A 57,671-nucleotide genomic window follows, 5' to 3' on the forward strand; every position below is an offset into this window, starting at 1 on the left:
TGAAGTGAAATCCGTTAAAAGCGTGAAATAATCATTCATTTTTTGTGTAAGATTAGGTGGTAGAAGATTGAGCTTATTATGTAAGTAATCTAATGACTGTGTGAATTCCCATTGAATAACTCTAGTGTAGTAGGGAAGCTTATCTTGTAATTGTGAGATCTGAGAGATGATAATAATTCCTACACCAAAGATAATTCCTAGAATGACGAGAACAAATAGCAAAACGGAGATGGCAGAAGACACAGCCTTGTTTAATCCTCGTTTGTTAAGAAATTTAGCTAAGGGCTCGATCATTAAAAAAATGATGAAGGACAAGAAGACAGGAGTAGCTAACTGATATAATTTGCTGAAGATAAACATGACTAAGAAAACAGTTAATGCAATTAATGCGATATCAAAGATGGTACGCCAATACTTTTTATAAAGCGGAAGCATAGTCTAGATACATCTCCTTCTACAATAGGATAAGAAAGCCTGTATTTCATTGTACACGATTTTAAAAAAAACGCCTATTCTTACCTATGTTATGATAAAATAAGAGATAGTGAATTTTTCGATTATTTATTATTGAGCATACAAAGTCAATCAGAGAAAAGTGGGGAATGATATGCAGACTTTGCTGCTTTGGTTGTTTTATATTTCTTCCTTCTATGCTTTTATCCCTGGCATGATCACCCGTGTTTTCGGGTTTAGAGTGTTCCGTAAGGGAAAGAGTGAGCGAGAGTTCGCACTTACTTTTGATGATGGACCGGATCCACACTATACTCCCCAACTACTTGATTTACTCAAAAGATACAACGCTAAGGGAACCTTTTTTGTTATAGGGAAAAATGCTGAACAACATCCAGAGTTAATTAAACGTATGTACGATGAAGGGCATCTTATTGGAATTCATAACTATATCCACAAATCTAATTGGTTTATGCGTCCTACTACTGTACGGAATCAATTCAAGAAAACGGATGAAATCATTTATGCCATAACGGGGCAGAGAGCATCTTACTATCGACCACCGTGGGGAATTGTAAACTTATTTGATTTCTCGAAACGTAATCAATTCAAAATTATTTTATGGTCATCGATGTTTGGTGATTGGCGTGAGAAGGTTGGTTCTGATAAATTAGCAAAACGGATCTTAAGTAAGCTCCAACCTGGAGAAGTCATGCTTCTTCATGATTGTGGATCAACTATGGGGGCCGACCTTAATGCACCTAAACAAATGCTAATTGCGCTTGAACAAGTTCTGATTGAAGCAGAGCATCGCCAACTACGAAGCATTCGTATTGATGAGATGATTCAGATGAAGGAGAATGCACCTGAAATGAAACTGTCTCGTAGGAAGCTAGCTGTAGTGAAACTATGGTTAATGTGGGAAGTCGTGTTTCATTTCATATTCCACCTTAAGACGGTCACACCTGCGAATCCTTTTCTACATTATCGAATGCGTTCCTATAAAGGCATGCCTCTTATTTTAGACAATGGATCAACGTTAAAGACAGGTGATTCGATTATTGAATTACATTTTGATAATGAGAAGTTATTTAACTATGGTCTGAAGTCACGTTCGACGGTTCATCTAGCTATCCAAATGATCCGTTCAATGGAGAAGGAATTACCGGATTTAGCTCATCAGTTAATGGACGATAATCAATTAAAGCAAGCTAAAGCACTGTATGGTGTAAGTATGATTAATCGAGGACCGGAGAAATTCGGTTTCAGTGTTCGGGATTTACCGGCGGGATGGTTTGCGAAGTCAACGCAGAGTTATTTGAAAATTCTAATGAGTATTATACATCCAGCAGGACAGGATCGACTTAAGGAGTCCCCTGATAAATTGGTACCCAAAATGATCATTATGCCTATAGATTATCTGAACGAACATTATGCATCTAGCGGCTCTCATCGTAATTCAAATGTAAAAGATATTCATAATAAAATAGCTGTTGAGAATAGAAATATTGGAGTTTAACACAATACGAGTCATAAAGATATTTTGTATAACTAAAGGGGTGTTCCCCAGGTCATTTCTGACTTGGAGAACACCCCTTTTCAAAATATAAGAAAGGTTAAATTTCATTTTCTCACGATACATTAAATTTTGAGTACAGCACCGGAACTTGCGTTGGTTACTAATTTAGAGTAACGAGCAAGAAGTCCTGTTTTCACTTTAGGTTCGAAGCCTTTCCAATTTGCACGACGGCGTTCAAACTCTTCGTCATCAATTTCAAGTTGAATAGTTCGATTGTTAAGATCTAGTTCAATGATATCCCCATCTTCAACGAAAGCTATAGGTCCGCCTTCAGCAGCTTCTGGTGAAATATGTCCAATACTGATTCCGCGAGATGCTCCTGAGAAACGACCATCTGTGATCAGTCCAACTTTGGCACCAAGTCCCATACCTACAATTTGGGAAGTAGGAGCAAGCATTTCTGGCATTCCTGGACCACCTTTAGGTCCTTCATAACGAATAACAACAACATTTCCTTCTTTTACTTTACCGTTAGCTATTCCGTATAGTGCTTCATCCTGGGAATCATAACAGATAGCAGGTCCTCTATGGTATCCACCTACAGATGCATCAACAGCACCTACTTTGATGATGGAACCTCCAGGAGCTAGATTTCCGAAAAGGACAGCAAGACCTCCGCGTTCGGAATGTGGATTGTCGAGAGGATGGATGACATTCTGATCTATAATCTCACAGCCCTCAACATTTTCACGTAGCGTTTTAGCAGATACCGTAATACAGTCTCCGTTGATCGCACCTGGTTTCTTTAGAAGTTCATTTATGATTGCACTTACCCCACCTGCATTATGAAGATCTTCGATATGCCAGTCAGAAGCAGGAGCTAATTTAGCTAGATGAGGGACACGATTAGCTACTTCGTTAATACGTTCAATAGGGTACTCAAGGCCAGCTTCATGTGCTAGAGCTAGTGTGTGCAATACCGTATTGGTAGAACCACCCATAGCCATATCTAGTGCGAAGGCATTGTCGAGAGCATCCATCGTTACGATATCTCTAGGCTTAATATCAAGCTTAATTAATTCCATCAATTGTGTAGCTGACTTTCTAACGAAATCCTTCCGTTCTTCAGCAACGGCAAGAATGGTTCCATTACCTGGTAGAGCAAGCCCCATTCCTTCAGCAAGACAGTTCATGGAGTTGGCTGTGAACATACCGGAACATGATCCACAAGTAGGACAACCAAATTGTTCTAGTTCTAGCAAACCTTCATCTGATAGGGTACCTGCTTGATGAGCACCAACCCCTTCAAAAACAGAGGTAAGGGAGATCGAGCGACCCGTACTGTCTTTACCAGCTTTCATAGGACCACCACTAACGAAAATGGTTGGGATATTCACGCGAAGCGCACCCATCATCATACCTGGTGTGATTTTGTCACAGTTAGGGATACAGACCATACCATCGAACCAGTGAGCGGCAACAACGGTTTCTACGGAGTCGGCGATAATATCACGGCTTGGTAGAGAGTAACGCATACCGATATGTCCCATTGCAATCCCGTCATCAACACCAATGGTATTGAATTCAAAAGGAACACCTCCGGCTTCACGGATCGCTTCTTTAACAATCTTCCCGAATTCTTGAAGGTGGATATGGCCTGGAACAATGTCAAGATATGAGTTACATACTGCTATAAATGGTTTACCGAAATCTTCTTCCTTTACGCCTGCTGCTCTCAATAAGCTGCGGTGAGGAGCACGATCAAAACCTTTCTTAATCGTATCTGAACGCATTTTCTTTGGTTGCATAATATCTAGTTCCCCCCATATAAAAAATATAATATTCACCGCTTTAACACGGTTGCTTAACAGAGTAAATGCATAAATGGTTTTTAATGAGTCTATCACAAATGACTAGGATTTTCTACAGAATGTCGAGTAAACAATAGGACACCCCCTTCAATTTCAAAAAGAAGGAGGTGTCCTAGGATTTAAAACATATGGACAAGAGGGGTACTGAAATATTATATAGATCGACGAAATGCTCGATTCTCTAAAGAGATAGCCCAGTGGATAGAAGGTTCTACCAAAGGATGTGCTGTACGGCGAACAAAGGGTTGTGACAGAAGGATGGTAAGGGCTATGGCGCTGAGAATAAGAAGGATGGCACCTCCGGTACCATGAATATGTTGGTATAATTCTGTAGTGTTAACTATTCTAATGATGAATCCATGTAATAGAAATACATATAGTGTACGACGTCCAAGGTCAGTCATACGACTCTCAAACGTGGGAATCCAAGCAAGAAAGGCTGCCGCAGAAATGAATTGAAGAATATACAGAGCTACTCGAAATATTCCAGCGTACCATTCATGATGACCAAGCTGCATAAAAGTCATATTCCCAAAAAGCCAACCTTCCGGTAAATTCAGTCCCCACAAACCGAGAATAACGAAGATACTCAACGACACAAGGGCTGCGCCGGTTCTTTTCCAACGGGTGATTAGGTTTACGAATGCTGCGAAATTAAAATGATAGCCTATAATGAAAAAGGGTAGATATACAAAAGTCCAACTGATACTGAGCCATACCCCATCAAGTTGTAAATATCCTACGAGTACACCAAGAATAAGTGAAATACCAATTTGTTGATAAGGCAACAGTCTATGCATTGCGATCGTCAATAGACGCCAAAAGATGTGACTGGCTAGAAACCAAAGCAATAAGTAGGGTGCAAAGAATGAGTGATGACTCTGTTGTACGTGAAATACGGTATAATCCAAAATGGAATAAAGACTTTGGAAAACGACATATTGTAAGCCGATTTGTGTTAATGTTCTCTGACCTGCTTCACCCATTAATCCTGATTTAGCAAAATAACCTGTAACAAGAACGAATAATGGCATATGAAAAGTCAGAATCCATAAAAATAATTGATGGAGGCCACTTATTTGATGAATTAGCGGTTCAATGGCGTTACCAACAAATACGGTAACAATTAATAGGAATCGCAAATTAAGAAAGTAAGTCTCTCCTTGTTTAAGTGACTGTGTTTCCATGTGATGCCTCCATCTCCCTATCCAAGGGTTATGTTTCTCTTATTTATCTATAATTTAAAATTACTATTTCTGAATAGGTTATATTGTGATAATAATCACAATTGTAAACGCTATCATCTCCTACAATTGTGTCTAAATATTGAAATGAATCGTTGTTATAGGCATTGACAACTCTTGATCAAAGGTCAACAATAAGAAGAGGTTATAATACCATCATTATATGTTATTGGTTTCTCGGAGTTACTTGAGTTTTCAGTTGTTACTCATCATTTTTTTTGGAAGCGCTATCAAACTAAAGACTTAAGGGGCTGTTGGTGTAGTGAAGAAAATTCAACTTATTCAAAAAATAATAGATTGTGGGGTTGTTGCAGTACTTCGTGGAGATTCACCCGATCAGGTTGTGGCAATGGCAGAAGAAGCTATTGCTGGAGGAATCAAAGTGATTGAGATTACGATGACCGTACCTCGAGCATTACAGGCAATCGAGAAGCTTAGTCGGGTATATCGCTGGAATACGTCAGATCCCTCGAAATTTGCTATTATCGGTGCGGGTACTGTACTTGAGCCTCATACAGCACGATCTGCGATGCTCTCAGGTGCTGAATTTGTTGTTTCACCATCCTTGAATCCGGATACGATTAAGATGTGCAATTTGTATCGTATACCTGTCATACCTGGACTAATGACACTAGTTGATGTGCAACAAGCCTTAGAACTAGGTGTGGATATTGTGAAATTGTTCCCTGGTAATCTATTTGATCCTTCTATCATCAAAACGATGAAAGCGCCGATGCCTCAAGCTAACTTTATGCCGTCTGGGGGGGTGACCATCTCGAATCTGGGGGAATGGGTTAAGGGAGGCGCAGTAGCAGTGAGTATTGGGTCTGACCTAACAGCAGAAGCAGTTAAGACCGGTGATATGACCAATGTACGTAGAAGAGCGGAGCAATATATGGAAGCATATCATCTTGCGACAGGAAATTAAATAAACTACATATTTGTCTAAGATGTATATATAATAAAGACACACAACAGTCTGCCGCCCTTAAGGATGCAGGCTATTGTTGTATCAATTGTGATATATAGGTTACATACTAGTTACTAGGGAGGCGTTACGTTGGCTATACTGCAAGCAGGTCAATATAATGTACCTTGCCAAGCTATTTTATTTGATAAAGATGGTACGTTGTTCCAATTTATGATGTTATGGGGGGATTGGGCAGACTCTGTATTGAATAGATTAGAGGAGAAACTAACGCTTATCGGAGATGGATTTACGGGCTCTAAAGCTGCAGTCTTCGGTACTCAGCATGATTCACAAGGGCGAATAATTGGTTATGACCTTGAAGGGCCACTAGCCATGGCTACAGTAGAAGAAACCAATGGTATTCTGGCTTGGCAGTTATATGCAGCGGGTGTTCCTTGGAATGAGGCACTTGTTGAAGCTATTGAGATTAGTAAGAATGCTATGTTGGATGTAAGAGAGAATAAACCCGTGATTCCTATGCCAGGGTTATTAGATTTCTTACAGAAATGCCAAGCAACATCTATTCGATTGGGTGTCGTAACATCAGATGAGACATCATCAACGATTGAACAATTAGGTTGGGCAGAGATCAGTCATTATTTTCAGGTGATTATTGGACGTGATCAGGTTCGTCTAGGAAAGCCGCATCCAGAAATGGTAGAAAGAGCATCTCATATTCTAGGTATTGAACCACAGCATATTGTAGTTATTGGTGATACGAATGCCGATATGCAAATGGCCAAACAAGCAGGAGTGAAGCTCGCCATAGGAATATCTTCTTCAGGTGAAGAGATGGAATGTTCGCTAGGTGCAGATGTAATGATCTCACATTATGAAGAACTTAAGATAAAACAAGAATGATGAAATAGCGGTATAACATAGTTGAATCATATGGAGGTGTTAGAGCATGCAAAAGATCGAAACGTTAGCCTCTTGGATTCAAGAGAGCAATCAAATTGTGTTCTTTGGGGGTGCAGGAACCTCAACAGAAAGTGGAATTCCTGATTTTCGTTCAGCAGCAGGACTGTACCAGAATGAACAACATTCACCTTATCCACCCGAAGTGATGCTTAGTCATCATTTTTTTGTCGAGCATCCCGAAGTGTTCTTTGATTTCTATCGGAGCAAGATGATTCATGAACGTGCACAACCTAATGCTTGTCACACGGTACTGGCTAATCTCGAGAAACAGGGGAAATTGAAGGCCATAGTTACGCAGAATATTGATGGTCTACATCAATTGGCAGGAAGTACTAACGTCTTAGAGTTACATGGATCTATTCATCGTAATTATTGTATGGGTTGTTCCCATTATTATGGGTTGGATACTATTATTAAAAGTAAAGATATCGTACCACGCTGTCCTTCCTGTGGCGCCGTCATTAAGCCGGATGTTGTCCTGTATGAAGAAGCGTTGGATCAGCAAATCCTATATCGTTCGATGGATGCCATTGCTTCAGCAGATTTACTTATTATTGGTGGAACTTCGTTGACGGTACAGCCTGCTGCGCACCTAGTCTCCTACTTTCAAGGCAGTCGAACTGTACTTCTTAACGCGGATCCGACATTTTATGATGAACAAGCAGACTTACTTATTTCGGACCGTATTGCGGAAGTCATGACAAAAGTGAAACATTTTCTTTAACCTATGAACGAACATTATTGGGAATCGCATGCGATTTGCAAACGGTTTCTTGCTAAGAATGCTGTAAAAGAATTATGATGTTTACTATAACTTTTATACTTGCTTATTTTTATAATAGAGAGGCGGATGGAATGGATGGTATATATCGCAAATGAAGAACGTTATGGGACGATGAAATATAACCGTTGTGGTCGTTCTGGACTCAAGCTTCCTGCGGTTTCTCTAGGCTTATGGCACAATTTCGGTGGTATTAATACGTTGGAGAATTCTCGCAATATGATCAGAAGATCTTTCGATCTAGGAATTACGCATTTCGACTTGGCTAATAATTATGGTCCGCCTGCAGGTTCTGCGGAAGAAACGTTTGGACAGATATTAGCGCAAGACCTTAAACCTTACCGTGATGAGTTGATTATATCTTCTAAAGCAGGGTATTACATGTGGCCTGGACCTTATGGAGAGTGGGGATCACGCAAGAATCTAGTATCTAGTCTAGATCAGTCATTGAAACGGATGAATTTGGATTACGTGGATATTTTCTATTCTCATCGCTTTGATCCTGAGACTCCTTTGGAAGAAACAATGATGGCGTTGGATCATATCGTTCGTTCTGGTAAGGCCCTTTATGTAGGTATATCTAATTATTCGGCTGAGCAGACCACAGAAGCGATTACCATTCTAAAACAATTGGGTACCCCACTACTCATTCACCAACCAAGTTATTCCATGCTGAATCGTTGGATCGAGAATGGATTGCAGGATGTATTAGCGGAGCAAGGTGTTGGCAGTATTGCATTTACACCTCTTGCTCAAGGTATTCTAACGAATAAATATTTGAATGGTATTCCAGAGGATTCACGTGCGGCTAGTACTTCAGTCTTCTTGAATGAAGGTAATATTACACCAGAAGCATTACGCAAGGTACGCGCGCTTAATCAATTAGCAGCTGCTAGAGGACAAAGTCTAGCTCAACTTGCATTATCATGGGTTCTTCGGGGTAACAAAGTAACATCTGTCCTAATTGGAGCTAGTCGTGTCAGCCAAATTGAGGATAATGTCGCAGCATTAAATAATCTAGATTTCACGCAAGAAGAATTGGATCGCATCGAGACGATTCTTAAAACAGAGAACGAAATGAATATCTGATAATAAAAAAATGTCAATGCCTGCTAATTCTATTTAAGAAGAAGCAGGCATTTTCTGTTAATATGGATATAACCTCTTAACTAATTGGAACCTTCAGGACTTCGACTCGTCTGATGACGATAGGTACTAGGTGACATATTACAGAATCGTTTGAACTGGCGTGAGAAATAAAGGGCGTCTGTTAGACCAACAGATGAGGCAATTTGTTCAACGGACAGTTCAGGGCGTTCCCGTAACAGTTGGCGTGATTTATCAATCCGTAGTTTTAATAAATAGGTAACAGGGGATAGACCCGTTTCTTTCTTGAAAATGCGTGAAAGGTATGCCCGATTGTAACCTAAGCTGTCACACATTTGTTCAATGGATACGGGATGGGCAAATTGTGTAGACATATAGAGGATCATTTGCTTCACGGTTCTTTGCACCTGGGATTCTGTGCCTGTCAGTCGTGATTGGTTCGAGAGTACATCTTGTGCTTCTGCTAGAATGAGATAAAGATAACCAAGAGAGGTCATATGCGCACTTTCTTTTTTGGTATAGAAGGCTTCTTGCATGTGAGAAATGGCTGAAGGAATCATAGGGTTTGTCTTCATGGATGTAAAAACGGAATGATTCGTTACAAATCCAGCTTCATTCACTCTATTCTCGGCTTCTTGGCCTATAAAAGCTACCCAACGATAACACCATGGTTCCTCTGGATCGGAGACATAACTAACTAATTGTCCAGGGTGAATAAGGAAACAAGAGTGCTCGCCCAATTCATAAGTATGATGCTCGGTACGAAAAGTGCCCTTACCACGTTCAACGAAATGTAATAAATAATAGTCATAAATTTTGGGACCCAAAGCATGTAACGGATCGGTCTGGCTCTCACCAGCAAAAAGGACATGCAGTGAAGTTCCATCATGGTAGACGGGGTTAGCGGCTACGGAATAGGTTGAATGATGAGACATGAGAGATACATTCCTATCTTTGTAAAAGTTTTTGAAATATTGAAAAAGAATGGCATTGCCATTTCTACTTGTGTGAACTCTTGAACTCATTATAAATCCAAAGGTCACATTTATCCATATAGAGCACACATGATTACATTATCATAGTTAGAGGTTTCTTATATACTAGAGCTAAGGAACAAAGATATTGAGAGGATAGGTGTAAAGCATATGAGCACGCAAACAGTAGATTTCAAACAAAATTTTATTAGTAAATTCGGAGAGTCCCAACATGATGAACATGTGTTTAATGCACCAGGTCGAGTGAATCTGATTGGAGAACATATAGATTATAATGGTGGGTATGTACTGCCGGCAGCACTTGAGTTCGGTACGACACTTATTATTCGGGAAAGAGATGATCATAAGCTTCATTTCGCTTCTACAAACATTCCATTTGAGGCGACGCTTGAAATAAAAGAAATAGGTACAAAAAAGACAGGTGAGTGGGTGGATTATCCTATCGGTGTCATTGTAGAGTTGAATAAGATCGGCTGCAAATTGACGAAGGGATATGACCTTTACTTCCAAGGGGAAATTCCAAATGGCGCAGGACTATCATCTTCTGCTTCCATTGAAGTAGTGACGGCGTACGCTTTGCTAACATTGGAAGGCAAAGAGACGGACACGGTTGAAATCGCACGTCTATCCCAGAGAGCTGAGAATCAGTATGTTGGTGTAAACTCTGGAATTATGGATCAATTTGCAGTAGCCAATGGTAAACAAGATCATGCAATTCTATTGATGTGCGATACATTGGAGTATAAACACGTACCTTTCCGTACTGGATCATACAAGTTAGTCATCGGTAATACGAATAAACGTAGAGGGCTAGTCGATTCTGCTTACAATGAACGTCGTCAACAATGTGAGGTTGCATTGGAGATTCTGAAGAAAGAAGTTCCAGCGTTAAATTATCTAGCACAATTAAAACCAGATCAACTTGATACGCTTCAAGTTCATATTCAAGATGAGACGGTTAGACGCCGTACTCAGCATGTCGTTGAAGAGAATCAACGTGTGCTTGATTCCGTGGAAGCTCTAACGAATCATGACTTAGAGAAATTTGGTCAATTGATGAACCAATCGCATGATTCATTGCGTGATCTATATGAAGTGAGCTGTGTGGAACTAGATGTTATGGTTGAAGAAGCACAACGGATTTCTGGTACACTTGGTGCACGGATGACGGGAGCAGGATTTGGTGGTTGTACCGTATCACTCGTACACGAAGATTCTGTTGAACAATTCGTGCAACAGGTTGGCGATAACTATAGTGCAAGAACCGGATTAAAGGGTGAATTCTATGTATGTGGCGTTGGCGATGGCGTAAAAGAGATGAAGGAGGAGATGTAACATGGCAATCTTAGTAACAGGTGGAGCGGGGTATATTGGTTCACACACCGTGGCGGCATTACTTGATCTTGGGGAAGAAGTTGTGGTCATCGACAATCTACAGACTGGACATCGTGAGGCTTTGCTTGGCGGCAAGCTGTATGAAGGTGATCTGCGAGATAAAGAATTACTAGCGAAGTTATTTAGTGAGAATGAAATTGATGCAGTTATTCATTTTGCGGCCAATTCTCTTGTAGGAGAAAGCATGCAAAACCCAGTGAAGTATTATGACAACAATGTATTCGGTACATTATGTCTGCTTGAAGCTATGGATGCGGCTAATGTTCGTAAAATTGTTTTCTCTTCTACGGCAGCAACCTATGGTGAACCTGAGAAGGTACCTATTGTCGAAGGTGATCGTACGGAGCCTACCAATGTGTATGGAGAGACCAAGTTGATGATGGAACGTATGATGTCATGGTTCGATAAAGTATTGGGCATTAAGTATGTGGCTCTACGTTACTTTAATGCAGCAGGAGCACATGCTAGCGGTCGAATTGGTGAAGATCACCGCCCAGAAAGTCATCTTATCCCGTTGGTATTACAAGCAGCTTTGAAACAAAGAGCTAACATTGCTGTATTCGGTGAAGACTATCCTACAGCAGACGGAACTTGTGTCCGTGACTACATTCACGTAAGTGATCTGGCTGACGCACATTATCGCGCAGTAAATTATTTGAGAAACGGGAATGAGAGCAACGTGTTTAATCTAGGGAATGGCCAAGGATTCTCTGTTAAAGAAGTCATTGAAACCGCGAAGAAAGTAACAGGTCTTGATATTCCAGTTGTGATGCAAGAACGTCGCGCAGGTGATCCTGCCACATTGGTAGCTTCTTCGGATAAGGCACGTACTGTTCTTGGTTGGAATCCGTCACATGATCGTCTAGAGAATATTATTCAAAGTGCATGGAGTTGGCATCAGTCTCATCCAGCAGGTTACGGAGAATAAGGGGGATGGACATGAATATCGCAACAACAAGAACGCTTGAACAAGATGCAGCATTACATGCGATTGAAAGGTTAGTTCGCTTTGCTCTCGATCACCTACTAATTAGAGAAGAAGATATTGATTACAGCCGTAATATGCTTATGGACCTCTTCCAATTCAGTGAACCTTTCGCGGGAGAAACAGATCATACAAGACAAGATAGTCCTCAAGAAATGATTGATACACTGATTAATTATGGATTTCAGATTGGGTTAATTCCTGAGAATAGTGATACGTATCGAGATTTGTTAGATTCCAAAATCATGGGGCTTCTAATGGCTCGTCCCTCAGAAGTGGTGGATATGTTTCAAGCTACGCTAGAGAAGCAAGGAATTGAAGCGGCTACGCAACACTTCTATCAAATGAATATTGATTCTAATTATATTCGAATGGACCGCGTATCCAAGAATGTCTATTGGAAGCAACCGACGGCTTATGGCGATATTGAAATGACCATTAACTTGTCTAAACCAGAGAAGAATCCCAAAGAGATTGCGATGGCGAAGTTGCTACCCCCTCCAATCTACCCTAAGTGTCAATTATGTCGTGAAAATGTAGGCTATGCAGGACGGATTAACCATCCATCACGTCAGAATTTACGGGTTATTCCGCTAGTCATGAATGATGAGCCTTGGTTGTTCCAATACTCACCATACGTATATTATAATGAGCACTGTATCGTATTGCATCGTGATCACGTACCTATGAAATTGACTAAGGATACGTTAAAAAGACTTTTGTCTTTCGTAGATGTCATCCCACATTATTTCATTGGATCCAATGCTGATTTACCTATTGTCGGAGGCTCAATATTGACTCACGATCATTTCCAAGGTGGTCGTCATACATTCCCGATTCAGAATGCTCCTAAAGAAGCCATATTTACACATCATGAGTATCCTGGCGTTACGGTTAGTATTGTAAAATGGCCGATGTCGGTATTACGTATGACTTCACACGATAGTCAGGTTCTACTCGAATGTGCGAATAACATTTATGAATCTTGGAAGCAATATAGTGATCCGGAAGTAGATATTCTGGCATTTACTAAGAATGAGTCCGGTGAAGATGTGCCACATAACACCGTGACACCGATCGTGCATCGTACCGAAGATGGCGCATATGAGATGGATCTTGTATTGCGTAATAATCGTACTAGTGAGCAGTATCCTGACGGCATATTCCATCCGCATCCTGAGATGCATCACATCAAGAAAGAGAATATTGGATTAATTGAAGTGATGGGGTTGGCTATACTTCCGGGTAGACTGAAGGAAGAGTTGGATCTCGTAGCAGATATACTTAGTGGTGATGATCAGCTTCTTGCTTCGGTTGTTGCAGGCGAACTCCCTGCACTAAGTAATCATCTTGCCTGGATTACAACATTGATCAAGGGACATGGCACGCAATGGAGTAAAGAAGAAGCTATTGAGCTTATTCAACATCAGGTTGGCGATAAGTTTGTAGAGATTCTAGGTCATGCGGGTGTCTATAAGCGAACAGAAGCTGGACAGCAAGCATTTAAGCTATTCCTACAGCATTTGGGATATACTGAATTATAATCAAATATAATGTGTAATAGCGACCGTTCTTCCTCTTTGAGGGAGGGCGGTTTGTTCATTGATCGGGAAAGGTCTATACTATTAGGAGGATGAGATGAACCCGTTGTGATTGGGGTTGCACATCTATTTGGTATGAATAAAGAAATTTCAAACGGAGGCGAATGACTTAATGATAGCATTTGAATTTAATAATCCTACCAAGCTAATCTTCGGAAGAGGGAAACTTGATGCACTAAAAACGGAAGTACCTAAATACGGATCTAAAGTATTGTTCTTATATGGTGGTGGCAGTATTAAGCGTAGTGGTCTTTATGACAATGTTATGGCATTGTTGAAAGAAATTGGAGCAGAAGTTACAGAACTAGGTGGAGTAGAACCTAATCCACGCTTGTCTACAGTACACAAAGGTGTAGATCTATGTACATCGAACGGCATCGATCTCATTCTGGCTGTTGGTGGGGGAAGTGTTCTTGACTGCGCCAAAGCGATTGCTGTAGGTGCGAAATATGATGGAGATATGTGGGATTTCGTAGAGCGCAAAGCTGTGCCTCAAGCAGCCCTTCCTTTAGGAACGGTATTAACGATGGCGGCAACCGGGTCCGAAATGAATGGTGGCTCTGTCATAACGAATGAAGTGACACAAGAGAAAATGGGATGGGGTAGCCCACATGCTTTTCCAACATTCTCCATCCTAGATCCAGCACATACCTTTTCACTTCCTAAAGATCAGACCGTGTATGGTATGGTAGATATGATGTCTCACGTATTAGAGCATTATTTTCATGCAGAGAGTAATACTCCTGTGCAGGATGGCTTCTGTGAGACCATTCTTCGTACGGTCATCGAGACAGCTCCGAAGCTTATCGATGATTTGGAGAACTTTGAATATCGCGCAACCATTATGTACTGTGGCACAATGGCGTTAAATGGTATTTTGAATATGGGTATGAATGGAGACTGGGCTACTCATAACATCGAACACGCTGTATCAGCAGTATATGATATTCCACATGGTGGAGGACTAGCCATTCTGTTCCCGAATTGGATGAAGTATAATCAGAAAGTCGATATTGCGCGCTTCAAACGATTGGCTATTCATGTATTTGATATTGATCCATCAGGGAAAAGTGATGAGCAAGTTGGAATCGAAGGAATTGAGGCATTACGTGCATTCTGGAATTCCATCGGTGCACCTAGTCGTCTAGCGGATTATGATATTGATGCGAGCCAGATTGATAATATGGCTGAAAAGACAACACGTTTTGGTCCATTCGGTAATTTCAATAAATTGAATAAAGAAGATGTCGTTGAAATTTATAACATGTCACTTTAATTGTTGAATTTAATGAACAGTTAGAGATAAATAATACTGAATAATAAAGGGGACTACCCCACAGGTCAAGGCTATGACCCTGTGGAGTAGTCCCTTTTTTTGCATTGGTGAATTATCCTAAATAATCACTGATAGATTATAATGATTCCAACAAAGGTAATATTTGAAACAATAGTTTGATTTATACGTATAAGTTAACATAGACATAAAGATATCGACAGGAGGGCTGTAAGATGGAGGCGCTTTATCTAGGTTGTCTAGCGGGAGGAGTGCTATTTGCCTTAGTAAGTGTAATATTCGGGGACGTATTAAGTAACGCACTAGATGGTGTTCTGGATTTTTTATCGGTAGATATTCTAAAGCCTATGGTGATAGCGAGTGCGATCACGGTATTTGGAGGAGCGGGTATTCTAATTACCCGATATTCTGGCTTAACTGCCATACCAAATTTATTATTATCTATACTGATCGCCGTGCTCATCTCGGTCCTCGTGTACTTTCTGTATGTTAAACCAATGGAAAACACGGAAAACTCTACTGGATACTCCATACATGATCTGGTTGGAAGAATTGGAGAAATTACAATAACTCTTCCTGGGCTAGGTTATGGTGAAGTGATGGTAAAGGTCGGAGCGGGGAACGTGTTACATATCGCTTCGAGCCTCGAACAACGTGTATTAACTGCAGGAACTCGTGTCGTTATTGTGGATGAAGTGGATGGGGTATTACTTGTTACAGAATTTGAAGAGAATAGAGGAGATGAAGCTTGATGGAATCAATACCTGATTATTTGGTTATACCTGCTATCGTGATTGGCGTAATTATTGTGCTTGGTTTGGCATTTTGGGCTCGTTATAAGACAGTAGGACCGGATGAAGCGATGATCGTTACGGGTTCATTCTTGGGAAATCGCAATATCTCAGAGGAGGATGGACGTAGAATTAAGATCGTTCGTGGAGGGGGCGCATTCATTCTTCCTGTATTCCAACAATCGCAATTTATTTCACTTCTTTCTCATAAACTGGATGTCTCAACTCCTGAAGTTTACACCGAGCAAGGTGTGCCCGTTATGGCAGATGGTGTAGCTATCATCAAGGTCGGAGGATCCATTGAAGATGTCGTAACGGCATCTGAACAATTCATTGGAAAACCAGTTGAGTCACTTCGAAGTGAAGCGCAAGAAGTATTGGAAGGTCACCTTCGAGCGATTCTTGGTATGATGACCGTAGAAGAAGTCTACAAGAACCGAGACAAATTTGCGCAAGAAGTTCAAGGCGTAGCTGCAAGAGATCTTAAGAAAATGGGCCTACAAATTGTCTCTTTTACAATTAAAGATTTACGGGATAAGCACGGATACTTAGAAGCATTAGGAAAACCACGTATTGCTACTGTTAAGCGTGACGCAGAGATTGCAGAAGCGGATGCTGTCCGGGATGCACGGATTCAGAAGGCCAATGCAGAAGAGCAAGGTCAGAAAGCAGAACTACTGAGAGATACGAATATTGCTGAAGCATCGAAGGAGAAGGAATTAAAGGTAGCATCCTTTAAGAAAGAGCAAGATACAGCGAAGGCTGAGGCAGACCAAGCCTATCATATTCAGGAAGCGCGTGCGAAACAGATTGTGGTAGAAGAGCAAATGCAAGTTGAGATTGTCCGCAAAAATCGTGAAGTTGACTTGCAAGAAAAAGAAATTCTAGTTCGTCAGTTACAATATGATGCTGAGGTGAAGAAAAAGGCAGATGCGGATCGTTATTCCGTGGAGGTTGGAGCAGAAGCTGATAAAGCACGCAGAATGCTTGAAGCAGATGCACTGCAATACTCAATCGAGACACAGGCCCAAGCCTCCGCATCACAGAAACGATTGGATGGTCAAGCAATGGCTGATTCAGAACGTGCTAGAGGGACTGCGGATGCAGATGTTATCCGTCTGCGTGGACTTGCTGAAGCCGAAGCGAAAGAGAAATTAGCAGATGCATTCCAGAAGTACGGAGAGGCTGCCATTCTTGATATTGTGACGAAGATGCTTCCTGAATTAGCAGGGAAAATCGCACAGCCACTCGCTTCAATTGACAACTTGACTGTTGTAGATACGGGTAAAGGTGAAGGTGCAGCTCGTGTTAGTAATTATGTCACAGAATTGATGGCTACAGCACCTGCTATGCTAAAGAATGTATCCGGTATTGATGTTGAGAATTTAATCAAAGGATTCACTCAAAGAGAAGCGGTCAACAAACCAGCTATTGCCATTGTAGAGGACCTAGAACCGAAGGAATAGGCGTTGGTATTTAATTTCATATGCACAAGCTCCGGTAGCGATTACCGGAGCTTGTGTTATAATTAGAACTAACTAATCACATTCTATTGACGAATACAACCTTGTTTGTTATTATATATGACTTTGAGGGGTTATTAACGAGGTGCAAACGATGAGTAAAATACAAGTATTCAAAGTACTAAATAATAATGTTATCATTGCAAACCATCCTAAATATCAGGAAGTAGTTGTTATCGGTAAAGGTATTGGGTTTAACAGTAAAGTTGGCGATGATTTGCCACTCACATCTGTTGAGAAAATGTTTATTTTGACGAATCAACAAGAACAAGAACAATATAAACAATTAATTCCACAGGTCGCTGAGAACCTTATAGAAATCGTCAATGAAGGTATTATATATATTATGGAGCATAGCAAGCTTCCGTTGAATGAGCATATTCAGATTGCTTTGACAGATCATATTTCTTTTGCGCTCAAGCGTTATAATCAGGGGATTATGCTACATAATCCATTTCTATTTGAGACGAAAGAAATGTATCCTGAAGAATATGAAATGGCGGAATATGTGGTTGATTTAATTCGTAAGGGTTTTCATGTTGACCTCGAACAAGATGAGGTCGGTTTCGTGGCATTACATATTCACAGTGCTTTGACCAACCAACATATTACAGAGGTTAAGAAACATTCAGAACTCGTTGCTTATTTAGTTGAACTGGTGGAAGAAAATATGAACTATCAGATTCCGCGAAATTCATTGGACTATTCGAGACTATTAACGCACTTACGATTTGCTCTAGAAAGAGTACGTAGCGGACAGATTGAGAAACAGATTAGTTCACTGGATAAGCTGCTACATCAAGAGTACCCAGAGTTATATTCTTTGGCATGGAAGATGACCAAGATTATGGAACAGAAACTTCATATGCCTGTATCACCATCTGAAGTAAGTTATCTAACAGTACACCTTCAAAGACTCGATGAGAAGAAAAAAGAGGAAGTTAATAAATAAGCTTGAAAAGATAAAATAAAGATGCTAGTATACTATTCGTAGTTAACGATAAATGAATATGTATTTTACGTGTTACTGATTCGATCAGGCATGAGTTTATTTCAGTATTTTGATTGTTCTCCCCTAAATTGGGTAATCTAACCTTAGTTAGAAGGGCAATCAAAGATACTGAAAAACTCATGTCTTTTTTCGTTTTACAGAGATGAAATACCAATGAGGAGGAAGTGATTAGATGTTTAAAAAGTTATTCGGCGTACTCCAAAGAGTCGGTAAGGCGTTGATGCTTCCAGTAGCGATTCTACCTGCTGCAGGGCTTTTACTAGGGATTGGTAATATGTTGATCAATCCAGACTTTTTGAAGTTTGCGACAGCACTGGATACGGCATGGGTGGAATCAGTTGCCACGATTATGATGAATGCCGGTCAGATCGTCTTTGATAATCTGGCATTACTGTTTGCAGTGGGTGTTGCCATTGGACTAGCTGGAGGAGAAGGTGTTGCAGGTCTCGCAGCGATTATAGGTTATCTAGTTATGAATGTAACCTTAGGAACTGCTGTTGGTGTAACACCAGCAATGGTTGGAAATGTAGCTGGTTACGCTAGCGTGCTAGGTATTCCAACCTTAAGTACAGGGGTATTTGGGGGGATCGTTATTGGGATCGTGGCTGCGGCCATGTACAATCGGTTTTTCAAAATTGAGCTCCCGTCTTATCTTGGGTTCTTTGCGGGAAAACGATTTGTTCCGATTGCTACATCCGTAGCCTCCCTTATCGTAGGGTTAATTCTTGTTGTAGTATGGCCTCCGATCCAAACCGGACTAAATTCGGTATCTCACTTCATGGTGGATTCAAATCCAACATTAGCAGCATTCATATTTGGAGTAGTTGAACGTTCTCTCATTCCATTTGGATTACATCATATTTTCTATTCACCGTTCTGGTTTGAGTTCGGCGAATATGTTAACCAAGCTGGAGTGCTCATTCGAGGAGATCAGAGTATCTTTTTCAATCAATTGCGAGATGGTGTAGAATTGACAGCAGGTACGTTCCAAGTTGGGAAATTCCCATTCATGATGTTCGGACTACCGGCTGCTGCACTTGCTATCTATCATGAAGCAAGACCAGAACACAAGAAGTACGTAGCAGGTATTATGGGGTCCGCAGCGTTGACCGCGTTCTTGACAGGGATTACTGAACCGCTTGAATTCTCTTTCTTGTTCGTAGCTCCATTATTGTTTGCGGTTCATGCCATTTTTGCAGGTCTATCCTTTATGACAATGCAAATCCTAAATGTTAAGATTGGTATGACGTTCTCTGGAGGGTTTATTGACTTTCTCATCTTCGGTATCATACCGAACCGAACAAGTTGGTGGCTTGTCGTCGTCGTTGGTTTGATCTTGGCTGTCATTTACTACTTTGGTTTCCGCTTTATCATACGGAAATTCAATTTGAAAACACCGGGACGTGAAGATGAAACAGCAGAGGGCGCTGAAGGTTCAAAAGGTTCAGCGGAGGAACTTCCACAGAATATTCTAGAAGCATTCGGTGGTTCCTCAAACATCAAGCATCTCGATGCATGTATTACGCGTCTACGGATTGAAGTGAAAGACAAATCAGGCGTTAATAAAGACCGTTTGAAACAGCTTGGTGCTGCAGGTGTTCTTGAAGTTGGTAATAATGTTCAAGCTATTTTTGGTACTCGTTCGGATACCATTAAGACGCAAATGCAGGATATCATAGCAGGACGTACACCTGTAGTGGTAGCCATTGAACCTACTCCAAAAGAGGAGAAGACAGCAGGCGAAGAAGGCAAAGCAATTGTGACTGAAGATATTGTGATGCCAGCCAATGGAGAATTAATGGATATTTCCAATGTTCCAGATGCTGTTTTCTCACAGAAGATGACGGGCGATGGATTTGCTTTCTTACCACATGATGGAAAGATATGTTCTCCGGTCTATGGTAAAGTGTTTAATGTATTTCCAAGTAAACATGCCATCGGTATTATGTCCGACGGAGGTAAAGAAGTATTGGTTCATATCGGAGTTAATACGGTTAAGTTGAAAGGGAATGGGTTCACTGTATTGGTAGAGGAAGGCGACTTAGTATCTGCTGGACAGCCAATTATGGAAGTGGATTTAGAGTATGTGAAAGAGAATGCTAAATCCATCATTTCACCTATTATCTTCTCTAATCTACCTGAAGGTGCATCAGTTACGTTGAACAAGACTGGCGTATTGAAGGCTGGAGAAACTAATATTATTACGATTAATGAATAGTTAAAGTTAAGTTATCCCATAGGTAAGTATTGAACCAAAAATATAAATAATGAAAGTAGGATGAATATTATGCAAAAAACATTCAAAATTGTGGACGAAGACGGAATTCATGCACGCCCAGCAACAGCTTTAGTAAATGCAGCAACAAAGTTTAAATCAACGGAGTCTTATGCAGAAGCTAATGGTAAAAAGGTAACTTTGAAATCCATTCTAGGCGTGTTATCACTTGGATTGGAACAAGGAGATACATTGTCACTTATTACAGAAGGTGAAGAAGAAGCAGAAGCTTTGGATAAACTTCAAGAAGTGATGATCAGCGAAGGGTTAGGCGAATTACATGAATAAAATATCGGGCATTGCAGCTTCTGCAGGAATTGCCATTGCCCGAGCATTCATCTTGGAACATCCTGACTATTCTGTTCAGAAGCAGCAAGTGAATGACATAAAGGCAGAACTGGCAAAATTGGACGATGCATTACAACAATCAGGTGTTGAACTTGAGGCAATTAAAGAAAAGACACTACAAGAATTAGGAGAGAAAAAGGCAGAGATTTTTGCCTCTCACATTCTTATCTTGAATGATCCAGAATTCATTAATCCTGTGAAGGATCTAATTACCTCTGAATCCATGAATGCAAGTTTTGCACTTAATGAGATCGCTACTCAATTTGTTGGAATGTTCGAGAATATGAAAAGTGCATATTTGCAAGAACGTGCTGCTGATATGCGCGATGTAACGAAACGAATTCTTAAGCACTTACTTGGCATCAGCCAAGTAAGTCCTTCTGAAATCGACGAAGAAGCGATTGTTATCGCTGAAGACTTAACACCGTCAGATACTGCACAACTGAATCGTAAATATGTTAAAGGATTTACGACAAATATCGGTGGTAGAACTTCTCACTCTGCAATCATGGCCCGTTCGCTTGAGATTCCTGCTGTAGTGGGAACGCAAGACGTATTAAATCATGTAAGTAATGGTGATCTTGTTATTGTTGATGGACTAGCTGGCGATGTCATCATTAATCCATCTGAAGAAATCATTGCGGAGTACCGTACAAAACAGCATGAGTATGATTTGCAAATTGCTGAGTGGAAGAAGCTACGCGACGAGCCTACGCTAACTAAAGATAATGTCCAAGTTGAATTAGCGGCTAATATTGGGACACCAGCAGATGTTGAAGGTGTGCTTGAGAATGGTGGAGAAGCTGTTGGGTTATACCGAACAGAATTCCTATACATGGGTCGAGATAAGCTTCCATCTGAGAATGTTCAATATAACGCGTATAAGACCGTTCTCGAGAAAATGAAGGGTAAGCCAGTCGTTGTTCGTACGTTAGACATCGGTGGGGATAAGGAATTACCTTATCTGGATATGCCGAAGGAAATGAATCCATTCTTAGGCTTCCGTGCTATTCGTTTATGTCTAGATCGTCAGGACATCTTCCGTGTTCAGCTTCGTGCATTACTACGTGCGAGCGTACATGGTAACCTTCGTATTATGTTCCCTATGATCGCTACAATAGGTGAATTCAGACAGGCTAAGGCAGTTCTCCTTGAAGAAAAAGCCAAATTGATCGCTGAAGGCATTGAGGTCTCTGACCAAATCCAAATGGGTATTATGGTGGAAATTCCAAGTACAGCTGTACTTGCGGATCAGTTCGCCAAAGAAGTGGATTTCTTTAGCATTGGTACTAATGATCTTATTCAATATACAATGGCAGCTGATCGGATGAATGAACGTGTATCCTATCTGTATCAACCTTATAATCCTGCTATTTTACGCTTGATTGATATGGTTATCAAAGCCGCACACAAGGAAAATAAATGGGTTGGTATGTGTGGTGAAATGGCTGGGGACCAAACGGCTATACCGCTTTTACTTGGATTAGGTCTTGATGAATTCAGTATGAGTGCATCATCCGTTCTTCCTGCTAGAAGTCTTATCTCTAAGTTGACTAGCTCTGAAATGAAGCAGTTAGCAGAGAAAGCACTTCAGCAATGTACCGCAGAGGAAGTCGTGGAATTAGTTAAGGCTTCCGTGAGTAAATAAATGAACGATATATGTTGAATAGAAGGAGCGGCCTTATATGGTTCGCTCCTTTTGTGTTTCTTTATTTTGAGTAAATTAGAGCCGATATATATCATATAGCCCTTACAAAACGACTCTTTCTAACATATGATAACCTGAACAGGGTATGTGATATGTCGTATGGGTTTATATTAGGCATATGATGGTGGTGAAATGTGATGAATAATATAACAAGTTATTACGAAGGTCGAGATTTGGGTTGCTGTTATGCTCCGCAGGGAAGCTGGTTCAAAGTGTGGGCACCTACAGCAAGTCTAGTGTCTCTGGTTCTATATAAGGATTCAGGCCATTATAACTCAGAAGGACAAGTTACAGATCATAGTAATGGTAATGAGATCTTTATGGAAAAAGATGAGTATGGGGTATGGTCTATTTATTTCGGTGGAGATTTGAAAGGGTTATTTTACATGTACAGAACTGAGTTGTCTGATGGAACGACACGTTATGGAGTGGATCCTTACGCAAAGGCTGTTTCTGCTAACGGGGCTAGAACAGCGATAATGGATATGAATTCAACCAATCCTACGGGTTGGGATGAAGATGCTAAGCCGCCACTTTCTCATCCGACGGATAGTATTCTTTACGAACTCCATGTGCGCGATTTCTCTATTCATTACGATTCAGGCATTTGCAACAAAGGTAAATTTAAAGCATTCACAGAGACAGGGTTAAAAGATGCATATGGTAATGCGCTAGGAATGGATCACTTGGTTGAGCTTGGAGTTACGCATGTACATTTGTTACCTGTCTTTGATTATAAGACAGTAAATGAACTTCTATGCGATCCAAGTGATACATCTGAATCACAGTATAATTGGGGATATGATCCTCAGAATTTTAATGTGCCAGAAGGTTCTTACGCAAGTGATGCTCATAACCCTGCTACACGGATTATTGAATTTAAGGAGATGGTTCAAGCTTTCCATCGAAAAGGAATTCGTGTCATTATGGATGTAGTCTATAATCATACGTTTACGGTGGAAGACGGTCCCTTTGAATCATTCGTCCCTAGTTATTTCTACCGAACAGATCATGAAGGAAGATTATCCAATGGCTCTGGAGTTGGTAATGAGATTGCTTCTGAACGACCTATGGTCCGTAAGTATATTAAGGACTCTGTTCGTTATTGGGCCGAGGAGTATCATATCGACGGATTTAGATTTGACCTAATGGGTCTTTTGGATACTGCTACGATTAAAGAGATTACAAATGAATTACTAGAAGAAGTCGATTCTAGCCTATTGATCTACGGTGAGCCTTGGACAGGTGGAGCAACACCCCTAACCCAACAGACGCTAAAAGGAACCCAAAGAGGGGAAAGGTTTGCGTTGTTTAACGACCATTTTCGTAGTGCTATTAAAGGGGATAGTGATGGTTGGGGGCGTGGATTTGCCACGGGTGAACGAGGTAAGGAAGTGGATGTCTTAAAAGGAGTAAGTGGATCTATTCACGATTTTACCGACTCCCCTACGGAAACGATTAACTATGTGACTGTGCATGACAACCTCAATTTATGGGATAAGGTGCTGACTACAGAAGGCTTAATTGAGGATGCAGGACTACTTGATGGGATGGGTAGGTTACTTGCTTATAGCGCGGAGAGAGAAGGTCTGAGAGCAGCAGATCCATATAGAAGTGTAAATAGAAAAAATATTTTCACAAGTGATATGGTTCGTCGGACGTTACTAGCCAATGGTATTGTATTAACTTCACAAGGCATTCCAATGTTTCAAGCAGGAGACGAGATGTTACGATCGAAATTTGCTGATCATAATAGTTATCGTAGTGGCGATCTGATTAACGCGATGCGTTGGGATAATAAGCGTCGATTCAGACCCTTATTTGAATATTACAAAGGTTTAATTGCTTTACGTAAGAACCATTCAGCTTTTCGGATGTATACGAAGGAGCAAATCGAAGAGCATCTCGATGTCATTCAATGTTATGATAACGTCGTTGCCTATCATCTCAAAGATTATGCGAATGGGGATACGTGGCGTAATATCGTCGTAATCTATAATGCAAACTTAGAAGAGGTGGAAGTGGAGGTTCCCTTATCATTAACAGGATGGAATATTGCAGTCAATGATCATGCTGCTGGAACGGCATCACTGGGGATGGTATATGGAGATTTCGTCACAGTTCCCAAGTTGTCAATGATGGTGCTATTCGAAGAAAGGGATGCCATACCTTACCCCACTCAGAAGGTTGAATTCCATTATGAAAGACCTGAGGGCGACTATGAGGGTTGGAATCTATGGATTTGGGGCACAGGTATGCGAGAGCATCGGGTGGATTTCGATGAAATAAGAAACGGTAGAGCCGTTGCGGTAATTTCGGTACTGCCAGGTGCGCGTCAAATTGGTTATATTATTCGTTTAAACGATTGGGATAAAAAAGATGTAGAGCGTGATCGTTATATTGATCTAAGTGCGGGTGTACATGATTTGCAGGTTATTGTTAAGAGTAGTGCCAATCAGTGGAAAAGAACGAGTTAGAATACGTTGTTGTATTATAGGAATAAGTAACAGCCCCATCCAATGATCTGGATGGGGCTGTTACTTATTGACCTTTTATTCCTATTTTCTTTATTTTTTAAAAATACCGAATGGTGCTCCAAGGGGTAGGAAAGAACGACCGAAATGAACATTTAGAACAGAAGCTCCACAACCATATAGAGAAACGATAGCAATTCCCATCTCTGCATAAGCAGCTAGTGTATGGAAGAAGTGTGCAGCAACACCAAAAGCATCAAAGGTTAATCCTAGGAAAAGAAAATCAATTAATACAAAGATGCTGAAAAGCACTTTATGTGTCTCCATGGCCCCAATGGTCATAAATAACGTGAACACTAAGTAACCAAGAAAGACAAACCCCAACTGCTTGCCGTCTATATCTCCCATAAGTTCTGGACCAAATACCCCAAGTTTCATGAGCCAACTACTAGCTACACCAAGCCAGAAAAGGCCATAGGCAGCGAATGCAGTCATCCCAAATGTATTATTGTGTTTAGCATCTTGAATACTTGCAAATAATTGGGCGAATGCACCTAGGAAAATAGCCCAGGGAATAATGAAAGCGAACCCTGAAGTGAGTTCAAGTTTCTGTGAGGATGCAACCAGCGTAACAATCGCGAGCCCGAATAGCCCGATCCCCCCTGGATCTGCAGTCACAATTTTCACATGTTGATTAGTGTGTGGTGTCATAGAAGCCTCCAATGAATAATTATAGAACCATATGACCATCATTTCTGATGCTCAAACAGCCTTCGACATCATATCACAACTTAAGGTCAAATTGTGGAAAATTTTATCGTACATAATGGGCAGTATTATGTACGATAACGAAAAAAATGTTTGAATTCATCTTGAAATGGGTAATAGATAGATATACTCGATAAAATGGAGTAAAGAAGACCGTATTTAAAACAGGAGGAATTACTATGACATCTCATTCAATTACAGCTGAAAAAAGAACAGAAAAACAATCTTCATCATCACTAAGAAGCTTGAGAGCAAATGGACGAATTCCAGCAGTCGTATATGGCTTGAATTCTGAGAGCCTTTCGGTGGATGTTGATTATAAAGACATGATGAAATTGGCTCGTACGGGTCGTTCTGAAATGTTTAAATTACATGTTGAAGGTATGAAAGATCTATCTGTCATTATTAAAGATTTCCAGAAAAAAGACGGCAAATGGAGTCATGTCGATTTCCTACAAATTTCAGAATCCCAACCTCTTCGTGTTAGCATACCTCTTGATTATCACGGTACTGCAATCGGAAGCGAATCGGGTGGAGTTGTACAACATTTGGTAACTGAACTAGAAGTGGAAGGACTACCTGCTGATCTTCCAACTACGATTGAAATTGATGTTTCTCATCTTGCAATGGGAGACAAGTTAATGGCTTCTGAAGTGAAACTACCTAAGGGAATTACATTGGTTACAACTGGAGAAGATCATTTGCTTGTATCGGTAACAGCACCACGTGCAGTAATTGAAGAAGATGCTGAAACGTCAGAAGAAGCTACTCCGAAAGCTGAAGCAGCTACAGAAGCTAAAGAAGAATAATCGTTTAGCTAAAATATAAATAATCAACTTAAAAACCCCAACCATTTATGGCTGGGGTTTTTTGAATGTCTTGAAGTTCATTTCTCACATGTGTACTTATGAAGATGATGGAAACCGAGAATCTTATTCTGTGCTTTCCATCGTTTCCATCCATTGTTCAAATAGGGAATCTAATTGTTCCTGAATCTCGTCTCGCTCTTGCTGTAGATTATGGAGCTGGAATGCATCATGGCAGACTTCGGGATGAAGCATCTGGTCATCAAGTTGTTGAATGTCTTTTTCCATATTCGCAATTTGAAGCTCTAGGGAGCCATGAGATTGCGTGGATGAGGAGCGATTGCTTCTGGATGTCTTTGTATCAGACTTAATAATAGCCTGCTTCTGCTTCGTTTTTGAGGTCCTAACATGAAGCGAAGTAGTAGGGGCTAATTGTTTACCAACACTTTGAGATCTCTTTGTTTGTATTGCTTTGTAGTCGTCGAAGTTCCCCTGAATAACATCAAGCGTTCCTTGATTCAGAACCCATATCTTACGTCCCATACGATTGATGAAGTACCGATCATGAGATACGGCAAGAAGAGTACCAGGAAACTCCTCTAAGGCCTCTTCAAGGGCTTCTCTTGAGTCGATATCCAAGTGGTTCGTAGGTTCATCGAGAATAAGTAGATTGGGCTTCTGGTACATGAGTATAGAGAATCTTAATCGTGTCCACTCACCACCTGATAAGTTACGAACATCCTTGAATACATCCGGACCATAGAAGAGAAAGCGTGCTAACTCACCCCGGGCTTCACCTTCCTCCATACCGACCTGTTCACGGAAATATTGGAGAATGTTCTGTTTCCAGTTCTGTGGTGTCTCTTCTTGGGCTAAATAACCTACACTTACGCGTGAGCCGATCGTAACTTCACCGCTTGAAGGTGACTCCATTCCAAGGATTATTTTTAAAAGGGTACTCTTGCCACTACCGTTATCGCCTAATAGCATAGCAGATTCCCCATAATGTAAGATTTCATGAACTTGTTCAAACAGTGTACGGTTATCAAATGCTTTACTAAGCTCTTTCAGCACTAATACTTGCTTTCCAGAACGATCCTCTTGAGATAATTGGAGGTCCATCGCTTTACGCTCCAAGATAGGCCTTTTTAACTTTTGCATCCGATCTAATGCTTTCTGCATCGATGCCGCGCGACGATGGAAACCTGGATTAGGTGGATTTGAACGGTTACCCCAATCAATTAATTGTTTGATGGTATCTTGCATCTTTTTGATCTTCTTCTGTTGCTCTTGATAATCAGCGAATTGTAATAAAAGCCGAGTCTCTTTCTCCTTCATATAACCACTGTAGTTTGTATGATAAGTAATGGCTTCACCGTCTTCGATCTCTATGATTTTGGTTATGATCGTATCCAGAAAATATCGATCATGTGAAATGGCAACAACACTACCGTCATACTCTGCAATGAATTGTTCAAGCCATTCAATCGCTGCCATATCCAAATGGTTGGTTGGTTCGTCGAGTAATAAAATATCAGGTTGTCTCAGGAGAAGAGAAGCAAGCCCTACCTTCGTCTTTTCACCGCCAGAGAGGGAAGAGAAGTCTCGACCATACTGGTTAGCTGGAATTCCTAAGCCATTTGCGACACGATCTATGGATGCTTCCATCTCATAGCCACCAGCCTGTTCGAATTGTTCCTGTAGACGTCCGTACTCCTGAATCCAGCCTTCATAAACGTTCTCATGTTCTGCACCTTGAGGTTCAGATAACCATTGCTCAAGTTCCTTCATTCGTTCTTGCCATTCCAGAGGGGCTGCAAAACTCCTCAATAATTGTTCATATGTGGTTAAGTCTGTTGTATTCGTTGGGATCTGATCTAGATAACCAATTCTAGCTCCTTTACGTATCGCAATCTGTCCTTGGTCTGGGCGATCATTCCCTATCAGAAGCTGAAGAAGAGTGGACTTGCCGCAGCCGTTACGGCCGATTAACCCCACTTTTTCACCTGCACGTATATCTAATGTGATATCGCTTAGTACGAGTTGGGCACCGTGGTATTTCTGAACATTTTTACATTGAATCATCATGATTTATATTCCTCCATTGATGCCACTAAAGCTACACAAAAAGCCGCAGGGAAATGTCCCTGCAGCTAGACCAAACAACGTTTAACGCGAAACGGATAGAGTCCTTAATAAAGGAGCAACATAGCCGTTATATCACCGTTGAGGTTAAGGTAGGAGTGGCATTTCGTAATTTTGATTAGAATGAGAGTTACTGTAAGTAGACAGACGGGTAGCGTCAGCTATCACATTGTAAAAAATGCCGAACATTGCCATCGGCAATTGGCAAAACTTCTCATTCCCAAAATTACTTTTCACTCCTACCTCACCTCCTCTTCAATCGAATACAGTTATTTTATATTCAAATTCTGTAAAAATCAAGGGAACGTTACTTTAAAATTTTAATTAGATTGGATTTGAAACTTGATCCTGTATATAATAAATAACAGCCTATGGAATGTTTATCAGTATATTTTAAAATTATTAGGAGGTACATATGACACAAATAACTGTTGGTATTGTAGGATATGGTAATTTAGGTAAAGGTGTAGAGAAAGCGATTCGACAAAATTCAGATTTCACACTGGCCGCTGTATTTACCCGTCGTGAACCACAAGGTGTAACTGCAAGTGTTCCAGTTCTTCATATCTCAGAAGCAGAGAAGTATAAGGGTACGATTGACGTTATGATTTTGTGTGGGGGTTCCGCAACGGATTTACCTGAACAAGGCCCTTACTTCGCCAAAATGTTCAATACGGTAGATAGTTACGATACACATGCTTTGATTCCAGAATATTTCGCTAAGGTAGATGCTGAAGCCACTGGAAATGGACATGTTAGTGTTATTTCAACGGGATGGGATCCAGGATTGTTCTCTCTAAACCGTATGTTAGCTGAGGCTATTCTACCTGAAGGTAAAGAATATACATTCTGGGGACGTGGTGTGAGTCAAGGTCACTCGGATGCTATTCGCCGTGTTGAAGGCGTGAAGAATGGTGTTCAATATACGATTCCTGTAGAAGAGGCTGTAGCTAAAGTACGTGCGGGTGAGAATCCACAGTTAACAACTCGTGATAAGCATCTACGTGACTGTTATGTTGTGGCTGAGGAAGGCGCAGATCTAGCTCGTATTGAGCAAGAGATCGTACAAATGCCGAACTATTTCTCCGATTATGACACTACTGTGAACTTCATTACTGAAGAAGAACTAAAGGACAAGCATTCCGCGATGCCTCACGGCGGTACTGTACTTCGCAGCGGACGTACAGGAGAGAACAGCACACAGATTATTGAATTCGGATTGAAACTTGATAGCAATCCGGAATTTACGGCTAGTGTTCTAGTTGCTTATGCACGTGCGGCTTACAAGCTAGCTAAGCTAAGCCAATCTGGAGCTAAGACAGTCTTTGATATTCCATTTGGTATGTTATCACCGAAATCACCAGAGCAACTTCGTAAAGAGTTGTTGTAGAAGAAAATAACAATCTTGTTGTTTGTAACTCCAAAGGGATGTCCTAGTAACCTAACAATGGGTACTGGGACATCCCTCTATTTTTTTGTTAAACAATATTTAGGAAGTTGTTTGGTTTACCCTTAATATTTATCAACAATAGCTCCTAGAACAGCTCCTCTGACGTAAGGTTGCCCTTTAAGATCTTCCAGTTCCTGTGCAGTTCCTGTAAGGACTACCCCTAGAATCCGAATGTCAGACTCGCTCGGTTTCGCTTTATCTCCTCTCAGATAATTGTAAATTCGATTGAACTCATATTCATATTTTCCCTCTAGGCCTTGCTCCAGTGATGATATAAAGTCCTTTTCGTTAATTGGTAGTCCATCCAAGTGGATGCCGAATCCAAATACCCAGCTCTCTAAGAGTGGATTTGCGTAACTTATGCTGCCATTTTCATCTTTGTAGGGATCATAAAACTTTCTATTATCATACGTATCTACCCAATACCACACTTGTGTTAGTTCTGCAGGAATCATCGCCCGTACCTCAGAGAGGGAATAAGGCTTATCTAAAGAAATGGCCATTTCAACCAGCTTATTTTGGTCCATCTGTTGAAGAGCAGACAGATCATTCAACACCTTACCGTTATAGTTCACATCCGGAATGTAGAAATCCATCAACCGTTGTCCGTTAAGTCCGTTATATGAACGCGTATATCCATACTCTTGTTTAATCATATCAGGATCAGGAACCGATATGGATATGCCGTAGGTATCACCACCATTTGCTAAGGGGAGGAATGGAAATACATTATAAACAGTCTTCTTAGTCAGCCAAGGAATCGGTACGCCTTCAATTACTTTGTATAAGTTGTATTCTATTTTCCCGGACAAAAAACCACCTTCCCCTGTATTTTCTGCAAAATATTGATTGGGTCCACTGATACTCTTGAGCGCAAATTCATCTTTCCTTTCTTGAGAGAAGCCTGAATTAATAAGCTGTATATTAAGCAGGAATCCTCCGAATAAAACAATGACTGTGACGATTAAAGAGATGATAATATTTCGGATGAATGTTTTTCGTTTCGCTTTTTTAATAAGATTTGATAATTTCTCGTTATCTTGATCTTCCCATGGTGCCGTCATTCTACATCACCTCTGTATCTTTTTTGAAATTGCTTCCGAGCTTGAAATAACCCTGATTTAATATTTGTGACCTTCACCCCAAGCAAATCGGCAATTTGTTGGTAAGAGAATTCCATTTCATACTTCATAATAAGGAGTTGCTTATGGTGAGGTAGCAGTTCGCTCAGCACAGATTCTACTTCTGATCGCTTCTCCTTTTGCAACAGATGGTCTTCTGGCAAGTCTGAATCCGCTACCTCTACTGAATCAATAGGAACTTGAATCCATTTATTTCGGCGGCATAGGTCGTAGTAACGGTTGATCGCCACCTTGTATAACCATGCACTGAATTTAGTCTCCTCTATAGATTCAATGTATAAGAAAGCTTTATAGACGGTATCCTGTACGATATCTTCAGCATCAGGTGGCGTGGCTCCAAGACGGATTAAGTATTTTCTTATTTCAGTTATCTTAGGTTGGAGTGCTTGCTGTAGCTGCCCGGGCTCCATGCTTCACCGCCTTTCACCTATATAACGAACAAGTATGCCAAATGTTATATTGAAACAAAAAAAGACTCATCTGTTTGAGTCTTCATATACGTGATGCTTATGTATTGGCATATCGTTTTCTAAGTCGCATGTAATACAGCCATGTTCTGGCGATGAACGAACCAAAGGCGAGGACAGCGAACGCAAGTGAAATCATGCTGATTATTTGTAGTGTATCTAAGTTGTTATCAAACGTAGATGCCATATTTATTTTAATATTTAAAATATAAATGAGAAATGTAGGGAGAAATAGACATGAATAGGTTAGCGCTATCCGTTTTGCATATTTTAAATGATGTGACTTCTCACTGTAGATCTGGGGTCGTTCTTCACCCTCTGAATATTTACGGCTCCATAGCGTCCATTTTAGAAAAGGAGAATTGGAAATAAAGACACTCTTCCAGCCAGATTCTCTGTGTATGGTATTGTAACTTTCATCTGTAGTATTCTGAAAGTCAGCACAATAACTTACCTTCCGCGGGCTACCTATTATAAAATAAAAAGTGGTTCCTGCTTTGCTCATACGATAAAGATGATAACCTTGATCTTCCATGGTTTCGAGCCATTTTTCCAACTTATCCGGTGCATCCATCCATCCAAATTTTCTTTTAACAATCATTTCTCCTGAACGTTTCATCTCTTTTTCTTCGCTCTGACTTCGTCTTTTTTCAGCTTGATTTACGTTGTGTAGGTTATGAAGAGGTATATTTTCACGGATTAATGTCTTGTTCGACTTATTAATTTTAATAACAGAATAGATAGAAAGAACCCACAGAGCTAATAAAGCACTAAAATAAATGTATGTTAAAATCCAATAAGGACTTTTGACAACGTGTTCACCAACTCTTAGGGGTTCATCTTGGGAAAATGAAAACAGACTAATGATACCGACAAAAAAGATAGTCATCGTTGTCAAATATGTTAAAATGCTACCGAAAATGTACATAATTACTCTATTATGCTTGATAATCCCTTCTCGAACAGAGGAGGTCTTTATGTGTTCAAGAGGATTTTCATTCGCCATGACATACCAGTGACCACTCTGTGAAATCTTTATCCAATTATTATCTAATAAAGCTTTAGCCAATGAGTCACTAGGTATTTTATCGTACCCTATTCGGTACGTTATTTTTTTTGGAATACCTTGTTGAAAGAAAAAATAACGTTGACCACGTTTCAGTTCTACAAAATAATAACCCTTTTCCGCCATAGACGAGAGCCATGCTTCTGTTTTGTTCACATCGTAGCTCCAGAATGGCCTAAATACTTTTGTAATCATCGAAATCCTCCTCGTATTTTAATGCGTTCTGGTGTAACTCTTTGATTCTATTTATCTCTACCTGGATTAACTTTTTCCCAAGTTCAGTAATTTCGTAAACGGTTCTTCTCTCTTCATCAGCAAATACAGTAATAATGCCATCTTTCTGCATTTTTGTAAGAGTCCCATAAACTGTCCCCGATCCTAATCGAATACGTAATCCTGAAATTTCCTCTACATGTTTAACGATGCCATATCCATGACGGGGTACGGTTAAGGACAAGAGAATATAAAATGCTGTTTCTGTCATAGGAACATACTTTTTTATTACTTTTTCAATCATATTAAGAAGATCACCTTTCCGTTGTTAGATCATATCGTAACTATATCACGGTATGACTATATCGCGTCATGACTATATCACGTCGTGACATAATCGTCAATGAAACGTTGTTCATCATGTATGGACTTTTTTTGAATGAAAAAAAGTACCCCACCAGTCTCATGACCGATGGAGCACTTAATCAGGTTTAACATTGGGATTTAGAAATAACATAAGAGCATTTGCTGCCACCTGTAGATAAACACTCGGTACGATTTACATCTACTTGTAGGAGGGATTTGAATAATTCAAGTTCACAGTGGCAAGCATGTGTATATTGGTTGGCAATCTGAGAGATAGGACAGTTGTGTTCTTTAATGATATAGGTCCCGTCTTCTCCTTCTTCACATTCAGCCATATATCCATTTTCATTCTGAAGCTGTGTAAGTATAAGGACTTTTTCAGCTAGAGGGAGACCTGACATACTCTTGCCGTACTTTTTTTCTAGTTTGCTTTTGCGTCGCTCGAAGAGATGATTAATCAATTCTTCACCAGATTCTTGTTCAAGCTCACCAAGTAAATCAAGGGTTAACGTATGATAGGTCGTAGGGAAGAAACCTGCTGCCAACTCACTTAACCGATAGACTGCCGTAGGTCTTCCCATACTTTGGCGAATCATACCCGACTCAATATACCCATCTCTCTCAAGCGTGCTTAGATGACGACGAACAGCCATTTCTGTAATCTGTAATTCGTTCGTAATGTCCTTGGCTGTAAGAGGTGCTTTTGTCTTTAACATGTGGACAATTTGTTCCCGGGTGGAGAGTTCTGTTAGTTTATTCATACGACCCTCCATGGTTATGATTGTTGTTTTGCGGCTACCAGTTTCTCAAAATTATCCTCACATTCTGGTTTACAGAAACTGTGATGGATTTCTTCACATTCTACGCAACAGACATGCTTCGCATGGCATAGGGTGTATGCGCAGTTAATATATCGATCTTCTGGCTTACCACAGTGGTGGCATGTGCCAACAATAATATCTTCATCTGTACGATTAATAGGTACGGAGATTCGTTCATCAAACACATAACATTTCCCATCAAAAAGTCTACCTTGGACTTCAGGATCTTTACCGTAAGTAACGATCCCACCTTCTAATTGAGCAACGTCATTGAAACCTTCATTCATTAAGAATCCGGTAAGTTTCTCACAGCGGATTCCGCCAGTACAATAAGTCAGTACTTTTTTATCTTTATATTGGCTTAAGTTCTCTCTAATCCATTGGGGGAATTCTCGAAAGGATTCGACATCAGGACGGATAGCATTCCGGAAATGTCCAATCTCATATTCATAATCATTTCTGCCATCAATGACAACAACATCTTCTTCTTGAAGTTGTTCATGGAATTCGACAGGAGACAATCTCTTTCCACTTAATTGATTAGGATCTAATTCCTTCTCATATCTGAAAGTGACAAGCTCCTTCTTGTGTCGAACGAACATTTTCTTGAATGCATGTTCATCAGAAGTGTCAATTTTGAATATCATATCGGCAAACATGGGGTTCGCCCGGAAATCGCTGATATATTGTTCCGTTTGTGCTACCGTACCCGATACGGTACCATTAATTCCTTCCTCAGCAACGATAATTCGTCCTTTAACTCCGAGGTCTTTGCAGTATTGCAAATGATCTGCTGTAAACTGTTCTGGATCAGGGATTGTTACAAATTTATAGAACAATAATATGTTGTATTGAAGTTGATCTTGAGTCATTCTTAATCACCTTGCCTAATGAATTTTTGTCCTATTAATTGTAGATGAACTTCACCTACTTAGTCAATATAGAAGTATATAAAGTATAATAATGGATAGTGGGAGAAGAATCTCCCAAAAATACGATGGTATACTGTAATAATTACGTTTGAATAAATCATTACATACATAGGAGAGTTGATCATCATGGAGATTTTTCTAGATATATTGGTATTGCTTGGGATTATAGGCATATCCAATATATTGAATCGTTTCGTTCCATTTATCCCTGTTCCCTTATTTCAAATTGCGCTAGGAATGGCAGTTGTAGTCTTACCCCCTGGAATACATATTTCTTTGAACTCCGAGTTATTTCTTGTTTTGTTCATAGCACCTCTATTATTTAATGATGGTAAAAGAACACCAAGGGATGAATTATGGAATTTACGAGCACCTATACTCATGCTTGCTTTGGGGCTTGTATTTGCTACCGTACTTGTCGTTGGTTATATGATTCATTGGATGATTCCTTCGATCCCATTACCAGCGTCCTTTGCACTTGCAGCCATACTGTCTCCGACAGATGCGGTTGCGGTTGGCGCAATGGCGGGTCGAGCTAATCTACCAAAGAAAATTATGCGCTTACTCGAAGGGGAAGCATTAATTAATGATGCATCGGGATTAGTTGCTTTTAAATTTGCAGTTGCAGCTATGGTGACAGGTCTTTTTTCACTTGGTAATGCTACGTTTAGTTTCTTTGTAATTGCTATTGGTGGGCTTGTGGTTGGTGCTGTCGTGTCTCTGTTTATTATTTGGTTGAGAGTATTTCTGCGTCGCCACGGGATGGAAGACATCACGATGCATATGCTTATCCAGCTACTAACGCCATTTGTTATTTATTTAATTGCAGAAGAACTAGGAATGTCGGGAATCTTGGCAGTAGTAGCTGGTGGGATTGTCCATGCTATTGAGAGGGATCGCACAGAATCCTCTTCCAATATGAAGCTGCGAATTGTATCGGAGAGTACGTGGTCTATTGTTCTATATATCTTAAATGGATTGGTATTCGTTCTGCTGGGATTACAAATTCCAGATGTGATAAGTGTTATTTTTGAGGATAGATCATTTAATAACTACCTTGTGATCGGCTATATTCTCTTGATTACAGCTGCGTTAATTATTCTGCGTTTTGTATGGGTCTATGTGTACTCTAAAGGATCATGGGCCGTTAATAAAAAGGAGAACGTTGAGGAGCCAACATTAATGGAGGCTATTCTAACATCGTTATCTGGTGTACGTGGTGCGGTGACCTTAGCAGGGGCGTTCTCTATTCCATTTGTACTTCAGGATGGCAGCCCATTTCCAGAACGTAATTTAATTATATTTATTGCTGCGGGTGTCATTTTGTTGACTTTAATTATCGCGAGTATCACGTTACCACTCCTTTCGAAGAAAGAAAATGATGCAGAGGATAAGGATTCAGAGGGTATTCAGCAAGCTTCTAAAATAAAAGTTCTCAAAGCAGCTATTCGTGGAATGAAGGAAGAAATGAACGAAGATAACGAAGCTGCAGCATTATCAGTAATTTCGGATTATAAGAAAAAGATAGGACAGTTGTTGGGACAGGAAGCTCTTCAGAATAACGATTCCCAATCTCGCCAAATGGTCTTTCATATTCGACTCATTGCGATCCAAGCAGAACGGAACGAAATGGAAAGATTGTTAGCCGAAAAGGAAGTGTCACAAGAAGTGGCTGACCGATTCGAGCAGATCATTGATCAGATGGAGATTCTACTATCGCACAGATTTAAAATGCGTTTCTTAGTGTCGATGTTTAGAATTAGACGGCTTATATTAAATATGGTGCATACAAATAAATGTAAACCGGCAATCAATGATTCACAAGACCCGATGGATTCTTTAAAAGAAGTAAGTATTCTAACGGCTCGCTCTGCCATTTCAGCTGTTCAGAATCAAATGAATGATGCCAATAGAGACAGCTCATTACGAGTGATTTCGCATTATCATCGTACGATAGAAAGAATGAGCAGTAATGAATCGAGTCAATTACGCGAAGATGAAGACTTCCAGAAGTACAGGGTTGAATTTCAATTTAAAGCGATTCAAATTGAAAGAGATGAAGTTCAGAACATGTTTGAATCAGGTGAAATTACTCGTGGGGAAGCTAACCAGTTACGTCAATTTATCAACTATTTGGAAGCAGGTATGTTAGATGATGACGAATTGTAATAAGATGGGATAGCAGGGTTATTGCAGAAGTTATGAGGAGGAATAGAGATGGGCTTCTTAGATAGTCTAATGGGGAATGCTTCTCAAGTGGATTTGCCAGCAGTTCAGAAAGAATATGAACAAATCTTAGCACCACAAGAACGCATTGAGAGAGCGTATAAACTGGTCCGAGATATGTTTATATTTACAGACAAACGACTTATCATGATTGATAAGCAAGGAATAACAGGGAAGAAAATGGAGTATCACTCTATACCTTACAAGAGCATTTCACATTATTCTGTTGAGACAGCTGGGCATTTCGATCTGGATGCGGAACTCAAGATTTATATTTCTAGTAATACCGTGCCTATCGTAAAGACATTTAATAAAACAGTAAATATTTATGAGGTACAAAGTGTTTTATCACAATATATTTTGGGATAGATGATGCATCTCACAACAAAAAGATCAGGAAACATCACGTTCCTGATCTCTTTGTTGTTTTATAACGGAATTAATCCATTGGTTAGTTGTTGAATACCTGCATTCTATAATGATCTAGTGGTTGTTAAGAGACTTCTAGAGGAAGGCGTCTTCGGACGTTTCTTGGCAGGAGCCGAGAATGGCGTATAACCTCCTGTATACATGGAACCGATCTTACAACCCTGAGCTATTGAGAGTTGCAATGGATCCGTGTGCTGTTCTTGTTCTAGTAGTTTCAATAGAATCTTTGCACACGCACGAGCATCATCTAACGCTTCATGATGGTTCAGTGGAATGTCATAATATTCAGCAATCACATTTAATTTGTAGGAAGACACGTCTTGTAACATCTTTTTGCTTAGTAAGTAAGTGCAGAAGTATTGAAAAGTAGGATAATCTAAGAAAGATTGTTCCAAACAGTATCTTAAAACGCTCATATCAAAAGAGGCATTATGTGCAACAATCTGTCTTCCTTGCAAGAGGGGCTCAAGCGTTGGCCAGAGCTCAGAGAAAGTAGGCTGTCCACTGACCATAGCTGGCGTGATGCCATGAATTTGTATATTTCTATAGTCAAATTGCTGCTGGGGATCAATTAACCAGACTTGTTCGGAGGTAATTATTCCATCTCTAACTTCCACAAGACCTAAAGAACAGGCACTTGATCGGTTCGCATTCGCGGTTTCAAAGTCAATTGCAACAAAATCCATATGTAAGAACTCCTTATTATTCGTGTTATTATTCGTGTTAGGTACAAATGGCTATATCATCTATCATCTGTGTATCTATTAATAGTAGCTTGGTAGCTTTGAAATTACAATCAACTAAAACGTTCCAACAGCCATATCAAAAATGACCCGTAGCTATAGGTGAGTAGCTACGGGCCATTCTTATATCAAGCTAACGCTCTCTTGAATTCTTCCGTTAAGAGTGGAACGACAACGAATAAATCACCGACGATCCCATAATCAGCTAGTTTGAATATGGGTGCATCAGGGTCTTTATTAATCGCAATAATGATGCGAGATTGACTCATACCCGCCAGATGTTGAATAGCACCACTGATCCCGCAGGCAATATATACTTCAGGTGTAACCACCTTACCTGTCTGACCGATCTGCATGGCATAATCGCAATATCCGGCATCACATGCTCCTCGAGATGAACCAACGGCGCCATGTAATACGTCAGCTAACTCTTGAAGAGGTTTAAATCCATCGATGCTCTTCACACCTCTTCCACCGGACACCACAATTTTGGCTTCAGTCAAATCTACCTTCCCTGAGGTTTTACGAACGACGTCTTTCACAACGGCACGTAATGATGAAGGAGGAGCATAGTCGATCGTAATTATCTCTGCTTGTGAGTCAGTCTTATCAACGACCGCTATATTGTTTGGACGTATGGTTACGACCTGTGGACCCTCTGTGAATTTTTTTTGTTCAAAAGCTTTACCCGCGTAAAGGGGTCGAGTATAAAGGACCTCTGCTGCCTTTTCAATGGCAATCACATCCGAGATTTGACCCGCTTGTAAATACGATGCAATCATGGGAGCTAGGTCGCGTCCAGAAGCAGTATGTCCTAAGAACACCGCATGTGGATTCAAGACATCCAATACTTCTTTAATAGCAGAGAAGTATATTTCGGAATTATATACCTCTAAGTCCACATGGTCGATGACCTGAACCTGACCGTTAACGTACTGGGATACCTGCGCGGCTATAGCGGATAATTGATGTCCTAATATAATGACTGAAACTTGATCTCCATCTTCTTTAGCTAAATGAACAGCTTGAAGCGCTTCCAAAGTGACTTGACGTAACTTACCATCGCGAACTTCTGCGATAACAACGTATGATTTACTCATATGGACATCCCCTTTAATAATAGGATTATATCGCCTTCACTTCAGAATGAAGAAGATGAACGAGCTGGATAGCCTGTTCGTTAAGATCGCCTTGTAGAATTTGTCCGGATTTGCGCTTAGGAGGTAGGAAGAGGGAGAGACGTTCGGTCTTGGCACAGATTTCAGCTTCCGTAAGACCTAAATCATCTAGGTTGAATAGATGAAAGGGTTTTTTCTTCGCTTTCATAATTCCAGGTAATGAGGGGTAACGTGGCTCATTTAGACCTTGCTGTGCAGTGAACAGGGCAGGGAGAGTAACATGTAATGTTTCGGTATCCCCTTCGGAATCGCGAAGGACAACCGCTTGGTCTTCTGTAACATCCATCTTGACGATCGAAGCAACATGCGGAATATTTAGCAGTTGTGAGAGCCGAATGGCCACTTGACCCCCACCACTATCAATGGAGAAATTACCACCGAGAATAAGATCGCATGATTGCTTGTTGAAATAGGAAGCTAATACATTAGAGAGTGTGAACTCGTCACCCATGATCCGTTCGTCAGAAATATGAACCGCTTCATCAGCACCCATGGCGAGAGCGCTCCTTAACGCTTCTGCTGCACGGCTAGGCCCGATGGAGACAACGGTAATGTTACCTCCATGTTGTTCCTTTTGGCGTAAAGCTTCTTCAACGGCGTATTCGTCATACGGATTAACGACGTATTTAACTCCGTCATCGGAAATATCCCCATCTTGAATAACAATCTTCTCCTCCGTATCAAACGTTTGTTTGAGAATGACATAGATATTCATATGACTAGCTCCTCTCGAACGATTATTTCAAGCCTTTCAAGAAAAATTCAACAGTCTTATCTACTTGGGCGGTTAACGAATATTTTCTACCTGATATGAGCCAAGACGTGACAACTTCATCCATGCCTCCAAATAATAGCAAACGGGTTAACTTAACATCGAGGTCAGGACGAAAAGAATTATCCTTTATACCCTGTTCTAGAATTTCCTCGATCAATTGAATATAAGGCTTCACAGCAAGACCTATTGCTTTGCGGAGTTCAAGCGAACTTTGGCGGAGCTCAATCTGAGTTACATAGGCAAGATTAACGTTTTGTTCTAGCTCCGTGAAATGGATCCCACAAATTGTACGAATGGCCTCTTCGGCAGAATTGGTTTCGCGAAGACTGCTATTGAACATGCTGACCAAGTCACCTAATCGTTGTTGAAAGAGGGAGATGAGAATATCTTCTTTGTTTTTAAAATAAAGATAAACGGTACCGTCTGCTATGCCCGCCTCCTTAGCAATTTTGGATATTTGTGATCCATGAAACCCATTCTCTGCAATGACCTTTAGGGCAGCTTCTAAAATTAATTCAAATTTTTCCTGTTTTCTACTTGTCATGGAGACACCTCGGTGTTAGTATTTAAATCAAATGAATGAATACTCATTCATTTTTTATTATCATATGGGAAATGGGGCATGAAGTCAATGCAAAATCTATATAGATTGAATGAAAGGAAAGTGTCACTTTAATTCATTCTATCGATATAGATTGAACTTTCATTCATTCATTCAATCCATATGATTGGACTACACAAGCGTTTTGTAACCGCTTTCTTAAACATTTGATGGATGACTTTTTGACAATCAAAGAAAGGATGGGGAGAGATGGGGTGGCAGATTACAAATTTCATTTTGTTTCTGGCAGTAATGGGCTATGGGTTCTATTTGTTCTACAAAACAGTCTATCATCGTTATCTGTATTTGAAGCTCGGAGCACCGGCAGACTTTCAGCAACGAGGTGAGGGAAGATGGGCGGAGTTCCTATCACAGGTCTTCGGTCAGAAGAAGTTATTGAAGGATCCCAAAAGTGGATTAATGCACATCATTATTTTTTATGGATTTATTATTTTACAGTTCGGGGCTCTGGATCTAATTGTCAAAGGGTTAACAGCAGGTAAGCATCTGCCCATTCCTGGCTACGAAGTGTTCGGACTTATGCAGGAAGTAACAGTAGTGCTAATATTGCTCGCTATGGGTTACGGCACGTATCGTCGGTATGGGGAAAAGCTGGCACGGCTAAAAAAGGGTTGGAAGCCTAGCATTGTTGCTTTTTTTATCTTCTTCTTGATGTTGTCTGTTCTGCTAAGTTTAAGTTTCGAGCGGTTGTGGCTAGATCTAGACTTTAGCGGATACGCTCCGATATCCTCCATCATTGCGTTAGCTTTTACCGGAATCTCTAGTTCTACAGCTTACGGTTGGTTTATTGGATTCTGGTGGATGCATTTGTTGATTCTATTATCATTTCTGGTCTATGTGCCACAATCGAAACATTTTCACATTATAACTGCTCCCCTGAACATTTGGTTTCGTCGTAAGGAACCCGTAGGTCGGCTTACAAAGCTAGATTTAGAAGATGAAGAAGCGGAGACTTTCGGTGTTGGTAAGATCGAGGATTTCTCGCAGAAGCAAATGCTTGATTTCTATGCCTGTGTGGAATGCGGACGATGCACGGATGTATGTCCTGCAAGTAACACCGGGAAAGTGCTATCTCCTATGCACCTAATCACGAAGCTAAGGGACCATATGGTGGAGAAGGGGACGGTGGTAACAGGGAAGTCTCCTTGGGTGCCTGCGTATTTGTTCGCGACGAGTGGAGCTCATGCACTAGCTAATGAGGAGAAACCTCTAGTTGATTGGCAAGTGAAAGATGGTGGCATTACGAATATTGTTCCGACACTTGACTGGCATAAATCCACATGGATCACACAGGACAAACAAATAGAAGAGCTAGAGCTTATCGGGGACGTCATAACGGAAGAGGAAATCTGGTCGTGTACGACTTGTCGTAACTGTGAAGATCAATGCCCGGTAAGTAATGAACACGTCGATAAAATTATAGATCTGCGCAGACATCTGGTCTTGATGCAGGGCAGTGTTCCGCAGGAGGGACAACGTGCCATGCAAAACATCGAGAGACAAGGGAATCCGTGGGGATTGAATCGTAATGACCGTGCTACATGGACGGGAGACATTGAGGGAATTCAAGTGCCTACGGTGAAAGAGAATCCGGACTTTGAATATTTGTTTTTTGTCGGTTCGATGGGTTCCTATGATCTTCGTAGTCGGTCCATTTCTAGAGCGTTCGCTCGCTTGTTGAATGAATCAGGCATTTCCTTCGCGATTCTTGGGAATGAGGAGAAGAATTCGGGGGATACCCCTCGCCGAATGGGCAATGAAATGTTGTTCCAACAATTATGTATGGATAATATTAGTACCTTTCAGAAATATGGTGTTCGAAAGATTGTTACCGCGTGCCCACACACGTTCAATACATTGAAGAATGAATACCCTGAATTTGGTCTTGCGGGGGTGGAGATCACTCATCATACACAGTTACTTGACCAACTCATTCAAGAAGGGAAGCTGAACCCCCGTCATGAAGTGAAAGAGCGAATTACGTATCATGACTCCTGCTACTTGGGACGGTACAACAATGTCTATGATGAACCACGAAATGTCTTGAGAGCAATCCCAGGCGTGGAAATGGCAGAGATGAAGCGATCCCGCGAGAACGGTATGTGTTGTGGTGCCGGTGGTGGCATGATGTGGATGGAAGAAACATCGGGTAAGCGAGTAAATCTAGCAAGGACTGAACAGGCGCTGGAAGTGAATCCAACAGTGATTAGTAGTGCTTGTCCCTACTGTCTGACGATGATGGAGGACGGTACTAAGATGAAGGAAGTTGAAGAGCAAGTCAAAGCGAGGGATATTGCAGAAATCTTGGAGCAATCCGTATTCGGGGATCACCCTATTCGTTAATTAGAACTGATCTGAACTGGAGGGAAATCGTAAATGAACAAATCTATTCGCAAGGCCGCTGTAATCGGATCAGGAATTATGGGTTCAGGGATTGCGGCACATCTAGCTAACGTTGGAATTCCATGCTTATTGTTGGATATGGTACCGAAAGAAGTGACTGAAGATGAGGCAGCCAAAGGATATACACTTGAGGATCCTGTAGTGAGAAACCGGTGGGCTGTTGGAGCCCTTGCGAAATTGAAAAAGAATATGCCGTCACCTCTTTACGATGTAGCATTCGCAGAACGAATAACTCCGGGAAACCTGGAGGATCACCTCTCATACATTTCAGAAGTAGATTGGGTGATTGAGGTGATCGTTGAGAATCTTCAAGTGAAAAAGAATCTATTAAGCCAAATTGAACACTATTGGAAGCCTGGAACGATTGTTAGTTCTAATACATCAGGGATATCCATTCAAGAGATGGTCGCTGATTGTAGCGAACCTTTTCAGAAATGCTTTCTAGGTACGCACTTTTTTAATCCACCCCGATATATGAAGTTGTTAGAAATCATTCCAGGTGTCAACACGGATCCAGGGATTGTTCAACACATGAAATCATTCGGTGAGAATGTTCTAGGTAAAGGTGTTGTTCTGGCAAAGGACACTCCGAATTTCATTGCTAACCGAATTGGAACTTATGGACTTCTTATTACATTACAAGAGATGCTCAACAACGGCTTTACGGTAGAGGAAGTGGATGCGGTCACTGGACCCGCGATGGGTAGACCCAAAAGTGCCACCTTTCGGACGCTCGACCTGGTAGGTCTTGATACGTTTATCCATGTAGCAGACAACGTGTACGTTAATATAACAGATGAAACGGAGAAAGCGACTTTTGATGCTCCAGAAGCGCTGACTCAAATGGTTGCAAGAGGATGGCTTGGTGAGAAGTCGGGTCAAGGATTTTATTTGAAGAAAAAGGGTGCTAACGGTAGTGAAATATTGTCACTCGATTTAACTTCGATGGCATACACACCACAGAAGAAGGTAACCTCCGGTTCGCTTGAAGCGGCCAAACTGGCCAAAGGAGCTAGGAACAAAACAAAAGCGTTAATCGCTACAGGGGATCGTTACTCTGAATTCGGGTGGAATATTCTTAAACAGGTGCTCATTTACTCCGCTGAAAAAGTCGGTGAAATTGCGGATTCCATTCATGATATCGATGAAGCGATGAAGTGGGGTTTCAATTGGGAGTTAGGTCCATTTGAGACATGGGACGCGATTGGGTTGGTTAGATCTGTTGAGCGTATGGAGAAGGAAGGACTGAGCGTTCCTTCATGGGTGAAGGAGTGGATTGCGCAGGGGAATCAATCCTTTTATCAGAAAGAAAAAGGTACTATATATGTGATGTCTGAACAGGGCTACAAGCAGATTGAACAACCTCCAGCAATCATTACGCTAAGTAGCTTGAAGGAGCAGAATAAGATTGTAAAAGGAAATGATGGTGCGAGTCTAATCGATCTTGGAGATGGTGTAGCCTGTCTCGAATTTCATTCCCCTAACAATGCTATTGGCGCAGATATTCTAACGATGATCCAGCAGAGTTTGGAAGAAGTGCGGAATAACTTTGAAGGAATGGTTATCGCGAATCAGGGTAGGAATTTCTGTGTGGGTGCCAATATTATGTTGTTGTTGATGGAAGCGCAAGACGAAGAGTGGGATGAAATAGATGGCATTATCCGCTTATTCCAGAACACGATGTACAAAGTGAAAAGATTTGAAAAACCTGTTGTTGCCGCTCCACATCGAATGACATTAGGTGGAGGAGTAGAGGCATGTATGCCTGCGGATCAGGTTATTGCTGGGGCAGAAACCTATTATGGGTTAGTTGAAGTGGGTGTCGGGTTAATTCCTGCCGGTGGCGGATGCAAGGAACTTGCAATGAGGGTAAGCCAGCGTGTGGGACATCCCGAAGCTGAACTCCAACCCTATCTCAATCAAGTTTTTGAAACCGTAGGAATGGCTAAAGTCTCCACGAGTGGCCATGATGCCAAAAGATTAGGATATCTACGTTCGACGGATCGGATTATTGCGAATCAGGATCATTTAATATATGAAGCCAAACAGGCTGTTCTTCGGATGAGTAGAGATGGTTATGAACCGATTCCAGAAGAGAAAATTCGTGTTGTTGGATCAGAAGGAAAGGCTGTTCTGCAACTTGGTGCGATTGGGATGAGAGAAAGTGGCTATATTAGCGATCATGATCTGCTGATTGCAAAGAAGTTGGCTCATGTACTTGCCGGGGGGGATTTACCAGCAGGAAGCCTTGTAAGCGAACAGTATATGCTCGATTTGGAGCGGGAGGCCTTCCTAAGCTTATGTGGGGAGATGAAGACCCAACAACGCATGCATCATATGTTGACCAAAGGGAAAGCGCTACGAAATTAACAATCCAGGGAGCGTGAGAATTGCTATGAAAGAAGCTGTAATCGTATCGATGGCACGTACCGCGATCGGCAAATCCAAAAAGGGAAGTCTAGTGCAGACACGTGCGGATGAGTTAGGGAAGGCGGTTCTAGAAGCTGTAATTGATCGGGCACCTGGTCTTAAAAAAGAGGATGTAGAGGATATCATTATCGGTTGTGCTATGCCGGAAGGCGCACAGGGCTTAAATTTTGCCCGCATTATGTCGCTGTATGCAGGGTTTCCAGTTACGGTTCCAGCCATGACGATTAATCGTTTCTGCTCATCAGGCCTACAGTCTATAGCATTCGCGGCCGAACGCATTATGTTGGGGAATGCTGACATTCTGATTGCTGGTGGAGTAGAAAGTATGAGCCATGTGCCAATGACGGGCTTCAAGGTGTCACCCAATCCGAGAATTGTTGAGGAAATGCCAGAAGTCTATATCGGAATGGGGCATACGGCTGAGAATGTCGCAGAGAGATTCCATGTTTCACGTGAAGATCAGGACCGCTTCGCTGCAAGATCTCACGAGAAGGCAGCACGAGCGATCGCTGAAGGGAAATTCAAAGATGAGATCGTTCCCATTCAAGCGGAATTGAAACGTGTGGATGAGGGTGGTCAAGTCACAATTAAATCTTTTGTATTCGATACGGATGAAGGCGTTCGTCCCAATACTACGGTTGAAGCATTGAGTAAGCTTGCACCTGCCTTCAAGTTAGGTGGCACGGTTACAGCAGGAAATACATCTCAGACGAGTGATGGTGCAGCAGCGGTCGTGATCATGAGTAAAGAAAAAGCTGACGAACTTGGTCTGATCCCATTAGCAACTTTTCGATCTTTTGCATTAGCCGGTGTGGAGCCAGACATCATGGGAGTGGGACCCGTCAAGGCTATACCCAAAGCATTACAAATGGCTGGAATTACGTTAGAAGACGTTAGCCTATTTGAGATTAACGAGGCTTTTGCCTCTCAATGTATCCATGTCATTCGTGAACTAGGCATTGATGAGGACAAAGTCAACGTTAATGGCGGTGCGATTGCGCTTGGACATCCGTTGGGTTGTACGGGTACAAAGGTGACTACTACGCTTATTAACGAACTGCGTCGTCGAGGGGGAGGTTATGGGGTAGTCTCCATGTGTATCGGCGGGGGAATGGGAGCTGCAGGCGTATTTGAAGTTCATCCGCAATAAAAATTATTCGTGAGAACAAAGGAGAGAAAATTGATGAGTAAGACGATGAGCAAAGTGTTAGGCGGAAGTTTCATGATTGAGGATATCGATTACAGACAAATCATGACCCCAGAGGACTTTACGGAAGAACATCGGATGATTGCGGAGACAACAGAGCAATTCGTGGCTACAGAGATTACTCCTAGGGACGAAGAGGTCGAGAAACTGAACTACGCTTTGAGCGTGGAATTGTTACAGAAGGCCGGTGAAGTAGGTCTTCTCGGAGCTGAAGTCCCAGAGAACTATGGGGGGCTAGGACTGGATAAAGTAAGTGCAACATTAATTAATGAGAAGTTGACAAAAGCGTCATCGTTTGCTTTATCCTTCGGTGCACATGTAGGGATTGGTACACTTCCGATTGTCTATTTCGGTACGGAGGAGCAGAAGCAGAAGTACTTGCCGGCACTAGCAACAGGTGAGCAAATTGCGGCCTATTGTCTGACAGAACCTTCTTCGGGATCGGATGCACTAGGAGCCAAAACAACAGCTACATTGACCGAGGATGGTCAGCATTACATTCTAAATGGAAGTAAGCAATTCATTACGAATGCAGGATTTGCGGATATTTTTATCGTGTACGCAAAAGTAAATGGTACAGACTTCAGTACTTTTATTGTGGAGCGTACGATGGAAGGGGTTAGCATAGGTTCTGAAGAGAAGAAGATGGGAATCAAAGGCTCCTCAACATGTCCACTGATTCTCGAGGATGTCAAAGTTCCGATAGAGAACTTATTATGGGAAGTTGGTAAAGGTCATTTGATCGCCTTTAATATATTAAATATCGGACGCTTCAAGTTAGCCGCTGGTTGTGTCGGTGCTTCGAAAGATTCGATTGAATACGCTGCTAAATATGCCAATGAACGTACGCAATTTGATCGCCCAATATCATCTTTTTCTCTCATCGGCAAAAAACTGGCTGACATGAATATGCGAACTTATGTGTTAGAAAGTATGGTATACCGGACAGCAGGTCTGTTCGACATTGGTTTAGCTGAAGTTGATTATGACAGTCCGAATGTGGGGTATCAGTCTGCAAAAGCCATTGCAGAGTATCAGCTAGAATGCTCCATTAACAAAGTATTCGGTTCAGAAACACTTGATTTCGTCGTGGATGAAGGTGTTCAGATCCATGGGGGATATGGATTTATTCAAGAATATCGTATTGAACGCAATTATCGCGATTCGCGCATTAACCGTATTTTTGAAGGAACGAATGAAATTAATCGCCTCCTCATTCCGGGCACGTTGATCAAGCGCGCGATGAAAGGCGAATTACCTTTAATGCAGAAGGCATTAGCGCTACAATCAGAGTTATTAGGGCTAGTTCCAGGTCAACTATTCGAGGGAACGTTAGAGCAAGAGAATCATTTATTATCGATGTCGAAGAAGATATTCCTAATGGTTGGTGCGCAAGCTGTTCAAAAGTATCAAATGAAGTTAGATCAAGAACAAGAAGTACTAAGTCATTTAGCAGATATGATGATTACAGTGTTCGCTATGGAGAGTGCTTTATTCCGTACCCTGAAGCTGATCGATCAAGTTGGCGAAGCGAAAGCGGCGAATGCGATTGATATGACAGTGGCCTTTATCCATGAGGAGTTCGATCGGATCGAATGTTGGGCGAAAGAAACCCTTGCTGCTATGGAATCAGGTGATACACTTCGTACCCAGCTCTCTGTCCTGAAGAAATTGACAAGAAAAACACAGGTAAATACATTCGGATTGAAGCGGAAAATTGCAGCGAAGGTGATCGAAGCGGAGAAGTACGTTTTGTAAGTACATGTTCAAAAAGGTGGACTTTTTGAACATCCTCTGTAACGGATATTTGAGAATGGGGTGGCTCGCATGGTAGATAAGCCTTGGTTAGAACATTATCCGGTTGAAGTACCCATAACATATGATTATCCGAAACAGAATTTGGCGCAGTTTTTAGTTGAGTCCGCAGAGAAATATCCAGATAAGATAGCATTGGATTTTCTAGGGAATAGAATCTCCTACCAAACACTAATGGAATCAGTCTACCGTTTTACGAATGCCCTGCTCAAGCTGGGTATTCGTAAGGGGGACCGAGTAGCCGTCATGTTACCGAATTGTCCACAAGCTGTGATCGCGTATTATGGAACGCTATTGATGGGCGGAATCGTTGTCATGACGAACCCTCTTTACATGCCACGTGAATTGGAGTATCAATTGAAGGATGCCAATGTCCAAATGATTGTAACGCTGGATATTCTATTCGATCGGGTAAAGAAAGCAACGGAGAAAGAACCTTTAAATTATACGCTAGTAACGTCGATTAAGGATTACTTACCGTTTCCCAAAAATTTATTATACCCTTTGAAGAATAAAACGAAAACACCAGTCACTTATAATCATAGCGTATTACCCTTCCTTCCGTTCTTAAAGCAGTCAACAGCAGCGCCTTATCAAATACCCGTCGAGGCTGAGAAGGATTTAGCACTTATTCAATATACAGGAGGGACTACAGGGTTCGCGAAAGGTGTCATGCTGACACATATGAATCTAGTGGCCAATACCATTCAGAGTAAGCTCTGGTTTTACCGTGCTGAAATTGGGGAAGAACGTTATTTAGCAGCACTCCCCTTTTTCCATGTCTTCGGGATGACAGTGTTACTTAATCAATCTATTCTTATGGCTGGTACGTTAATATTAATTCCGCGGTTCGACATTACTCAAATCTTGAAAACAATGGGTCGGTTGAAGCCAACGGTATTTCCCGGAGCACCTACTATGTATATTGCAGTGATCAATCACCCTGATGTTCACAAATTCGATCTGTCTTCCGTCAAAATATGTATTAGCGGTGCAGCCTCTTTACCGGTTGAGGTGCAGGAACGCTTTGAGAGTCTAACCGGTGGCACGTTGATCGAGGGGTACGGTTTGACAGAGACTTCACCGGTAACGCATGCAAACAATCTATGGGAGAAGCGCAAAGTCGGTTCTATAGGCATTCCAATCCCAAATACGGAGGCTCGTATCGTTCATCCGGATTCCGGAGTAGATATGCCACAAGGTGAAATTGGTGAGCTGATCATCCGTGGCCCACAGGTGATGAAGGGATATTGGCAACAACCGGATGAAACGGATAAAGCCCTTCGGGATGGATGGTTATATACGGGAGATTTGGGAAGGATGGATGCCGATGGGTTCTTCTATATCTTGGATCGTCGTAAAGACCTTATAATCGCAGGAGGTTACAATATTTATCCGCGAGAAGTCGAAGAGGTGTTGTTCGAGCATCCTGATGTAGAAGAAGCCGTTGTTGCAGGTGTAATCGATCCTTATCGTGGTGAAACGGTGAAAGCGTACATTATACTGAAAGAAGGAGCTACAGTCAGCGAAGAGGAGCTGAAACGTTGGTGTAAAGAGAAACTTGCCGTGTATAAAGTGCCTAGAATTTATGAGTTTCGCGATACTTTTCCAAAGACATTGGTCGGTAAAGTACTTCGTAGAAAACTGATCGAAGAAGATACTGACAAGATGCCTAAGTAAGTTATCTGTGCACGAGCTAGATTACGGGCAGAGGAGAAGTGAGGAGGATTAGTTATGAAAGCGAAGTCAGACAACGTACATCCCGATTTCGAACATTGGGGAAAGATAGCGGAGTCTACGTTCTGGGGATTCGTTGGGTGCGAGATTGAAGAACTAAGCGAGTCCAAGGTGATCATCTCCATTGAAATTAAGCCGCATCATTTGAATTTACTCGGTATTCTCCATGGAGGTGTCTATGCAACCTTAATTGATTCTGCAATGGGGTTGATCGCGATGATTGCTAGACCACATGACAATATAGTTACAAGTAATCTAACGATGAACTACGTTGCACCGATTGAGAAAGGTAGGGTTATTGTAACCGCAGAACTCATTCATGGCTCTCGTAAAATGATGACAGCACAAGCTTTTGCACGAAAAGAGAACGGCGACTTATGTGCATTCGGAACGGGAACCTTTCGAGTCATTAATAAACCTGTCTAGTGTAATATCAGAATACGCTATAACTTAGAATGGCATTGGAGAACCTAAGGGTTGATCCAATGCTATTCTAGTTGGTATATGTTAATGATTTTTATGGATGTACAAAGATATGGAATAAGGATGGAATATGAATGAAGTAGCGAAGGTGACGGAATTGTCCTGAAGAAGCGGTAGCGTTCGCCTACAAGATTTTCATATGAAAAGCTACTTCGAAAGCATATGCTGCCCTCTGATTTCAACCGCTAGAAGCGGAACACAATCAAGAAATCGGAGGGCAACAGCGATCGTAAGGACAATCTGTCATTGTAGCGGGCATCCTATGAGAAACTGTCAAAGACTAGTTATGTTGTTGAGCCAAAAAAGGTATTGATTATTTGAAATACATCCACTATGATATTGTCAACAGGATGAAGTGAAAGTTAAAGCACTTTAACTTTCAGACATGAAGTGTAAGGTATAGCTCATTATGATGGATTTATTATTCCATAAAGTTAAAGCGCTTTAACTTTATGAGCTGGGAAAGGTTGGTGTTTCCGTGACCCATCGTGAAAGCCGTCGGCAAACTTTTTACATGTACGTGTTCATTTCTCCTTGGCTCATCGGCTTCCTTGTATTTGCACTATACCCCATTCTGTCATCACTCTATTATAGCTTCACGGAGTATGACATCATTCACCCACCCAAGTTCATCGGACTTGCTAATTACACAGAGATGTTCAACAACGAGCTGTTCTGGAAATCTGTTACGGTGACGCTTAGGTATACGATTATTAGCGTTCCTATACAGCTTCTGCTTGGATTAGGATTTGCTTTGCTACTGAATCAGAAAATTCGCTTTCGAGGATTTTTCCGGACAGCCATGTATTTTCCGAGCATGGTGTCAGGTGTAGCGATGTCTCTCCTCTGGTACTGGATCTTCAATCCTCAAATTGGTCTGTTTAATTACATGCTCTCATGGGTTGGTATCAAAGGGCCAGCATGGCTCATGAACCCTGATACTGCATTGTATGCCTTGATCATTATGTCCTTATGGACGGCAGGGACTGGTATGATTCTGTTTCTAGCAGGTCTTCAAGGTGTGCCTTCCAGTCTGATTGAAGCAGCCAAGTTGGATGGGGCAGGACGATTCAAAATTTTCTTGAACGTGACATTGCCGATGATCTCACCAATACTACTATTCCAACTCATCATGGGTGTGATTGATTCTTTCCAAGTGTTCACACAAGCTTTTGTTATGACACAAGGGGGACCGAACTATTCGACGTGGTTCTATGTCTATAACTTGTACACCAGCGCTTTCAAAGAATACCGAGCAGGTTACTCATCCGCGCTTGCATGGGTGTTACTCATCGTGGTCATGCTGTTCACAGCTTTAATTATGAAGTTATCGAACCGTTATGTTCACTATGAAGGAGGCGGAAATAAATGAGCACACTACCAGCTACTGAGCCCAATTCTCCGTCCTCCAAAGTTAAACACAAGCGCAAATTTGATGTGGTGAGTATCGGCAGCTTTATTACACTAATCATTATCACATTTATTATGCTGTTGCCCTTATTCTTTATGGTATCTACCTCGTTGAAGTCAAAGCGGGAGATGCTCAAGTTCCCACCCACATTTCTTCCGGAAAGTTGGCAGTGGAGCAACTATAAGGAGATTTTCGACACATTACAGTTCGGGACCTTATACGGGAACAGCTTATTTATTGGAGGAATGACGGTTATAGGAACATTGTTGTCCTCATCGTTAGTGGCTTATGGATTTGCTAGATATAAGGGGAAGGGTAGAAACGTTTGGTTCATGCTTCTGCTTAGTACGATGATGCTTCCATATCCAGCCATCATGATTCCACAGTTCATTCTCTTCTCTAAAATGAACTGGATTGATACATTTCTACCGCTGATCGTTCCTGCCTTCTTCGGTTCAGCATATAACATCTTTCTATTACGTCAATTTTTCACGACGCTACCTGATGAGTTGTTCGATGCAGGACGTATTGATGGCTGTAGTGAGTTCCGAATGTGGCTGAAGATCGCCCTGCCACTCTCTGGACCCGCACTTGCTACTGTCGCGATCTTTGCTTTTATCTATAGTTGGAATGACCTGCTTACCCCTGTACTTTACTTAAGTTCATCTGAGAAATTCACACTTCCCGTGGGTATGTCTTCACTTACATCATCACGATTCCGTATTCCTCCATGGCATTTGTTGATGGTCGCCTCTGTGTTGGCCATGGTACCTATCGTCACCTTATTTGCCATAGCCCAGAAACGATTCGTTGAGGGCATTGTACTTACTGGCATCAAGTAACCGACACACCGTAGTATTGCGGAACGAAATCACTTGAATCAATGGAGGAATGACTCATGAACAAGAACAGGAAAAGAAGAACGTTTGTACTTCTACTTGCTACGACAATGGGTATTGTTATGGCACTCTCAGGATGTAGTGGAGGCAAATCTGCAGGTGAAGTAGCTCCTACGAATAGCGGGGGTAACAGCGATTCTAGTAAAGGTGAAAAAGTGACGATTACCCATTACACCATCGATTCCGAAGACCGTACCTTTATTGAGAAGCTTATTCCTGACTTCGAAAAGGATCATCCGAACATTAAAGTTAAGGTTGAGAAGGCTCCTTATGAACAGTTCGATAGCAAGCTTCAGACGCTAATTGCTGGGGGGAAATCACCAGATGTAACAAGCCATTATGGGTATGGAGGTTTCGCAGAGTACTACAATAAAGATATGCTGCTTGATCTGACAGATATCATTAAAGAAGACGGTTTTAAAGCTGCTGATTACAATATACCGGACAATCTAATGAACATTTATAAGGTCAAAGATCGCACTTATGGTGTACCAGTCAATATGTATGTAACGCTCATGCTGTTTAACAAAGATATGTTTGATGCCGCGAATCTACCATATCCTCCTAGTGACTATGAAGATAAGAGTTGGACATTCGATAAAATGGTGGAAGATGCTAGAAAAATGACGGTTGTATCCGACGACATTGGCAAAACGCAGTATGGGGTTGACTTCACATGGGCAGAACGCGATATGCGCCCACTCTATTTCGGAGCAGAGCCCTATTCCGAAGACACTTGGACGAACGGTGGTGTCCCTTCTGCAACACATTTTGACTCTCCAGAAGTGATGGCGGCCTACAACCAATTGTTTGGACTTGTCCTTAAAGAGAAGGTTGCACCAACGACGGAATGGAGTAAGAGTGTAGCAGGACAGAATGGGGATCCTTTTGTCGCGGGCAAGATTGGGATGTCTGTTAACGGCTCTTGGAGTCTTGCAGGAGCTAATGATTTTCCATTCAAAATCGGTATAGCCGCTGTTCCTTGGGGTGGTAATGAAAAAGTCCGCAGTACATTGTTTGTGGATCCATTGCTAATTCTTAAAGGCTCTAAGCATCCAAAAGAAGCCTTCGAGTGGATTAAGTACTTGGTTACAACGGATGTTCAGACGAAGTCTATTGAACTAAGTGGAGGTAATCCTCCTGTCAATACAGATGCAGCCGAAACCTACTATCAACACTTTGAAGGGATCGATCCTGAAGATGTGAAAAGGGTGTATGAAGGTGGTGTGAAATACGGATTTGAATCGTATAACCATCTGATTACGAACTACTCGCAGATTAATGATATGTTCATTAACGAAATGCAACCGATCGAGAGCGGACACCAGACCGTTGAAGAAGTTATGCCAATCATTCAAAAGAAAGTTGAAGAAATTATCAAACGCTAGATGTTCCTGCACCGTCCCGGGAGGGACGGTGTATCAGCATTGAAAGCATATGCTTAGCGGTAAGGCTTCTGTCCATGTATACTAAGAGTAGTGTGTATGAACGGAAAATTACGCCGCAAGGAGAATTAATATAATGAAGGTAAGCATTTATGATGTAGCAAAAAAATCAGGATTGTCTGTCGTAACGGTCTCTCGCGTATTAAATGGTGCAGAATCGGTACGTGAAAAAAACCGCCAGCGTGTGCTTGATGCTATTAAGGAGCTGGATTATCATCCTAATGCGGCTGCTCGCAGCCTTGCACGTGGCAAAACAGGTATCATCGGAATCATCGTGACAACATTACAGGATTCATTCTTTGATGCAGTCGTGAAGGAGCTCAACGATGTACTTGCATTACACGGTTATTTTCTTGCTGTCTCTGTATCTACTGATATCGGTTCCGATGGAAATCACTATCTGATTCAGGAAGACCGTGTGGATGGGATGATCTTGCTCTCACCTATAGAGGAAGACAACTATATTTTAGAATTAAAGCGACGCAATATCCCATACGTCTTGATCGATAATCAGAAGCCGGAGAATGATGCCTTCTCGGTAACGATTGATAATTTCAAGGGAGGGTATGAAGCGACCCGCCATCTGCTTGATTTAGGTCATACGTCCATTGCTCATCTGTGCGGTAATGAGATGTTTCGTAGTACATGTGAACGTCGTAATGGATTTCTTCAAGCCTTGCAGGAGAGAGGGCTCACGTCATTTGAGACGTTACATGGAGAATTTGAAATTGAATTTGGTTATGAGGCTTGTAGCAAATGGCTCCGTGAAGGCACATTGCCGTCTGCGGTATTTGCAGGTGATGACAACATTGCTCTTGGCGTGATTAATGCTTTGATGGAAGCTGGAATTCGTATTCCAGAGACGGTAGCCATCGTCGGGTATGATGATCAATACATCGCTTCTCAACTTCGTCCGCATCTAACCACTGTTCGCCAACCGGCTGACAAGATTGGACTCCTTGCGGCAGATATGTTGTTAAAGCGTATAGACGGTTCGATGAAACGTGCATCAAGCCATAGAATTGAACCGGAACTGATTGTTAGGGAATCATCAGGAAAACGTATTCTTGCTGATATTTAATTTATTATAGGAGTGACGACTATTGGCTTACTACTTGGGAATCGATGGGGGAGGAACGAAGACGTATGCCTTGCTTACTGACGAGTTCGGAAATGTATTGGGGAAAGGCAAGAGCGGCAACGGCAACCACCAGATTAACGCTACTATAGCAGCAAATAGTATACGAGAGGCTACGCTAAGTGCAATTTCGGAGGCGGGTATTCGGCTTGAGGACATCCAACATACCTATCTAGGTCTTGCAGGTGCAGATCGCGAAGCGGATTACATGATTTTACATCCGTTGATCCGACATATTGGATTTACGAACTATACCCTTAACTGCGACACCATGATTGGCCTTCGTGCAGGAACCAATCAACCATACGGCATTGCTATCATCTGCGGAACAGGAACGAATTCCGCTGGTAGAAATCCACAAGGTGTACATTACCAATGTGGTGGTTTTGATTATATGTATGGTGACTTTGGTGGCGGAGGTGCGCTGAACATTGAGGTGTTCCGCTCTGTCATCCGTGCATGGGACGGTCGAGAACAGCCAACTCGATTAACCGATTTGTTACTTCAGTTTCTTGGGTATGACACGGTTACGACCATGTTTAATGATTATCAAGATAACGCAAGAAGTGTACCCGTAGATGCGGCGAAATTGTTATTCGAAGCAGCAGCTGGGCAGGATGCCGTAGCACTAGAAATTTTACATCATCAGGGTGTTGAACTTGGTAAATCGGCTACAGCGATTGTGCAGAGATTAGGCATGGAAACCGATCTATTTGATGTTGTACTTGTAGGCAGTCTGCTAACAAGGGGGGATCGAGGATGGATTCGTGGTCCTATCGAGAAGGCACTACATCAGGTTGCACCTCATGCGTCTATCGTAACACTGAGAGCCGAACCCGTTGTTGGTGCTGTGTGGTCTGCTATGGAAGAAGACGGACGGACGATCAGTAAAGATGTATATGAGAGAATGGGATCGTTCTATGATTTCGAACGGATCAAACAAACGATACGATAGGATGTGAATTATAAATATGTCTACAAATAGAACGCTTAAAATAGCTGTGATCGGCGGAGGGTCTTCTTATACGCCAGAGTTGGTAGAGGGCTTCATCCTACATTATGCAGAACTTCCTGTTCGTGAATTATGGCTCGTTGATATCGAAGCTGGATTACGTAAGCTTACGATCGTCGGTAATCTAGCTAAACGTATGGTTGAGAAGTCAGGACTTCCAATTCAGATTCATCTAACAACAGACCGACGTCAGGCCATTGCGGGTGCCGATTTTGTCAGTACCCAGATGCGTGTAGGGATGTTGGATGCACGTGGTCGAGACGAATCCATTCCACTGA

General features: G+C 41.5%; 48 protein-coding genes (2 of these 48 cut by a window edge). 32 read left to right on the plus strand and 16 right to left on the minus strand.

The window, feature by feature from the left end; all coding sequences use genetic code 11:
• Positions 1-435 carry the start of an AI-2E family transporter gene (locus AC1D69_RS19045; protein WP_495457722.1) on the minus strand. It extends 732 nt beyond the left edge of the window, so the window shows 435 of its 1,167 coding nt (coding positions 1-435); the start codon lies at positions 433-435; its stop codon lies beyond the left edge, outside the window.
• A 232-nt stretch (positions 436-667) separates the two neighbouring features.
• On the opposite strand from AC1D69_RS19045, the gene AC1D69_RS19050 reads away from it, so the two are divergent.
• Positions 668-1,969, plus strand: coding sequence for a polysaccharide deacetylase family protein (locus AC1D69_RS19050; protein ID WP_495457723.1), 1,302 nt, complete (start codon positions 668-670; stop codon positions 1,967-1,969).
• A 122-nt stretch (positions 1,970-2,091) separates the two neighbouring features.
• On the opposite strand, the gene ilvD is transcribed toward AC1D69_RS19050, so the two are convergent.
• Entirely contained in the window at positions 2,092-3,777 is a 1,686-nt protein-coding gene (gene ilvD / locus AC1D69_RS19055) for a dihydroxy-acid dehydratase (RefSeq protein WP_495457724.1), read from the minus strand.
• Between the two features lie 215 nt (positions 3,778-3,992).
• Positions 3,993-5,027: an acyltransferase family protein gene (locus tag AC1D69_RS19060; protein WP_495457725.1), complete on the minus strand. Its 1,035-nt coding sequence runs from the start codon at positions 5,025-5,027 to the stop codon at positions 3,993-3,995.
• A 319-nt stretch (positions 5,028-5,346) separates the two neighbouring features.
• Here AC1D69_RS19060 and AC1D69_RS19065 point away from each other — a divergent pair, with 319 nt between their 5' ends.
• The 4 genes from AC1D69_RS19065 to mgrA all read left to right on the plus strand — a co-directional run bounded on the left by AC1D69_RS19065 (position 5,347) and on the right by mgrA (position 8,845).
• Positions 5,347-6,012 (plus strand): bifunctional 2-keto-4-hydroxyglutarate aldolase/2-keto-3-deoxy-6-phosphogluconate aldolase, encoded by a 666-nt coding sequence (locus AC1D69_RS19065; protein ID WP_495457726.1) that lies wholly within the window; start codon positions 5,347-5,349, stop codon positions 6,010-6,012.
• 132 nt (positions 6,013-6,144) lie between these two features.
• A complete protein-coding gene (locus AC1D69_RS19070; protein ID WP_495457727.1) occupies positions 6,145-6,915 on the plus strand; it encodes an HAD family hydrolase in 771 nt (256 codons plus the stop codon).
• Between the two features lie 46 nt (positions 6,916-6,961).
• Positions 6,962-7,699 (plus strand): NAD-dependent protein deacylase, encoded by a 738-nt coding sequence (locus AC1D69_RS19075; RefSeq protein WP_495457728.1) that lies wholly within the window; start codon positions 6,962-6,964, stop codon positions 7,697-7,699.
• 135 nt (positions 7,700-7,834) lie between these two features.
• Positions 7,835-8,845, plus strand: coding sequence for an L-glyceraldehyde 3-phosphate reductase (mgrA, locus tag AC1D69_RS19080; RefSeq protein WP_495457729.1), 1,011 nt, complete (start codon positions 7,835-7,837; stop codon positions 8,843-8,845).
• Positions 8,846-8,925: 80 nt separating this feature from the next.
• Here the strand turns inward: mgrA and AC1D69_RS19085 are convergent, their stop codons facing one another.
• Positions 8,926-9,798, minus strand: coding sequence for a helix-turn-helix domain-containing protein (locus tag AC1D69_RS19085; protein WP_495457782.1), 873 nt, complete (start codon positions 9,796-9,798; stop codon positions 8,926-8,928).
• Between the two features lie 210 nt (positions 9,799-10,008).
• On the opposite strand from AC1D69_RS19085, the gene AC1D69_RS19090 reads away from it, so the two are divergent.
• The 11 genes from AC1D69_RS19090 (at position 10,009) to pulA (ending at position 25,267) form a co-directional block, all read left to right on the plus strand.
• Positions 10,009-11,193, plus strand: a complete 1,185-nt coding sequence (locus AC1D69_RS19090) for a galactokinase (RefSeq protein WP_495457730.1) — start codon at positions 10,009-10,011, stop codon at positions 11,191-11,193.
• 1 nt (position 11,194) lies between these two features.
• Positions 11,195-12,181, plus strand: coding sequence for a UDP-glucose 4-epimerase GalE (galE, locus tag AC1D69_RS19095; RefSeq protein WP_495457731.1), 987 nt, complete (start codon positions 11,195-11,197; stop codon positions 12,179-12,181).
• Between the two features lie 11 nt (positions 12,182-12,192).
• A complete protein-coding gene (locus tag AC1D69_RS19100) occupies positions 12,193-13,782 on the plus strand; it encodes a UDP-glucose--hexose-1-phosphate uridylyltransferase (protein WP_495457732.1) in 1,590 nt (529 codons plus the stop codon).
• Positions 13,783-13,951: 169 nt separating this feature from the next.
• Positions 13,952-15,115, plus strand: a complete 1,164-nt coding sequence (locus AC1D69_RS19105; protein WP_495457733.1) for an iron-containing alcohol dehydrogenase — start codon at positions 13,952-13,954, stop codon at positions 15,113-15,115.
• 233 nt (positions 15,116-15,348) lie between these two features.
• On the plus strand, positions 15,349-15,885 hold the full coding sequence (locus AC1D69_RS19110; protein WP_495457734.1) for an NfeD family membrane protein: 537 nt from the start codon (positions 15,349-15,351) through the stop codon (positions 15,883-15,885).
• Positions 15,885-17,390 carry a flotillin lipid rafts scaffold protein FloT gene (floT, locus tag AC1D69_RS19115; protein ID WP_495457735.1) on the plus strand — a complete coding sequence of 502 codons (1,506 nt, stop codon included), beginning with the start codon at positions 15,885-15,887 and terminating at the stop codon, positions 17,388-17,390. Before AC1D69_RS19110 ends, floT begins: the two co-directional genes overlap by 1 nt.
• Positions 17,391-17,541: 151 nt before the next feature.
• Positions 17,542-18,399, plus strand: coding sequence for a glucose PTS transporter transcription antiterminator GlcT (gene glcT / locus AC1D69_RS19120; protein ID WP_495457736.1), 858 nt, complete (start codon positions 17,542-17,544; stop codon positions 18,397-18,399).
• A gap of 232 nt (positions 18,400-18,631) precedes the next feature.
• Positions 18,632-20,677 carry a glucose-specific PTS transporter subunit IIBC gene (gene ptsG, locus AC1D69_RS19125; protein WP_495457737.1) on the plus strand — a complete coding sequence of 682 codons (2,046 nt, stop codon included), beginning with the start codon at positions 18,632-18,634 and terminating at the stop codon, positions 20,675-20,677.
• 69 nt (positions 20,678-20,746) lie between these two features.
• Complete coding sequence (locus tag AC1D69_RS19130; protein ID WP_495457738.1) at positions 20,747-21,022, plus strand: HPr family phosphocarrier protein; 276 nt, start codon at positions 20,747-20,749, stop codon at positions 21,020-21,022.
• A complete protein-coding gene (ptsP, locus tag AC1D69_RS19135; protein ID WP_495457739.1) occupies positions 21,015-22,730 on the plus strand; it encodes a phosphoenolpyruvate--protein phosphotransferase in 1,716 nt (571 codons plus the stop codon). The genes AC1D69_RS19130 and ptsP overlap by 8 nt, the downstream gene beginning before the upstream one ends.
• Before the next feature lie 197 nt (positions 22,731-22,927).
• Entirely contained in the window at positions 22,928-25,267 is a 2,340-nt protein-coding gene (gene pulA / locus AC1D69_RS19140) for a type I pullulanase (RefSeq protein ID WP_495457740.1), read from the plus strand.
• A 90-nt stretch (positions 25,268-25,357) separates the two neighbouring features.
• Here pulA and AC1D69_RS19145 read toward each other — a convergent pair whose 3' ends face one another.
• The gene (locus AC1D69_RS19145) at positions 25,358-25,975 is read right to left on the minus strand and encodes an acetate uptake transporter (protein WP_495457741.1); all 618 of its coding nucleotides are present in this window, start codon (positions 25,973-25,975) and stop codon (positions 25,358-25,360) included.
• A 236-nt stretch (positions 25,976-26,211) separates the two neighbouring features.
• On the opposite strand from AC1D69_RS19145, the gene AC1D69_RS19150 reads away from it, so the two are divergent.
• On the plus strand, positions 26,212-26,841 hold the full coding sequence (locus AC1D69_RS19150) for a 50S ribosomal protein L25 (protein ID WP_495457742.1): 630 nt from the start codon (positions 26,212-26,214) through the stop codon (positions 26,839-26,841).
• 123 nt (positions 26,842-26,964) lie between these two features.
• On the opposite strand, the gene abc-f is transcribed toward AC1D69_RS19150, so the two are convergent.
• Positions 26,965-28,926, minus strand: a complete 1,962-nt coding sequence (abc-f, locus tag AC1D69_RS19155) for a ribosomal protection-like ABC-F family protein (RefSeq protein ID WP_495457743.1) — start codon at positions 28,924-28,926, stop codon at positions 26,965-26,967.
• Between the two features lie 472 nt (positions 28,927-29,398).
• Here abc-f and AC1D69_RS19160 point away from each other — a divergent pair, with 472 nt between their 5' ends.
• Positions 29,399-30,373 (plus strand): diaminopimelate dehydrogenase, encoded by a 975-nt coding sequence (locus AC1D69_RS19160; protein WP_495457744.1) that lies wholly within the window; start codon positions 29,399-29,401, stop codon positions 30,371-30,373.
• Between the two features lie 122 nt (positions 30,374-30,495).
• Here the strand turns inward: AC1D69_RS19160 and AC1D69_RS19165 are convergent, their stop codons facing one another.
• The 6 genes from AC1D69_RS19165 to trhO form a co-directional block, all read right to left on the minus strand.
• Positions 30,496-31,497 (minus strand): anti sigma factor C-terminal domain-containing protein, encoded by a 1,002-nt coding sequence (locus AC1D69_RS19165; protein WP_495457745.1) that lies wholly within the window; start codon positions 31,495-31,497, stop codon positions 30,496-30,498.
• Positions 31,494-31,985 carry an RNA polymerase sigma factor gene (locus AC1D69_RS19170; RefSeq protein ID WP_495457746.1) on the minus strand — a complete coding sequence of 164 codons (492 nt, stop codon included), beginning with the start codon at positions 31,983-31,985 and terminating at the stop codon, positions 31,494-31,496. Before AC1D69_RS19170 ends, AC1D69_RS19165 begins: the two co-directional genes overlap by 4 nt.
• A gap of 97 nt (positions 31,986-32,082) precedes the next feature.
• Positions 32,083-33,303 (minus strand): DUF2812 domain-containing protein, encoded by a 1,221-nt coding sequence (locus AC1D69_RS19175; RefSeq protein WP_495457747.1) that lies wholly within the window; start codon positions 33,301-33,303, stop codon positions 32,083-32,085.
• Positions 33,284-33,625 carry a PadR family transcriptional regulator gene (locus AC1D69_RS19180; RefSeq protein ID WP_495457748.1) on the minus strand — a complete coding sequence of 114 codons (342 nt, stop codon included), beginning with the start codon at positions 33,623-33,625 and terminating at the stop codon, positions 33,284-33,286. The genes AC1D69_RS19175 and AC1D69_RS19180 overlap by 20 nt, the downstream gene beginning before the upstream one ends.
• A gap of 187 nt (positions 33,626-33,812) precedes the next feature.
• Positions 33,813-34,448, minus strand: coding sequence for a helix-turn-helix transcriptional regulator (locus tag AC1D69_RS19185; protein ID WP_495457749.1), 636 nt, complete (start codon positions 34,446-34,448; stop codon positions 33,813-33,815).
• Between the two features lie 14 nt (positions 34,449-34,462).
• A complete protein-coding gene (trhO, locus tag AC1D69_RS19190) occupies positions 34,463-35,380 on the minus strand; it encodes an oxygen-dependent tRNA uridine(34) hydroxylase TrhO (RefSeq protein ID WP_495457750.1) in 918 nt (305 codons plus the stop codon).
• Between the two features lie 186 nt (positions 35,381-35,566).
• Here trhO and AC1D69_RS19195 point away from each other — a divergent pair, with 186 nt between their 5' ends.
• The gene (locus tag AC1D69_RS19195; protein WP_495457751.1) at positions 35,567-37,609 is read left to right on the plus strand and encodes a Na+/H+ antiporter; all 2,043 of its coding nucleotides are present in this window, start codon (positions 35,567-35,569) and stop codon (positions 37,607-37,609) included.
• A gap of 48 nt (positions 37,610-37,657) precedes the next feature.
• A complete protein-coding gene (locus tag AC1D69_RS19200) occupies positions 37,658-38,035 on the plus strand; it encodes a PH domain-containing protein (protein WP_495457752.1) in 378 nt (125 codons plus the stop codon).
• A gap of 104 nt (positions 38,036-38,139) precedes the next feature.
• Here the strand turns inward: AC1D69_RS19200 and AC1D69_RS19205 are convergent, their stop codons facing one another.
• The 4 genes from AC1D69_RS19205 to fadR all read right to left on the minus strand — a co-directional run bounded on the left by AC1D69_RS19205 (position 38,140) and on the right by fadR (position 41,335).
• The gene (locus tag AC1D69_RS19205) at positions 38,140-38,781 is read right to left on the minus strand and encodes a 3'-5' exonuclease (protein WP_495457753.1); all 642 of its coding nucleotides are present in this window, start codon (positions 38,779-38,781) and stop codon (positions 38,140-38,142) included.
• Positions 38,782-38,966: 185 nt separating this feature from the next.
• Complete coding sequence (locus AC1D69_RS19210) at positions 38,967-39,938, minus strand: electron transfer flavoprotein subunit alpha/FixB family protein (protein WP_495457754.1); 972 nt, start codon at positions 39,936-39,938, stop codon at positions 38,967-38,969.
• Positions 39,939-39,963: 25 nt separating this feature from the next.
• Positions 39,964-40,731 carry an electron transfer flavoprotein subunit beta/FixA family protein gene (locus AC1D69_RS19215; protein ID WP_495457755.1) on the minus strand — a complete coding sequence of 256 codons (768 nt, stop codon included), beginning with the start codon at positions 40,729-40,731 and terminating at the stop codon, positions 39,964-39,966.
• 22 nt (positions 40,732-40,753) lie between these two features.
• Positions 40,754-41,335 carry a fatty acid metabolism transcriptional regulator FadR gene (gene fadR, locus AC1D69_RS19220; protein ID WP_495457756.1) on the minus strand — a complete coding sequence of 194 codons (582 nt, stop codon included), beginning with the start codon at positions 41,333-41,335 and terminating at the stop codon, positions 40,754-40,756.
• 267 nt (positions 41,336-41,602) lie between these two features.
• On the opposite strand from fadR, the gene AC1D69_RS19225 reads away from it, so the two are divergent.
• From AC1D69_RS19225 to AC1D69_RS19280, 12 genes are all read left to right on the plus strand, one after another.
• Positions 41,603-43,756: a (Fe-S)-binding protein gene (locus AC1D69_RS19225; RefSeq protein ID WP_495457757.1), complete on the plus strand. Its 2,154-nt coding sequence runs from the start codon at positions 41,603-41,605 to the stop codon at positions 43,754-43,756.
• 33 nt (positions 43,757-43,789) lie between these two features.
• The gene (locus AC1D69_RS19230; RefSeq protein ID WP_495457758.1) at positions 43,790-46,186 is read left to right on the plus strand and encodes a 3-hydroxyacyl-CoA dehydrogenase/enoyl-CoA hydratase family protein; all 2,397 of its coding nucleotides are present in this window, start codon (positions 43,790-43,792) and stop codon (positions 46,184-46,186) included.
• 25 nt (positions 46,187-46,211) lie between these two features.
• Complete coding sequence (locus AC1D69_RS19235) at positions 46,212-47,396, plus strand: acetyl-CoA C-acyltransferase (protein WP_495457759.1); 1,185 nt, start codon at positions 46,212-46,214, stop codon at positions 47,394-47,396.
• Between the two features lie 33 nt (positions 47,397-47,429).
• Positions 47,430-49,211, plus strand: coding sequence for an acyl-CoA dehydrogenase FadE (locus tag AC1D69_RS19240; RefSeq protein WP_495457760.1), 1,782 nt, complete (start codon positions 47,430-47,432; stop codon positions 49,209-49,211).
• A gap of 69 nt (positions 49,212-49,280) precedes the next feature.
• Complete coding sequence (locus AC1D69_RS19245) at positions 49,281-50,948, plus strand: long-chain-fatty-acid--CoA ligase (RefSeq protein ID WP_495457761.1); 1,668 nt, start codon at positions 49,281-49,283, stop codon at positions 50,946-50,948.
• A gap of 54 nt (positions 50,949-51,002) precedes the next feature.
• Positions 51,003-51,431 carry a PaaI family thioesterase gene (locus tag AC1D69_RS19250; RefSeq protein ID WP_495457762.1) on the plus strand — a complete coding sequence of 143 codons (429 nt, stop codon included), beginning with the start codon at positions 51,003-51,005 and terminating at the stop codon, positions 51,429-51,431.
• 571 nt (positions 51,432-52,002) lie between these two features.
• Entirely contained in the window at positions 52,003-52,860 is an 858-nt protein-coding gene (locus AC1D69_RS19255) for a carbohydrate ABC transporter permease (RefSeq protein WP_495457763.1), read from the plus strand.
• On the plus strand, positions 52,857-53,741 hold the full coding sequence (locus tag AC1D69_RS19260) for a carbohydrate ABC transporter permease (protein WP_495457764.1): 885 nt from the start codon (positions 52,857-52,859) through the stop codon (positions 53,739-53,741). Before AC1D69_RS19255 ends, AC1D69_RS19260 begins: the two co-directional genes overlap by 4 nt.
• Before the next feature lie 56 nt (positions 53,742-53,797).
• Positions 53,798-55,186: an ABC transporter substrate-binding protein gene (locus tag AC1D69_RS19265; RefSeq protein ID WP_495457765.1), complete on the plus strand. Its 1,389-nt coding sequence runs from the start codon at positions 53,798-53,800 to the stop codon at positions 55,184-55,186.
• 133 nt (positions 55,187-55,319) lie between these two features.
• Positions 55,320-56,324, plus strand: coding sequence for a LacI family DNA-binding transcriptional regulator (locus AC1D69_RS19270; protein ID WP_495457766.1), 1,005 nt, complete (start codon positions 55,320-55,322; stop codon positions 56,322-56,324).
• A gap of 22 nt (positions 56,325-56,346) precedes the next feature.
• Positions 56,347-57,336, plus strand: coding sequence for an N-acetylglucosamine kinase (locus tag AC1D69_RS19275; protein WP_495457767.1), 990 nt, complete (start codon positions 56,347-56,349; stop codon positions 57,334-57,336).
• Between the two features lie 16 nt (positions 57,337-57,352).
• Positions 57,353-57,671, plus strand: the 5' end (the start) of a protein-coding gene (locus tag AC1D69_RS19280; protein ID WP_495457768.1) for a 6-phospho-beta-glucosidase. It continues 1,019 nt past the right edge of the window; 319 of the gene's 1,338 nt are visible here — the first part of the coding sequence; it begins with the start codon at positions 57,353-57,355; the stop codon falls past the right edge of the window.

This window comes from Paenibacillus sp. Y301, assembly GCF_059445505.1.

Excerpts from the sequence above, each read along its gene's own strand:
- AC1D69_RS19050 (WP_495457723.1), top strand. The coding sequence starts at position 668 with ATGATCACCCGTGTTTTCGGGTTTAGAGTGTTCCGTAAGGGAAAGAGT.
- ilvD (WP_495457724.1), bottom strand. The coding sequence starts at position 3,777 with ATGCAACCAAAGAAAATGCGTTCAGATACGATTAAGAAAGGTTTTGAT.
- AC1D69_RS19060 (WP_495457725.1), bottom strand. The coding sequence starts at position 5,027 with ATGGAAACACAGTCACTTAAACAAGGAGAGACTTACTTTCTTAATTTG.
- AC1D69_RS19075 (WP_495457728.1), top strand. The coding sequence starts at position 6,962 with ATGCAAAAGATCGAAACGTTAGCCTCTTGGATTCAAGAGAGCAATCAA.
- mgrA (WP_495457729.1), top strand. The coding sequence starts at position 7,835 with ATGGTATATATCGCAAATGAAGAACGTTATGGGACGATGAAATATAAC.
- AC1D69_RS19085 (WP_495457782.1), bottom strand. The coding sequence starts at position 9,798 with ATGTCTCATCATTCAACCTATTCCGTAGCCGCTAACCCCGTCTACCAT.
- AC1D69_RS19090 (WP_495457730.1), top strand. The coding sequence starts at position 10,009 with ATGAGCACGCAAACAGTAGATTTCAAACAAAATTTTATTAGTAAATTC.
- galE (WP_495457731.1), top strand. The coding sequence starts at position 11,195 with ATGGCAATCTTAGTAACAGGTGGAGCGGGGTATATTGGTTCACACACC.
- AC1D69_RS19100 (WP_495457732.1), top strand. The coding sequence starts at position 12,193 with ATGAATATCGCAACAACAAGAACGCTTGAACAAGATGCAGCATTACAT.
- AC1D69_RS19105 (WP_495457733.1), top strand. The coding sequence starts at position 13,952 with ATGATAGCATTTGAATTTAATAATCCTACCAAGCTAATCTTCGGAAGA.
- AC1D69_RS19110 (WP_495457734.1), top strand. The coding sequence starts at position 15,349 with ATGGAGGCGCTTTATCTAGGTTGTCTAGCGGGAGGAGTGCTATTTGCC.
- floT (WP_495457735.1), top strand. The coding sequence starts at position 15,885 with ATGGAATCAATACCTGATTATTTGGTTATACCTGCTATCGTGATTGGC.
- glcT (WP_495457736.1), top strand. The coding sequence starts at position 17,542 with ATGAGTAAAATACAAGTATTCAAAGTACTAAATAATAATGTTATCATT.
- ptsG (WP_495457737.1), top strand. The coding sequence starts at position 18,632 with ATGTTTAAAAAGTTATTCGGCGTACTCCAAAGAGTCGGTAAGGCGTTG.
- AC1D69_RS19130 (WP_495457738.1), top strand. The coding sequence starts at position 20,747 with ATGCAAAAAACATTCAAAATTGTGGACGAAGACGGAATTCATGCACGC.
- ptsP (WP_495457739.1), top strand. The coding sequence starts at position 21,015 with ATGAATAAAATATCGGGCATTGCAGCTTCTGCAGGAATTGCCATTGCC.
- pulA (WP_495457740.1), top strand. The coding sequence starts at position 22,928 with ATGAATAATATAACAAGTTATTACGAAGGTCGAGATTTGGGTTGCTGT.
- AC1D69_RS19145 (WP_495457741.1), bottom strand. The coding sequence starts at position 25,975 with ATGACACCACACACTAATCAACATGTGAAAATTGTGACTGCAGATCCA.
- AC1D69_RS19150 (WP_495457742.1), top strand. The coding sequence starts at position 26,212 with ATGACATCTCATTCAATTACAGCTGAAAAAAGAACAGAAAAACAATCT.
- abc-f (WP_495457743.1), bottom strand. The coding sequence starts at position 28,926 with ATGATGATTCAATGTAAAAATGTTCAGAAATACCACGGTGCCCAACTC.
- AC1D69_RS19160 (WP_495457744.1), top strand. The coding sequence starts at position 29,399 with ATGACACAAATAACTGTTGGTATTGTAGGATATGGTAATTTAGGTAAA.
- AC1D69_RS19165 (WP_495457745.1), bottom strand. The coding sequence starts at position 31,497 with ATGACGGCACCATGGGAAGATCAAGATAACGAGAAATTATCAAATCTT.
- AC1D69_RS19170 (WP_495457746.1), bottom strand. The coding sequence starts at position 31,985 with ATGGAGCCCGGGCAGCTACAGCAAGCACTCCAACCTAAGATAACTGAA.
- AC1D69_RS19175 (WP_495457747.1), bottom strand. The coding sequence starts at position 33,303 with ATGATTACAAAAGTATTTAGGCCATTCTGGAGCTACGATGTGAACAAA.
- AC1D69_RS19180 (WP_495457748.1), bottom strand. The coding sequence starts at position 33,625 with ATGATTGAAAAAGTAATAAAAAAGTATGTTCCTATGACAGAAACAGCA.
- AC1D69_RS19185 (WP_495457749.1), bottom strand. The coding sequence starts at position 34,448 with ATGAATAAACTAACAGAACTCTCCACCCGGGAACAAATTGTCCACATG.
- trhO (WP_495457750.1), bottom strand. The coding sequence starts at position 35,380 with ATGACTCAAGATCAACTTCAATACAACATATTATTGTTCTATAAATTT.
- AC1D69_RS19195 (WP_495457751.1), top strand. The coding sequence starts at position 35,567 with ATGGAGATTTTTCTAGATATATTGGTATTGCTTGGGATTATAGGCATA.
- AC1D69_RS19200 (WP_495457752.1), top strand. The coding sequence starts at position 37,658 with ATGGGCTTCTTAGATAGTCTAATGGGGAATGCTTCTCAAGTGGATTTG.
- AC1D69_RS19205 (WP_495457753.1), bottom strand. The coding sequence starts at position 38,781 with ATGGATTTTGTTGCAATTGACTTTGAAACCGCGAATGCGAACCGATCA.
- AC1D69_RS19210 (WP_495457754.1), bottom strand. The coding sequence starts at position 39,938 with ATGAGTAAATCATACGTTGTTATCGCAGAAGTTCGCGATGGTAAGTTA.
- AC1D69_RS19215 (WP_495457755.1), bottom strand. The coding sequence starts at position 40,731 with ATGAATATCTATGTCATTCTCAAACAAACGTTTGATACGGAGGAGAAG.
- fadR (WP_495457756.1), bottom strand. The coding sequence starts at position 41,335 with ATGACAAGTAGAAAACAGGAAAAATTTGAATTAATTTTAGAAGCTGCC.
- AC1D69_RS19225 (WP_495457757.1), top strand. The coding sequence starts at position 41,603 with ATGGGGTGGCAGATTACAAATTTCATTTTGTTTCTGGCAGTAATGGGC.
- AC1D69_RS19230 (WP_495457758.1), top strand. The coding sequence starts at position 43,790 with ATGAACAAATCTATTCGCAAGGCCGCTGTAATCGGATCAGGAATTATG.
- AC1D69_RS19235 (WP_495457759.1), top strand. The coding sequence starts at position 46,212 with ATGAAAGAAGCTGTAATCGTATCGATGGCACGTACCGCGATCGGCAAA.
- AC1D69_RS19240 (WP_495457760.1), top strand. The coding sequence starts at position 47,430 with ATGAGTAAGACGATGAGCAAAGTGTTAGGCGGAAGTTTCATGATTGAG.
- AC1D69_RS19245 (WP_495457761.1), top strand. The coding sequence starts at position 49,281 with ATGGTAGATAAGCCTTGGTTAGAACATTATCCGGTTGAAGTACCCATA.
- AC1D69_RS19250 (WP_495457762.1), top strand. The coding sequence starts at position 51,003 with ATGAAAGCGAAGTCAGACAACGTACATCCCGATTTCGAACATTGGGGA.
- AC1D69_RS19255 (WP_495457763.1), top strand. The coding sequence starts at position 52,003 with ATGTACGTGTTCATTTCTCCTTGGCTCATCGGCTTCCTTGTATTTGCA.
- AC1D69_RS19260 (WP_495457764.1), top strand. The coding sequence starts at position 52,857 with ATGAGCACACTACCAGCTACTGAGCCCAATTCTCCGTCCTCCAAAGTT.
- AC1D69_RS19265 (WP_495457765.1), top strand. The coding sequence starts at position 53,798 with ATGAACAAGAACAGGAAAAGAAGAACGTTTGTACTTCTACTTGCTACG.
- AC1D69_RS19270 (WP_495457766.1), top strand. The coding sequence starts at position 55,320 with ATGAAGGTAAGCATTTATGATGTAGCAAAAAAATCAGGATTGTCTGTC.